At 72.6% G+C, this 55229-nt stretch carries 52 protein-coding genes, 1 tRNA gene and 1 other annotated feature (1 of these 54 running past the window's edge); of the genes, 19 read left to right on the forward strand and 34 right to left on the reverse strand.

The window, feature by feature from the left end; translation table 11 throughout:
* Positions 1-126: 126 nt before the first annotated feature.
* The 3 genes from NRP21_RS27905 to NRP21_RS14590 all read left to right on the forward strand — a co-directional run bounded on the left by NRP21_RS27905 (position 127) and on the right by NRP21_RS14590 (position 3264).
* Positions 127-1329, forward strand: a complete 1203-nt coding sequence (locus tag NRP21_RS27905) for a hydroxysqualene dehydroxylase (RefSeq protein WP_308219897.1) — start codon at positions 127-129, stop codon at positions 1327-1329.
* Positions 1330-1414: 85 nt separating this feature from the next.
* On the forward strand, positions 1415-2386 hold the full coding sequence (locus tag NRP21_RS14585) for a tripartite tricarboxylate transporter substrate binding protein (protein WP_257716948.1): 972 nt from the start codon (positions 1415-1417) through the stop codon (positions 2384-2386).
* Positions 2386-3264 (forward strand): alpha/beta hydrolase, encoded by an 879-nt coding sequence (locus NRP21_RS14590; RefSeq protein ID WP_257716949.1) that lies wholly within the window; start codon positions 2386-2388, stop codon positions 3262-3264. The genes NRP21_RS14585 and NRP21_RS14590 overlap by 1 nt, the downstream gene beginning before the upstream one ends.
* Here NRP21_RS14590 and NRP21_RS14595 read toward each other — a convergent pair.
* Entirely contained in the window at positions 3252-3917 is a 666-nt protein-coding gene (locus tag NRP21_RS14595; RefSeq protein WP_257716950.1) for a DsbA family oxidoreductase, read from the reverse strand. The two genes, NRP21_RS14590 and NRP21_RS14595, sit on opposite strands and share 13 nt — an antisense overlap.
* Before the next feature lie 158 nt (positions 3918-4075).
* Here NRP21_RS14595 and NRP21_RS14600 point away from each other — a divergent pair, with 158 nt between their 5' ends.
* Positions 4076-4819: an SH3 domain-containing protein gene (locus NRP21_RS14600; RefSeq protein WP_257716951.1), complete on the forward strand. Its 744-nt coding sequence runs from the start codon at positions 4076-4078 to the stop codon at positions 4817-4819.
* Positions 4820-4879: 60 nt separating this feature from the next.
* Here NRP21_RS14600 and NRP21_RS14605 read toward each other — a convergent pair whose 3' ends face one another.
* Entirely contained in the window at positions 4880-5302 is a 423-nt protein-coding gene (locus NRP21_RS14605) for a DUF2934 domain-containing protein (protein WP_257716952.1), read from the reverse strand.
* 245 nt (positions 5303-5547) lie between these two features.
* On the opposite strand from NRP21_RS14605, the gene NRP21_RS14610 reads away from it, so the two are divergent.
* Positions 5548-5976 (forward strand): hypothetical protein, encoded by a 429-nt coding sequence (locus NRP21_RS14610; protein WP_257716953.1) that lies wholly within the window; start codon positions 5548-5550, stop codon positions 5974-5976.
* 49 nt (positions 5977-6025) lie between these two features.
* Here the strand turns inward: NRP21_RS14610 and NRP21_RS14615 are convergent, their stop codons facing one another.
* The 4 genes from NRP21_RS14615 to NRP21_RS14630 all read right to left on the reverse strand — a co-directional run bounded on the left by NRP21_RS14615 (position 6026) and on the right by NRP21_RS14630 (position 9729).
* Positions 6026-6358, reverse strand: coding sequence for a DUF2934 domain-containing protein (locus NRP21_RS14615; protein WP_257716954.1), 333 nt, complete (start codon positions 6356-6358; stop codon positions 6026-6028).
* Between the two features lie 206 nt (positions 6359-6564).
* Positions 6565-6649 (reverse strand) — tRNA-Leu (locus NRP21_RS14620).
* Positions 6629-8725, reverse strand: coding sequence for a protein-disulfide reductase DsbD family protein (locus NRP21_RS14625; RefSeq protein ID WP_257716955.1), 2097 nt, complete (start codon positions 8723-8725; stop codon positions 6629-6631). Before NRP21_RS14625 ends, NRP21_RS14620 begins: the two co-directional genes overlap by 21 nt.
* A gap of 50 nt (positions 8726-8775) precedes the next feature.
* Positions 8776-9729, reverse strand: a complete 954-nt coding sequence (locus NRP21_RS14630; protein WP_257716956.1) for an aldo/keto reductase — start codon at positions 9727-9729, stop codon at positions 8776-8778.
* Positions 9730-9842: 113 nt separating this feature from the next.
* Positions 9843-9898, forward strand: a sequence feature (sul1 is cis-regulatory element that is thought to sense ions involved in sulfur or methionine metabolism; They are found in Alphaproteobacteria).
* Positions 9899-9965: 67 nt separating this feature from the next.
* Here NRP21_RS14630 and NRP21_RS14635 point away from each other — a divergent pair.
* Complete coding sequence (locus NRP21_RS14635; protein WP_257716957.1) at positions 9966-11441, forward strand: SulP family inorganic anion transporter; 1476 nt, start codon at positions 9966-9968, stop codon at positions 11439-11441.
* Positions 11442-12021: 580 nt separating this feature from the next.
* On the opposite strand, the gene NRP21_RS14640 is transcribed toward NRP21_RS14635, so the two are convergent.
* Complete coding sequence (locus NRP21_RS14640; protein ID WP_257716958.1) at positions 12022-12564, reverse strand: DUF1003 domain-containing protein; 543 nt, start codon at positions 12562-12564, stop codon at positions 12022-12024.
* Between the two features lie 130 nt (positions 12565-12694).
* Here NRP21_RS14640 and hrpB point away from each other — a divergent pair, with 130 nt between their 5' ends.
* On the forward strand, positions 12695-15130 hold the full coding sequence (gene hrpB, locus NRP21_RS14645; RefSeq protein ID WP_257716959.1) for an ATP-dependent helicase HrpB: 2436 nt from the start codon (positions 12695-12697) through the stop codon (positions 15128-15130).
* 255 nt (positions 15131-15385) lie between these two features.
* Here hrpB and NRP21_RS14650 read toward each other — a convergent pair whose 3' ends face one another.
* The 5 genes from NRP21_RS14650 to NRP21_RS14670 form a co-directional block, all read right to left on the reverse strand.
* Entirely contained in the window at positions 15386-16870 is a 1485-nt protein-coding gene (locus tag NRP21_RS14650) for a sensor histidine kinase (RefSeq protein ID WP_257716960.1), read from the reverse strand.
* 9 nt (positions 16871-16879) lie between these two features.
* Complete coding sequence (locus NRP21_RS14655; protein ID WP_257716961.1) at positions 16880-17566, reverse strand: winged helix-turn-helix domain-containing protein; 687 nt, start codon at positions 17564-17566, stop codon at positions 16880-16882.
* Positions 17567-17981: 415 nt separating this feature from the next.
* Positions 17982-18530: a dihydrofolate reductase family protein gene (locus NRP21_RS14660; protein ID WP_257716962.1), complete on the reverse strand. Its 549-nt coding sequence runs from the start codon at positions 18528-18530 to the stop codon at positions 17982-17984.
* Positions 18531-18815: 285 nt separating this feature from the next.
* Positions 18816-19910 (reverse strand): trypsin-like peptidase domain-containing protein, encoded by a 1095-nt coding sequence (locus NRP21_RS14665; protein ID WP_257716963.1) that lies wholly within the window; start codon positions 19908-19910, stop codon positions 18816-18818.
* Positions 19911-20052: 142 nt separating this feature from the next.
* Positions 20053-22155: a hybrid sensor histidine kinase/response regulator gene (locus NRP21_RS14670; protein WP_257716964.1), complete on the reverse strand. Its 2103-nt coding sequence runs from the start codon at positions 22153-22155 to the stop codon at positions 20053-20055.
* A gap of 198 nt (positions 22156-22353) precedes the next feature.
* Between NRP21_RS14670 and NRP21_RS14675 the strand changes: the two genes are divergently transcribed.
* The 5 genes from NRP21_RS14675 (at position 22354) to NRP21_RS14695 (ending at position 29458) form a co-directional block, all read left to right on the forward strand.
* Positions 22354-23604 (forward strand): CaiB/BaiF CoA transferase family protein, encoded by a 1251-nt coding sequence (locus tag NRP21_RS14675; RefSeq protein ID WP_257716965.1) that lies wholly within the window; start codon positions 22354-22356, stop codon positions 23602-23604.
* Positions 23601-24503 carry a hydroxymethylglutaryl-CoA lyase gene (locus NRP21_RS14680; protein WP_257716966.1) on the forward strand — a complete coding sequence of 301 codons (903 nt, stop codon included), beginning with the start codon at positions 23601-23603 and terminating at the stop codon, positions 24501-24503. Before NRP21_RS14675 ends, NRP21_RS14680 begins: the two co-directional genes overlap by 4 nt.
* Positions 24504-24879: 376 nt before the next feature.
* The gene (locus NRP21_RS14685; RefSeq protein ID WP_257716967.1) at positions 24880-27003 is read left to right on the forward strand and encodes a putative bifunctional diguanylate cyclase/phosphodiesterase; all 2124 of its coding nucleotides are present in this window, start codon (positions 24880-24882) and stop codon (positions 27001-27003) included.
* Between the two features lie 95 nt (positions 27004-27098).
* On the forward strand, positions 27099-28430 hold the full coding sequence (locus NRP21_RS14690) for a uracil-xanthine permease family protein (protein ID WP_257716968.1): 1332 nt from the start codon (positions 27099-27101) through the stop codon (positions 28428-28430).
* Between the two features lie 86 nt (positions 28431-28516).
* Entirely contained in the window at positions 28517-29458 is a 942-nt protein-coding gene (locus NRP21_RS14695) for an N-carbamoyl-D-amino-acid hydrolase (RefSeq protein ID WP_257716969.1), read from the forward strand.
* 297 nt (positions 29459-29755) lie between these two features.
* On the opposite strand, the gene nth is transcribed toward NRP21_RS14695, so the two are convergent.
* The gene (gene nth, locus NRP21_RS14700) at positions 29756-30442 is read right to left on the reverse strand and encodes an endonuclease III (RefSeq protein ID WP_408639630.1); all 687 of its coding nucleotides are present in this window, start codon (positions 30440-30442) and stop codon (positions 29756-29758) included.
* A gap of 80 nt (positions 30443-30522) precedes the next feature.
* Between nth and NRP21_RS14705 the strand changes: the two genes are divergently transcribed.
* Positions 30523-31062: a DUF2244 domain-containing protein gene (locus NRP21_RS14705; RefSeq protein WP_257716970.1), complete on the forward strand. Its 540-nt coding sequence runs from the start codon at positions 30523-30525 to the stop codon at positions 31060-31062.
* Positions 31063-31230: 168 nt separating this feature from the next.
* On the opposite strand, the gene NRP21_RS14710 is transcribed toward NRP21_RS14705, so the two are convergent.
* The 11 genes from NRP21_RS14710 to NRP21_RS14760 form a co-directional block, all read right to left on the reverse strand.
* The gene (locus NRP21_RS14710; RefSeq protein ID WP_257716971.1) at positions 31231-31686 is read right to left on the reverse strand and encodes a helix-turn-helix domain-containing protein; all 456 of its coding nucleotides are present in this window, start codon (positions 31684-31686) and stop codon (positions 31231-31233) included.
* Between the two features lie 178 nt (positions 31687-31864).
* Positions 31865-33424, reverse strand: coding sequence for an apolipoprotein N-acyltransferase (lnt, locus tag NRP21_RS14715; protein WP_257716972.1), 1560 nt, complete (start codon positions 33422-33424; stop codon positions 31865-31867).
* A 10-nt stretch (positions 33425-33434) separates the two neighbouring features.
* Positions 33435-34424, reverse strand: a complete 990-nt coding sequence (locus NRP21_RS14720; RefSeq protein WP_257716973.1) for a hemolysin family protein — start codon at positions 34422-34424, stop codon at positions 33435-33437.
* Positions 34421-34864 carry an rRNA maturation RNase YbeY gene (gene ybeY / locus NRP21_RS14725; protein WP_257716974.1) on the reverse strand — a complete coding sequence of 148 codons (444 nt, stop codon included), beginning with the start codon at positions 34862-34864 and terminating at the stop codon, positions 34421-34423. Before ybeY ends, NRP21_RS14720 begins: the two co-directional genes overlap by 4 nt.
* A gap of 100 nt (positions 34865-34964) precedes the next feature.
* Entirely contained in the window at positions 34965-35918 is a 954-nt protein-coding gene (locus NRP21_RS14730) for a PhoH family protein (protein WP_408639631.1), read from the reverse strand.
* Positions 35919-36043: 125 nt separating this feature from the next.
* Complete coding sequence (gene miaB / locus NRP21_RS14735) at positions 36044-37459, reverse strand: tRNA (N6-isopentenyl adenosine(37)-C2)-methylthiotransferase MiaB (RefSeq protein WP_257716975.1); 1416 nt, start codon at positions 37457-37459, stop codon at positions 36044-36046.
* 171 nt (positions 37460-37630) lie between these two features.
* Entirely contained in the window at positions 37631-38560 is a 930-nt protein-coding gene (locus NRP21_RS14740; RefSeq protein WP_257716976.1) for a lysophospholipid acyltransferase family protein, read from the reverse strand.
* Between the two features lie 152 nt (positions 38561-38712).
* The gene (locus tag NRP21_RS14745; RefSeq protein ID WP_257716977.1) at positions 38713-39189 is read right to left on the reverse strand and encodes a RidA family protein; all 477 of its coding nucleotides are present in this window, start codon (positions 39187-39189) and stop codon (positions 38713-38715) included.
* Between the two features lie 83 nt (positions 39190-39272).
* A complete protein-coding gene (locus tag NRP21_RS14750; RefSeq protein WP_257716978.1) occupies positions 39273-40085 on the reverse strand; it encodes a GNAT family N-acetyltransferase in 813 nt (270 codons plus the stop codon).
* On the reverse strand, positions 40082-40606 hold the full coding sequence (locus NRP21_RS14755; protein WP_257716979.1) for a Fur family transcriptional regulator: 525 nt from the start codon (positions 40604-40606) through the stop codon (positions 40082-40084). The genes NRP21_RS14750 and NRP21_RS14755 overlap by 4 nt, the downstream gene beginning before the upstream one ends.
* Before the next feature lie 96 nt (positions 40607-40702).
* Positions 40703-41158: a MucR family transcriptional regulator gene (locus NRP21_RS14760; protein ID WP_257716980.1), complete on the reverse strand. Its 456-nt coding sequence runs from the start codon at positions 41156-41158 to the stop codon at positions 40703-40705.
* Positions 41159-41292: 134 nt separating this feature from the next.
* Between NRP21_RS14760 and NRP21_RS14765 the strand changes: the two genes are divergently transcribed.
* Complete coding sequence (locus NRP21_RS14765; protein ID WP_257716981.1) at positions 41293-41565, forward strand: sulfurtransferase TusA family protein; 273 nt, start codon at positions 41293-41295, stop codon at positions 41563-41565.
* A gap of 10 nt (positions 41566-41575) precedes the next feature.
* Here the strand turns inward: NRP21_RS14765 and NRP21_RS14770 are convergent, their stop codons facing one another.
* The gene (locus NRP21_RS14770; protein ID WP_257716982.1) at positions 41576-42019 is read right to left on the reverse strand and encodes a GNAT family N-acetyltransferase; all 444 of its coding nucleotides are present in this window, start codon (positions 42017-42019) and stop codon (positions 41576-41578) included.
* Entirely contained in the window at positions 42012-42656 is a 645-nt protein-coding gene (tsaB, locus tag NRP21_RS14775; protein WP_257716983.1) for a tRNA (adenosine(37)-N6)-threonylcarbamoyltransferase complex dimerization subunit type 1 TsaB, read from the reverse strand. The genes NRP21_RS14770 and tsaB overlap by 8 nt, the downstream gene beginning before the upstream one ends.
* A 155-nt stretch (positions 42657-42811) precedes the next feature.
* Between tsaB and NRP21_RS14780 the strand changes: the two genes are divergently transcribed.
* Positions 42812-43414, forward strand: a complete 603-nt coding sequence (locus tag NRP21_RS14780; RefSeq protein WP_257716984.1) for a hypothetical protein — start codon at positions 42812-42814, stop codon at positions 43412-43414.
* A gap of 108 nt (positions 43415-43522) precedes the next feature.
* On the opposite strand, the gene NRP21_RS14785 is transcribed toward NRP21_RS14780, so the two are convergent.
* The gene (locus NRP21_RS14785; RefSeq protein ID WP_257716985.1) at positions 43523-44623 is read right to left on the reverse strand and encodes a DUF2125 domain-containing protein; all 1101 of its coding nucleotides are present in this window, start codon (positions 44621-44623) and stop codon (positions 43523-43525) included.
* A gap of 99 nt (positions 44624-44722) precedes the next feature.
* Between NRP21_RS14785 and NRP21_RS14790 the strand changes: the two genes are divergently transcribed.
* Positions 44723-45307: a gamma-glutamylcyclotransferase gene (locus NRP21_RS14790; RefSeq protein ID WP_257716986.1), complete on the forward strand. Its 585-nt coding sequence runs from the start codon at positions 44723-44725 to the stop codon at positions 45305-45307.
* Between the two features lie 274 nt (positions 45308-45581).
* Here the strand turns inward: NRP21_RS14790 and gshB are convergent, their stop codons facing one another.
* A complete protein-coding gene (gene gshB / locus NRP21_RS14795) occupies positions 45582-46529 on the reverse strand; it encodes a glutathione synthase (RefSeq protein ID WP_257716987.1) in 948 nt (315 codons plus the stop codon).
* Positions 46530-46649: 120 nt separating this feature from the next.
* Entirely contained in the window at positions 46650-47960 is a 1311-nt protein-coding gene (locus tag NRP21_RS14800; RefSeq protein ID WP_257716988.1) for a vanadium-dependent haloperoxidase, read from the reverse strand.
* Between the two features lie 376 nt (positions 47961-48336).
* Here NRP21_RS14800 and NRP21_RS14805 point away from each other — a divergent pair, with 376 nt between their 5' ends.
* Both NRP21_RS14805 and coaE read left to right on the forward strand, forming a co-directional pair.
* Positions 48337-49203: a shikimate dehydrogenase gene (locus NRP21_RS14805; RefSeq protein WP_257716989.1), complete on the forward strand. Its 867-nt coding sequence runs from the start codon at positions 48337-48339 to the stop codon at positions 49201-49203.
* A 39-nt stretch (positions 49204-49242) separates the two neighbouring features.
* Positions 49243-49839: a dephospho-CoA kinase gene (gene coaE, locus NRP21_RS14810; protein ID WP_257716990.1), complete on the forward strand. Its 597-nt coding sequence runs from the start codon at positions 49243-49245 to the stop codon at positions 49837-49839.
* Between the two features lie 287 nt (positions 49840-50126).
* Here coaE and NRP21_RS14815 read toward each other — a convergent pair whose 3' ends face one another.
* The 3 genes from NRP21_RS14815 to NRP21_RS14825 all read right to left on the reverse strand — a co-directional run bounded on the left by NRP21_RS14815 (position 50127) and on the right by NRP21_RS14825 (position 53022).
* Positions 50127-51146, reverse strand: coding sequence for a DUF808 domain-containing protein (locus tag NRP21_RS14815; protein ID WP_257716991.1), 1020 nt, complete (start codon positions 51144-51146; stop codon positions 50127-50129).
* A 131-nt stretch (positions 51147-51277) separates the two neighbouring features.
* Positions 51278-52654 carry an ammonium transporter gene (locus NRP21_RS14820; RefSeq protein WP_408639629.1) on the reverse strand — a complete coding sequence of 459 codons (1377 nt, stop codon included), beginning with the start codon at positions 52652-52654 and terminating at the stop codon, positions 51278-51280.
* A gap of 29 nt (positions 52655-52683) precedes the next feature.
* The gene (locus NRP21_RS14825) at positions 52684-53022 is read right to left on the reverse strand and encodes a P-II family nitrogen regulator (protein ID WP_209375727.1); all 339 of its coding nucleotides are present in this window, start codon (positions 53020-53022) and stop codon (positions 52684-52686) included.
* Between the two features lie 157 nt (positions 53023-53179).
* On the opposite strand from NRP21_RS14825, the gene NRP21_RS14830 reads away from it, so the two are divergent.
* On the forward strand, positions 53180-54526 hold the full coding sequence (locus NRP21_RS14830; protein WP_257716992.1) for an FAD-dependent monooxygenase: 1347 nt from the start codon (positions 53180-53182) through the stop codon (positions 54524-54526).
* 56 nt (positions 54527-54582) lie between these two features.
* Here the strand turns inward: NRP21_RS14830 and NRP21_RS28045 are convergent, their stop codons facing one another.
* Together NRP21_RS28045 and NRP21_RS14840 are read right to left on the reverse strand one after the other, a co-directional pair.
* Positions 54583-54777, reverse strand: a complete 195-nt coding sequence (locus tag NRP21_RS28045) for a hypothetical protein (protein ID WP_408639632.1) — start codon at positions 54775-54777, stop codon at positions 54583-54585.
* Positions 54778-54815: 38 nt separating this feature from the next.
* A protein-coding gene (locus NRP21_RS14840) for a PAS domain-containing protein (RefSeq protein ID WP_257716994.1) crosses the window boundary here: on the reverse strand, positions 54816-55229 show its end. The gene runs 2004 nt beyond the window's last position; the window shows 414 of its 2418 coding nt (coding positions 2005-2418); the start codon falls outside the window, past its right edge; it ends in the stop codon at positions 54816-54818.

A 55229-nucleotide genomic window follows, 5' to 3' on the forward strand; every position in this document is an offset into this window, starting at 1 on the left:
AGCCCCTTCAGGGCTCCTCCGACCGAGGGCGTTTAACAGGCGGGAGGTGCAGGAACCTCAGGTTCCTGCCGGGTTGGGGCGCGGGGAAGGGCGGCGCCCTTCCCCGAAGGCCGCAAGGACCACCCCATGACCACCCACGTCATCGGCGCTGGCCTGGCTGGGCTGGCTGCCGCGCTGGCCGTGCGCGGGCGGGTGGTGGTGCATGAGGCGGCGCCGCTGGCTGGCGGGCGGGCGCGGGCGCTGGCGGATGGGCTGGACAACGGCACGCACGCGCTGGTGGGGGCGAACCGGGCGGCGCTCGGCTTCCTGCGGGAGATCGGGGCGCGGGACGGGTGGGTGGAGCCGGAGCCGGGCGGGCTGCCGGTGCTGGACATGGCGGATGGGCGGGCGCGCCGGGTGGCGCTCTCGCCGCTGGGGTGGTGGCGGAAGGACCGGCGGCCGGAGGGGGCCGGGGTGCGGGCGCTGGGGGCGCTGCTGCGGCTGGCGGGGCCGGGGGATGTCTCGGTGGCGCAGGCCATGGCGGGGCATCCGGCGTTCCTGCGGGGCTTCGTGGAGCCGCTGGTGATCGCGGCGCTGAACACGCCGGTGGCGGAGGCGTCCTCGCGCAGGTTGGGGGCGGTGCTGCGGCGCGTGGGGGCGCCGGGGGCGGCGCGGCTGCTGGTGGCGCGGCGCGGGCTGGGGCCGGACCTGGTGGAGCCGGCGCTGGCGGCGCTGCGGGCGCGGGGCGTGGAGATCCGCCAGGGGGCGCGGTTGCGCGGGCTGCGGATCGGCGAGGACGAGGTGGTGACCGCCCTGGAGTTCGGGGATGAGACCCTGGCGCTGGGGGACGGGGATTCGGTGATCCTGGCGGTGCCGCCCTGGGAGGCGGCGCGGCTGTTGCCGGGGCTGCCCGTGCCGGTGGCGCACGCGCCGATCCTGAACCTGCACTTCGCGCACCAGACCCCGGGGCCGGTGCGCTTCCTCGGCGTGCTGGGCGGGCTGTGCCAGTGGGTGCTGGTGCGGCCGGATACGGTGGCGGTGACGGTGAGCGCGGCGGATGCCGAGGCGCGGGAAGCGGCGGAGGATCTGGCCCCGCGCGCCTGGGCGGAGATCCGGGCGCTGGCGGCGGCCTTCGGCCTGCCGGGGGAGTGGCCGGAGACACCGCCGCCCTGCCGCGCGGTGAAGGAGAAGCGGGCCACGCCGCGGCACCGGCCGGGTGATCCGGCCCCGCCGCCTGTGCTGGTGCTGCCGAACCTGGCGCTGGCGGGGGACTGGATGGAGCCGGTGCTGCCGGCGACGATCGACGCCGCCGTGCGCGCGGGACGGCGGGCGGCGAAGTCGCTTGGCTGAGAGGCGACGGGAGGTTGCGCACCGGGAAGGACCCGTCCAGATTGTCTGACAATCGAGGAATGCTGGTCTGGACAGGAGTTCGGTGGTGCGCATCACCCGTCAGCAGTTTCTCGCCCTTCTGCCCGGCCTTGCTCTGGCGCGGGCGGGCCACGCCCAGGGTTTTGCCTTCTCCCATCCGGTTCGGTTGATCCTCAGCACCCCGCCAGGGGGCGGCGCGGATGTGACGACCCGGCTGATCGCGCCGCAGGTGGCGGAGAGGATCGGCCAGCAACTGGTCATCGAGAGCCGGCCGGGTGGATCGGGGCTGATCGCCGGCGGCTATGTCGCGCAGCAGGCGGCGGACGGGCATGTCTTCCTGGTGGACATCGCGACCCACACGGCCAATCCCGCGCTGGGGCGGGCCATGCCGTACCGCGTGCTGGAGGACCTGGTGCCGGTGACGCAGGTGGTCCGCGGCGCCAATGCGCTGGTGGTCCATCCCTCCCTGCCCGTGACGAGCCTGGCGGAGTTCATCGCGCTGGCGAAGGAGAAGGGCGGCACGCTGACCTACGCCTCCTCAGGCAACGGCTCGGCGCAGCACACGGCGATGGAGATGTTCCGCGACGCGGCGGGCATCCGGCTGACGCATGTGCCCTATCGCGGCGGGGGCCCGGCGCTGGTGGACGTGATGGCCGGGCATGTGTCGGCCTTCTTCGCCTTCATCCCCTCGGCCATGCAGCACATCCGCGCGGGCCGGATCCGCGCGCTCGCCACCACGGGCAGCGTCCGGTCGCCGAGCTTCCCGGAGCTGCCGACGGTCGCGGAATCCGGCTTCCCGGGTTTCGAGAGCTATGACTGGAACGGCATCTTCGCGCCGGCCCGCACGCCGCCGGGGGCGATCGCCGGCATGCAGGCCGCGGTGGCGCAGGCGATGGCGGTGCCGGAGCTGCGCGCGCGGATCGACGAGCTGGGGCTGGAGCCCGTGGCGAGCGAGCCGGCGGCGTTCCGCGCCATGCTGGAGGCGGACATCGCCAAGTGGACGGCGGCCGTGAGCCGCTATGGGATCCGCGTGGACTGATGCCCGCAGACCACCGCGCCGCGATCGACAATCTGCCCGAACTCGCCACCTGGCTGGAGGGGCAGTACGACCTGCGAGGCCGCCATCCCGAGCGGGAGCCGCTCTATGCGGAGTACGCCGCGCGCAGTGCCCGCTTCCGCGACAGCTCCTCCTGGTCGTGCCTGCGCTACGCGGCGCCGGAGCGCTGCACGATCGACTGGTTTCCGCCGCCCGGGGGTAGTGGGGCGGTGCCGCTGCTTGTCTTCCTGCATGGCGGCTTCTGGCGCGCGGGGGACAAGCGGGTCTTCTCCTTCCTGGCGGAGCCCTTCGTGGCGGAAGGGGTGGCCGTGGCGCTGATCGGCTACGAGCTGGCCCCGGCCGTCAGCGTGACGCGCATCGCCGAACAGGTTGCCGAGGCCGTGGCATGGCTGGTGAAGGAGGCCGGGCGACTGGGCTTCGATCCCTCGCGGATCACGCTATCCGGCCATTCCGCCGGTGGGCACCTCTCCGCCCTTCTCAGCGCGGCGCCGCCGGCGGGCTTCGGCGTGCCGCGCTTCCACGGCGTCATGCCAATCAGCGGGATTTTCCGCCTCGCGCCCATGCTGCTCACCAGCATCAACCACGCGGCCCGGATCACGCCGGAGGAGGCGGTTGCCCTCAGCCCGGCGCTCAAGGCGGAGTTCCACGGGCGGCGCTACCACGTGCTCGCCGGGGCAGGGGAGACGGAGGAGTTCGTTTCCCAGACCCGGGAGTTCGGGGCGATGATGGAGGTGGCCTGTCCCGGCAGCACGACCGCGCTGGTGCCGGGGCGGCACCATTTCGACATTTTCCAGGACCTCGCGGACCCGGCTTCCCCGGTGTTCCGCGAGGCGCTGTCGCTCGTCTCTCAAGCGGCCTGACCGGTCCGCAGCGCCTCTCGGATGGCTTCCGCCATCGCTTCCGCGGGATGGGCGCCGGAGATGATGAGCTGCCGGTCCAGGATCACCGCGGGCACGCCGCCCAGGCCCTGCGCGCGGGCGGCGTCCTGCGACACCTCATGCGCCAGCTCGTCGGCCGCCAGCATCGTGGCGGCGCGGCCGGGCGGCAGGCCGGCGGCGTCGCCGATGGCGGCCAGCACCGCCCTGTCCCCGATATCGCGGCCTTCCGCGAAGTAGGCGGAGAAGACGGCCTCGGCCACGGCATCGGCCAGGGGGGCGCCGCCTTCCAGCGCGGCCAGGCGGATCAGGCGGTGGCTGTCCAGGGAGTTGGGGCTGCGCTCGATCCGCTCGAAGTCGAAGGGGATGCCGTCCTTGGCGCCCTCTGCCGCGAGGCGGGCATCGAGTTGCCGGCCGCGCTCCATGCTGCCGAATTTCCTCGCGCGGTACTCGGCGCGCGGCATGCCGCCGGCGGGCATGTCGGGGTTGAGCTGGAAGGGGTGCCACTGGCGGGCCAGGCGCAGGCCATCGGCGGCCAGCATCGCCACTGCCTTGTCCAGCCGCCGCTTGCCGACCCAGCACCAGGGGCAGACCGTGTCCACCACCACCAGCAGCGTCGTCGCCTCATTATCCGCCATCGGTGGTCTCCCTCTTCCGCGGCGCGCAGGGAAGCACGGCGCGGGCGGCGTCACCACGGGCGGGCGACATAACGAAGGATGGGCTCCACGGATTCGTGAAGGAAAGAAGGAGACCTGTCGCGCGTTTTGCGCCCGTCAGAACAACCGGGCGGAGAGACATGATGCGCAAGGGATTTCTCCTCGCCGGGCTGCTGGCGCTGGGCGGGTGCCTGGAGGATGCGGCGCCGAAGCCCGCGGCGAAGGCCGATGACGGCGCGATGGCCCGTGTGAGAACCGCTGCGGAGGAGCGCGTGCGCGGCGTTGCGCGCGATGCGAACACGCTGCGCTTTCGCGCCGTGGAGACCTATCGCCAGGCGATGGCCGACACCTATGCCGTTTGCGGGCAGGCCACGGTGGCGGGGGATGCGGTCTATATCCCCTTCGTTTCCGTGGTGAGCCAGCGCAACGGCGCGACGGAGGTGGAGCAGTTCATCGGCCGCAGCAACATCGAGGCGACGCGCGTCTATGTCGAGCTGGTCGGCCGCTGCTTCGAGGGCGGCGGGCCGGTGCAGCGGGCCGGCGGCACGCTGGTGAGCGCGCCGACGCCGCCGCTGCCGAACGGGCTGCCGCTGCTGGACCAGGTGCAGCCTGAGCCGCCCAGGGCCTCCGATCTCGTCACCGCTGCCGCGAGTGCCGCGCCCGCCGCCGCCGGGACGGTGGTGATGAAGCAGAACGGCAACCTCCGGGCCTCCCCGGGTGGTGGTGGCGCCGTGCTGCGCGTGGCGCGCACGGGCACGGTGATGAACATCTTCGGCACCGCGCCCGGCGGCTGGTTCCAGGTGGGCGACGCGGGGCCGGAGGGCTGGGTGCACAGCACGGTCGCGGCCCGGCAGTCCTCGGGCGCGCTCGCTTCCGTTCAGTAGGGGCGGGCCACAGGGGGCGAGGTTGGGCGCCGTCCGGCCAGGGCCGGTGCCCAGAGCGCCCTAGGACTTCTTCTTGCCCTTGATGGCGGCCTTGGCGGCCTTCGGCGCTGCCGCGGCCTCGGCCGGGGTGGAACCGCCATCCGGCGCCGCGAGGGTGGCGGAATCAGTGGCGGTCGCGGCCTTCGGCCTCTTCGCCTTTTCCTTCGCGTCAGGCTTGGCGGGCTTGGTCGCGGCCGCGGCCTCGGCCGGGGTGGAGCCGCCATCCGGCGCTGCCGGGGTTGGCGCCTTGTCCCCCGCCCTCTTCTTCGCCCGCTCGGGCTTCGGAGAGGAGGCGGCCTCGTCCGTTGCGCCCGCGGCGCCGTTTGCCTCGGCAGCCACCTCCCGCGCCGCCTGCTCCCAGTGCGCGTCGTGCTGCCCTTCGGGCCTGCCCGCGCTTTCCCAGATCGCGTAGGCCCGCTCGTGGATGCGCTTGTCGTCCGTCATGATGCTCTCTGCTCGTGGAGCGGTGGTAATCCCATTGTCTCCCGCCGGCACCAACCTGCGGCAAGCAATGTTCCCCCTCGCCGGAACCACAATGCCTTGAGAAAGGGCGGCACGGCGCGGGTGCGGACCCGCTTCGTTCCGTGCCGGGCCGGGCGTGTTGCCGCTTTCCCTCACCTTCGGGGCGGAGGGCACCGGGCGTTAACTTCGTGTTCACTAATCGTTCTTGTCTGGGCTATCCTCCGGCCATGCCCGAGTCCCGCCCCGCCCCGCCCGATCTCGACGTGCTGGCCGCCCGCCGCGCCGCCCGATTGTACCGCGCGGCGGTCGCGCGCGGTGTTCCCGAGGGGAGCGCCTGGGCCGATGCGGTGGAGGTGTTCCGCTTCTATCACCCGGCCTGGCCGCTGCCCCTGGTGGAGCGCGAGGCCGCCCGGGTGGTGGCCGCGTTGATCGAGCGCGAGGACGTGGACGTGATCGCCAGGGCGAGCGCCGAGGCCGTGCGGAGCCTGCCGCCGGCGCGCCTGCTGCGGGAGCTGGCCCGGCCGGTGGTGCCGCAACGGGAGGAGTTGGAGACCCCCGTGCCGCCCGAGCCCCGCGACGCGTGGCGCGCCTATGCCGGCCTTCTGAACCCGCCGGGGCTGCCGCGGATGGCGGGGTATGGGCTGGGGGCGCCCTGAGGGCACCCCCAGCCCCTGCTTACCTCCGAGCCGTTCCGCGGCCCCGTCCTCAGCCGCCGGCCACGCCCTTGATGACGATCCCGGTGCCGCCGCAGGTCTCGCATGTCCTGCCCTGGAGGCGGCCCGAACCCTGACAGTCCGGGCAGACATCCTCGCCCGTGCCCGGCGTGCCCGGCGCGGCATCGTCGCCGGGGTTGAGCTGGGGGGCGGAGTCGCTGGCGGGGGTGGCGCCCTCGGCCGTCAGTTCCGGTTGCTGGCCGGAGGAGCTGAACTCCTGCTCGGCCCTCTGCCAGTGCTCGGCGTGGCGCCCCTCAGGGCGCCCTTCCTGCTCCCAGATGGCGTGCGCGCGTTCCCTGATGAGGTCCTGCTTCTGGTCCTGCATGGCTGACTCCCCTGGACGATTCCGGCTTGGCAACAAGGATCATGGGAAGTCGGGTGCGGCGGGCCTAGCGGGTGTCGTTTCACAAGGGCTTGCCTTCGCGGGGAAGGCGGCGCGAAGGGGCGCCCTTCCAAGCGAATGCCTTGCCTGTGTCGGGGGCGGCAAAGCTGCGCCCGCCGGGTGATCCGCCGTGAATGGTCCCCCGTGAATGGTCCCCCCTGCCGGATTCGAACCGGCACACCCAATGGGTGAGCGATTTTAAGTCGCCTGCGTCTACCGTTCCGCCAAGGGGGGAGGGCGGCGCAGCATAGCGCTTCCCACCCGCGCGTCATCCGGGCGCGGCGAGGGATGGGGGAGGGCTGCGACGGCCTCCGTCACCATGCGCTCCGTGAGGATCTCGGGCAGCACCACCGGCGCGCCGCTTCCGGCCGGGTAGAGGAGGTAGAGCGGCACGCCCTCCCGCCCCTGTTCGCGCAGCAGGGCGGTGATGGCGGGGTCGCCGCGCGTCCAGTCGCCCGTCAGCACGGCCAGGTTGGCGCGGGCGAAGGCGGCGCGGGTAGCCTCCGTCTCCAGCGCCACGCGCTCATTCACGCGGCAGGTGATGCACCAGGCGGCGGTGAGGTTGACGAGGACGGGGCGGCCTTCCGCCCGCAGTGCGGCCACACGGTCGGCGGACCAGGCCTCGCCGGCGGCCTCCGCACGCGGGGCGGGGGTGGTGCCGGACAGGGCGGGGAGGGTGGCGAGGGCAGCCGCGAGCGCCAGCCCTGCTGCGCCGCGCCCAACCCAGCGCGCGCGCCCGACGGGGGCAGCGCCCAGGGCCCAGGCGGCGAAGCCCACCAGCACGGCACCGGCCAGGGTCCAGCCCAGCCCTTCCGGCCCGGCCTGGACGGAGACCACCCAGGCCAGCCAGGCCGCCGCGCCGTACATCGGGAAGGCCAGGGCCTGCCGCAGCCGCTCCATCCAGGCGCCCGGGCGCGGCAGGAGGCGGGCGAGGCCGGGCGCCGCCGCGATCAGAAGCTGCGGAGCCGCCATGCCGACCCCGAGGGCGGCGAAGACGGCCAGGGCGGCGGCGGGGGGCATGGCCAGGGCGGCGCCGAGGGCGGCGGCCATGAAGGGGGCGGTGCAGGGCGTGGCGACGGCCACCGCCAGCAGCCCCGCGCCGAAGCTGCCGCGCCCGCCGGAGAGGGCCGGGCCGGCCACGGCGAAGACACCGGAGAGGTTCAGCCCCACCGCCAGCATCAGCCAGGCCATGGCGGCCACGAAACCCGGGGCGGTGAACTGGAAGCCCCAGCCGGCCGCCACCCCCGCCGCGCGCAGCCCCACCAGCGCGCCGCCGAGCAGGAGGAAGGCGGCGACGGCCCCGGCTGCATAGGCCAGGGATTCGGCCCGCAGCGCCGCCCGGCCGGCGCCGGCGTGGCGGGCCAGCGCCATGGCCTTCATGGCCAGGATGGGGAAGACGCAGGGCATGAGGTTCAGGACCAGCCCGCCCAGCACGGCGAGGAGCAGGGCCTGCGGGAGGGGCAGCCCGGCGGGGGCGGCGGGCATCGGGCCCGGCGCGACTGAGAGGCTGTAGGCGCCACGCACCCCGGCGGCATCGGTGATGGCGAGGATGCCGGAGAGCTGTTCCGGCAACGCGGCCGGCCCGCGGGTGAGGGAGAGGGTGAGGGCGCCTTCCCGCAGGGAAAGGGGCTGGGGCGCGGCGCTCTCGATCGCGCCGGGCGCCTCGGGGAAGAAGAAGGCTTCCTTTACCGTGCCGGGGGCGAGGCCGGGGCCGGTGATCTCCAGGGCGCCGCGGGGGCCCTCGAACCCCGCGCGGGCGGTGAAGGGCAGGGGGCGGGGGAGGGCGGCCTCGGCGGCGCGGAAGAGGGGGGCGGCGTCCGGGTCGGGGCGGGGCGCGGCCTCCACCGGCAGGTCCAGGCGGAAATCGCCCTCCTCGGGGATGCAGAGCTCGGCGCAGACGAGCCAGCGGCCCGTGCCCTCGATCGTGTAGAGGCGGCCGGGCCGGAGGTCGGCGGGCGGGGTGACCGTGAGGGGGAAGATCGCCTCGCCGGTATAGCCGAAGCTCACCAGTGGGCCGGTGGGGATGCGGCTGGGGGCGGGAAGGGCCATGGCCCCGGCCGCGCCGCCATCGGGGAGGGTGAGATCGAGGGCGGGCGCCTCCCCGGCATCGCCGGGATTGGTCCAGTAGCTGTGCCAGCCCGGCGCCATCACCATCCGCAGCGCCAGGCGGAAGGGCTGGCCGGGGGCGACTGCCGCGCTCTCCGCCACCAACGTCACGCGGGCGCGGGGGGATTCCACCGCGCCGCTCTCCACCGCCCGCGCCGCGGCGGGGGCGAGGAGGATCGCCAGCAGGAGGAGCAGGGGGCGCATGGTCCGGGGATAGGCCCGATGCGCGCCCCGCCGCAACAGCGCTCCGCCGGTCAGGCCGCGCTCGCCGCGTCCAGCGCCGCGATGTCCTCGGGCGCCAGGGTGAGGTGGACGGCGCGGACGAGGCTTTCCAGCTGCTCCGTGCTGGTGGCGCTGGCGATCGGGGCCGTCACGCCCTCCCGCGCGATGACCCAGGCCAGGGCCACCTCGGCGGGCTTGGCGCCGCGGTTCGCCGCCACCTGATCCAGTGCGTCCAAGATGCGGAAGCCGCGCTCCGTCAGGTACTTCTCGATCCCCGCGCCGCGCTTGCTCTTCGAGAGGTCCTCCTTCGAGCGGTACTTGCCGGAGAGGAAGCCGGAGGCGAGGCCGTAGTAGCTGATGACGCCGATCCCCTCCTTCACGCAGAGGTCGCGCAGGGCGCCGTCGAATTCCTCGCGGTCGTAGAGGTTGTATTTCGGCTGCAGGGATTCGTAGCGCGGCAGGCCCTTCTCCTTCGCGACCTTGAGGGATTCGGAGAGGAGCGCGGCGTCGTAGTTGGAGGTGCCGATGGCCCTGACCTTCCCGGACTTCAGCAGCGTCTCGTAGGCGCGGAGCGTCTCCTCGTGCGGCGTGTTCGGGTCGGGCCAGTGGCTCTGGTAGAGGTCGATCACGTCGGTGTTCAGGCGGCGGAGCGAGTTCTCCACCGCCGTCTCGATCCACTTGGCGGAGAGGTCTCGGTGCCCCTGGCCCATGTCGGAGCCGACCTTCGTCAGGATCAGCACCTTCTCCCGCTTGCCGGGATTGGCGCGCAGCCAGTTGCCGATCACCGTCTCGGACTCGCCGCCCTGGTGGCCGGGGGCCCAGCGGGAATAGACGTCCGCCGTGTCGATGGCGTTCAGCCCGGCATCGACAAAGCCGTCCAGCAGGCGGAAGCCGGTGGGCTCGTCGGTCGTCCAGCCGAAGACGTTGCCGCCGAAGACAAGGGGGGCGATCTCCAGGCCGGACCGGCCGAGCGGGCGCTTCTGCATGGGGTTCATCCTTTCCGCGATGCGGCCCGAAGTTGGGCGCGGATCGTCCCGCCCACCAGGGGGCGGTTCGTGTTGCAATGCAGCAAGGGCGCGGTTAGCATCCGGCCATTCATCCCGGACCCGGTGAAATCCCGGGTGGCTCTTCCGGCCGCCGATCCGCCGGACAACGCATCAGACGCGACTGAACAGGGTGCCGCCCCGCGGCGCCGTCGCGTGCCTCTTGCGGAAGCACCCCTATGAAAGACCAGCCCATCACCCGCGACCGGACCGAATGGTTCGCGGGCCCCGCCGCGCTGCGGCGCGACATCCTGGCCGGCATGGTCGGGACCTTCGCCCTGATCCCGGAGGTAATCGCCTTCTCCTTCGTCGCGGGCGTGGATCCGGAGGTCGGGCTCTTCGCCTCCTTCGTCATCGGCGTGGTGATCGCCTTCGCGGGCGGGCGGCCGGCGATGATCTCGGGGGCCGCCGGATCAGTGGCGCTCGTCGCGGCCGCGCTCGTCGTCTCGCATGGCGTGCAGTACCTGCTGGCCGCCACGATCCTGGCGGGGATCTTCCAGATCGCCTTCGGCCTGGCACGGCTGGACGTGCTGATGCGCTTCGTCTCGAAATCCGTCCGCACGGGCTTCGTGAACGCGCTGGCGATCCTCATCTTCTCCGCCCAGGTGCCGCAGATGCTGGGCGTGACCTGGCACACCTACGCGCTGATCGCGGCGGGGCTGGCGATCATCTACCTCGTGCCGCGGATCACCACGGCCATTCCTTCGCCGCTGATCTGCATCCTCGTTCTCACGGCCTTCACGATGACCGTGCCGATGCCCGTGCGGACTGTGGCCGATCTCGGGCGGCTGCCGGATTCGCTGCCCTCCTTCCTCATTCCCGACGTGCCCTTCAGTCTCGATACCCTCGCGATCATCGCGCCCTACGCGCTGGCCATGGCGGTGGTGGGGCTGCTGGAATCCATGATGACGGCGAGCGTGGTGGACGAGCTGACGGACACCACCAGCAGCAAGGCGCGGGAATGCACGGGGCTGGGGCTGGCGAACCTCGCCGCCGGCTTCTTCGGCGGCATCGCCGGCTGCGGCATGATCGGGCAGACCGTGGGCAATGTGCGCTTCGGCGGGCGCGGCCGCGTCTCCACCCTCACGGCAGGGGCCTTCCTGCTGATCCTGATGGTGCTGCTGCGGCCCTGGGTGGCGCAGGTGCCCGTGGCGGCGCTGGTGGCGATCATGGTGATGGTTTCGGTCGAGACCTTCTCCTGGTCCTCGCTGCGGGACGTGGCGCGGCATCCGAAAGTGTCCAGCGCGGTGATGTTGGCAACCGTCGTCGTCACCGTGCTCACCCACAACCTTGCCCTCGGCGTCGCGGTGGGCGTGCTGCTCAGCGGCGTGTTCTTCGCCTTCAAGGTCATGCGCCTGATGGACGTGGCGACTGCTTACGACGCCGCCACGGACACGCGCACCTACACGGTGACGGGCCAGGTCTTCTTCGCGAGCGCCGACATCATGGCCGATGCCTTCGACACGCGCGACGCTGCGGCCCGCGTGCGGATCGACCTGACACGGGCGCATCTGTGGGACATCACCGCCGTCTCCGCGCTGGAGGGCGTGGTGGCGAAGCTGCGGCGCCACGGCGCGGCGGTGGAGGTGATCGGGCTGAACGAGGCGAGCGCCGTGCTAGTGGACCGGCACGGGCCGGCGATCCAGGCGGGGTAGGGCGGCTTGCCGTAGGGGGAAGGGAGAAGGAAGCCTTCCTATCCCCTAAGGAAAAGGCCATCTCTGACGGGACGAGTTCATCTCAAGGTCCAGCCGCTCCCTCAGCGTCTCGATTATGGCGCGTCCGACCTTCGCCTCATTCTCGAAGCCGCAGGCGATCATCCGCCGCACGATCTGCTCGTGCCGGGAGATGCGCGCCCGCAATTCGTCGATTCGCGCCTCGGTCGCACTTCGTGCCGTGCTGGCTGGCTGATCGTCCCAGGGGAGGGGCGCTTCCTGTGGCATGACCGTGCCTCGCTGAAATCTGGCGACGGCAGGTCATCCATCAGTCACAAGAAGCCGGGATAGCCTTGCGATGATTATGTCTAGCAGTGCATCCGCCGCCCCCGCGTTAGCCTGGGCTAGCTTTCGATCTCTATTTCGCCCGGCCTGCCTGCCTGCCGGCTTCGGCGCGCAGGCCGGGACTATGGGAGTTACGGCGCCACTCCTCGGTTCCTGTGCCTGCGGGCGCCCGAAGCAGGCCCAACCGATGTCCTGACCTGGGCTTTCCGGGGATGAGGGCTTCCCCGTGCCACACCGCTCACCCGTGTTCCTGCCGCGCCTCCAACTCGTCCAGCACGGCCTCGGGCGCCACGTCCTCCTCCACTTCCCGCATCTCGGGATCGGCTTCCGCACGGATGTTCATCCGTTCGGCGATCTGCACGACCAGCCGAGAGAGCTTCGTCAGCTCGTGTTCGGTCAGCAGGTTGATCTGCAGGTCGAGATCCGCCCGCTTGTCGGCAGCGGCGGCCATGCGGTTCTGGCTGATGAGCACGAAGGTGGAGAGGAAGATTGCCTCCACCGAGGCCTCCATCGCCAGCACCACGAAGGAAGGGTCAAACTTCGGCACGCCCGGGATGAAGCCGAGGTTGATGGCGATCCAGGTCCCGTAGAAGGCGAGGTGGATGTAGACGAAGGTCATGCTGCCGGTGAAGCGCGTGATCGCCTCCGCCACCCGCTCCTGCCGGGTGGCGTTCGCGGCTTCCCGGCGGCGGCGCTCCTCCAGAACCTGGATGTTGCGCTTGAGGGAGGAGGAGAGGCTTTCCGGCCGGGGTTGCGGAACGGTCGGGGCGGCGGGGGGCATGGGCAGTCCTCCTGACGGTGCGGCGGGCTGGGCCGGCCGCCGGGGCAGAACGCGGCACGGGCCGCTTCGCTCCACTGTTTGACAAGGCGCGTTTGACAAGCCGCCTTGGCCCGCCGAGACGGACGGCGCGATGGACCTGCCCGAACTTCCCGTCTCCGAAGCCCTGCCCGCCCTGACCGCGGCGCTGCGGGATGGCCCGAATGCCGTGCTGGTGGCCCCGCCCGGGGCGGGCAAGACGACGATCGTGCCGCTGGTGTTGCTGGACGAGCCCTGGGCCACGGGGAAGCTCCTGGTGCTGGAGCCCCGCCGCGTGGCCGCCCGTGCCGCCGCGCGCCGCATGGCGGATCTAGCGGGGGAGGGGACGCCGGGCGGGCTGGTGGGGCTTTCCACCCGGCTGGACCGGGCCGTTTCCGACCGCACGCGGATCGAGGTGGTGACGGAGGGGCTGCTGGTGCGGCGCCTGCAGTCCGATCCGGGGCTGGAGGGGGTTTCGGCCGTGCTCTTCGACGAGGCGCATGAGCGGCACCTCGACACGGATCTCGGCCTGGCGCTTTGCCTGGACCTGCAGCGGGCGCTGCGGCCGGAGCTGCGGCTGCTGGCGATGTCCGCGACGCTGGACGCGGCGGGCTTTGCGGGGCTTCTGGACGCGCCGGTGATCGAGAGCGCGGGGCGGGCCTTTCCCGTCGTCGTCCACCACCGGCCGCGCGACATCAAGGAGCCGCGCGACCTGCCGGAGGCCATGGCGGGCGCGATCCGGGAGGCGTTGCGGGAGCATCCCGGCGACGTGCTGGCCTTCCTGCCGGGCTGGGGGGAGATCCGGCGCACGGCCGAGCGGCTGGGCGGGGTGGCCGCCGATGTGCTGCCCCTGCACGGGGAGATGCCGCCGGCGGAGCAGGACAAGGCGCTCAACCCTTCATCCCGCCGCAAGGTGGTGCTGGCCACCTCCATCGCCGAGACATCGCTGACCGTGCCGGGGGTGCGGATCGTGGTGGATGGCGGGTTCCGGCGGGCGCCGCGGCTGGACGCGGCCACGGGGCTGACGCGGCTGGCGACCGTCCGCATCTCCCGCGCCGCCGCCGAGCAGCGCGCGGGCCGCGCGGGGCGCACGGAGCCGGGAGTGGCGATCCGGCTGTGGACGGAGGCGCTGCATCGCGGCCTGCCGCTGGCCGACCGGCCGGAGATGCTGGAGGCGGAGCTCTCGGGGCTGGTGCTGGACTGCGCGGCCTGGGGTGCGGAGCCCGGCGCGCTGCCCTTCCTCGACCCTCCGCCCGCCGGGGCCGTGGCCGCTGCCCGCACGCTTCTTCACGACCTGGACGCGCTGGACGAGGCGGGGCGGATCACCGCCACGGGCCGCCGTATGGCCCGGCTGGGCGCGCATCCCCGCCTGGCGCGGGTGATGGTGGAGACGCGGATGCCGGGGGAGGCGGCGCTGGCCGCCGACCTCGCCGCGCTGCTGGAGGAGCGCGACCCGATCCGCAACCGCGACGCGCATGTGGACCTGAACACGCGGCTGGACCTGCTGCGCGGCGGCGACCACCCGGAGGCGGACCGCGCGACCGTGCAGCGCATCCGCCGCACGGCGCAGCTGCACCGCCGCCGCCTTTCCGTGCCGGAGCGGACGGAGCCCGGGGGCGACCCCGCCGCGCTTCTGGCCGCCGGCTTTCCGGACCGCATCGCCGCCCGGCGCGGGACGATGGAGGGGGCGTTCCGGCTGGCATCCGGCCAGGGGGCTCGGCTGGCGGCGAACGATCCGCTGCGCAAGGCGCCCCTGCTGGCCGTGGCGGCACTGGAGCTGGCGGGGACGGAGGCGCGCATCCGCATGGCCGCCCCACTGGACCGCGCCGTGCTGGAGGCACGCTTCCCCGAGCGCTTCGTGCGCGAGGAGGTGACGGAGTTCGACGCCCGGGCCAATGCCGTGGTGGCCCGCCGCCGCCTGCGCTTCGGCCCGCTGGTGCTGGAGGAGACCAACCTGCCCCACGCCGATCCCGCCCGGGTGGCGGAGGCGCTGGCGCGGGCAGCGGCGGGGCGCAGCTTCCGCGACCTGGACTGGACCAAGGCGGCGGTCCAGCTGCGGGCGCGGATGCGCTGGGCCCATGCCACGGAGGGGGCGCCCTGGCCGGATGTGTCCGACGCTGCCCTTTCGGCGGGTGCCGGGGAGTGGCTGGCGCCCTACCTCAACGGCCTGTCCCGGCTTTCCGAGCTGAAGGGGCTGGATGCGGTGGCGATCCTGCGCGGGCTGGTGCCCTGGGAGCTGCAGCGCCGGCTGGACGCGGAACTGCCGGCCCGCGTGGACCTGCCGGAAGGCCGCAGCGCCGCCATCGACTACGACCGCGAGGTGCCCGCCCTGGAGGCACGCGCCCAGCACCTTTTCGGCCTGGCCGCGACGCCGCCGCTGATGGGCGGGCGCATCCCCGTGCAGGTCTCGCTCCTCTCGCCCGCCGGGCGGCCCATCGCGGTCACCTCCGATCTTGCGGGCTTCTGGGGCGGCGGCTGGGCGGAGGTGCGGCGGGAGATGCGCGGGCGCTACCCGAGGCACGCCTGGCCGGAAGATCCTTCGCGGGGGTGAGGGCGATCCTGCGGGCCTTCCCGCGTGATTCTTTCGTCCTGCGGTGGCGGCCTGTGGCCAGGGAGAGGAAGAAGGAATTCTTCCTCTCCCCGGACCCCTATCCATCATCTTCTTCTATCAGCTGGTTTGAACCTCGCTGACGGTGCGCCTCGGCTCGTGGAGCCGAGGCGACTGTGAGGGCAGGACCGGGGCCTGATCGTCAGGCGCCACGCTTCAAGTCAGTCCCCGCGGCAGCCCGATGCAGGTCCAGGAGCCTCAGGCTCCTGGCGGGGGTGCAGGGGGCGGGGCCCCCTGCGGCGCCACGCTCACCAGTGTCGGCCCCGCGTCCAGGCAGAGCGTTGCCGAGAGGCCGGGCGGGTCCTGGCCGGGGTGCGTGTCGTCCAGGATGAGGGCGCCGCCATGGAGGCCCGCGACGGCGCGGACGAGGGAGAGGCCCAGGCCGTAGCCCGGGGTGGTGCGGGCGTTGTCGGCGCGGAAGAAGCGTTCCCCGGCGCGGGCGCGGTCCGGGGCGGGGAGGCCGGGGCCTTCGTCGGCCACGGTGATGCGCTGCGTCTCGCCCCGGGCCTCGGCGGAGAGGCGGATGCGGCCGCCGGCGGGGGAGAACTTCACGGCGTTGTCCAGCAGGTTCGCCACGGCCTGGAGGAGGAGGTCGCGGTCTCCTGTCAGCTTCAGGCTTTCCGGCAAGGTGGCTTCCAGGGTCACGCCGCGGGACTCGGCGATGGCCTCGTAGAGTTCCGCGGCGTCCGCCAGCAGGGGGGTGAGGTCGAGCGGGGCGAAGGCGGCGCGGCGGGCGCCCGCCTCGGCCTCGGTGATGCGGAGCACGGCCTGGAAGATCCGGGTCATGCCGTCCAGGTCGGTGATGCCCTGCTCGATGGCGCGGCGCATGGCATCCGGGTCGGCATCCTGCGCCTCCTCCAGCCGGCCGCGGGCGCGGGCGACGGGGGTGCGCAGGTCGTGGGCGATGGCGTCGGACACGCCGCGGATGCCGGCCATCAGCGTGCCGATCTTGTCCAGCATGGCGTTCAGCGTGCGGCCCAGGCGGTCGAACTCGTCGTCGCGGCCGGAGAGGGGGACACGCTGGGAGAGGTCGCCGCCCGCGATGGCGGAGACGGTATCGGCCGCGGGGCGCAGCATGGATTGCAGGGCGCGGCGCAGCAGCAGCGCGCCGATGAGGGCGATGAGGCCGGAGGCGCTGGCGGCCCAGCCCAGGCCGCGCGCCAGGAGCTGGCGCAGGTGCAGCCGCTCCTCCTCGTCCCGGCCGACGATCAGGCGGTCCCCGTTCGGCAGGTCGGTGCGGTAGAGGCGGACCTCGGTCTGCACGCCGTCCCGCACCATGCCCGCGCGGAGCCAGCGCAGCCCCTCGCTCTCGGGCGCGGGGCCGGAGAGCTCGTCCGGCGTGGCGTCGAGGTTGCCGGCCAGCATCTCGCCGGCGGAATCGGTGAGGCGGTAGAGGTCCTGGTCGTCGCCGTCGCGGGTCAGGCGGTAGGAGATGGCCTGCAGCACGCCGTCCCGGCCGGTCTCGCGGTAGCGGGCGATGAGGGCGGAGACGTCGGCGCGGATGGCGGCGTCCGTCTGCCGGTCCAGCCCGCCTGCCGTGTTGTACCAGACGATGCCGGCGAAGGCGACGCCGCCCAGCAGGAACATGCCAGCGAAGAAGACGGCGAAGCGGAATCCCGCGCTGTCCACCAGGCGGGGGACGGGCGCGCGGCGGATCTCCCCCATGGGCATCAGGGGGGGCATCGGGCCGCCTTACGCGGCCTCGTCCGCCCGGATCATGTAGCCGGCGTTGCGGACGGTGTGGATCAGCGGCTTGTCGAAGCCGCGGTCCAGCTTCTGCCGCAGGCGGGAGACGTGGACGTCGATCACGTTGGTCTGCGGGTCGAAGTGGTAGTCCCAGACCTTCTCCAGCAGCATGGTGCGGGTGACGACCTGGCCGGCGTGGCGCATCAGGTGCTCCAGCAGGCGGAACTCGCGAGGCTGCACGTCGATGCGCTTGCCGCCGCGCGTGACGGTGCGGGAGAGCAGGTCCAGTTCCAGGTCGGCCACGCGGAGCTTGGTGGCGGGGACCTCGGCGGCGGGGCGGCGGCCCAGGGCCTCCACGCGGGCCAGGAGCTCGGCGAAGGCGAAGGGCTTGGTGAGGTAGTCGTCCCCGCCCGCCTTCAGGCCGCGCACCCGCTCGTCCACCGCCGAGAGGGCGGTGAGGAAGAGGACGGGGGTGCGGTTGTCCTGGGCGCGCAGGGTTTCCACCAGGCGGAGGCCATCGACGCCGCCAGGCAGCATCCGGTCCAGCACCAGCAGGTCGAAGGGCTCGCCTGCGGCGGCGAAGAGGCCGTCCCGGCCATTGTCGCGGTGCTCGACGGAGTGGCCGGCCTCGGTAAGGCCGCGGCGGACGAAGCGGGCGACCTCGGGGTCGTCCTCGACCAGCAGGATACGCATGGTGGTCCTTGGGCTCGATCTTTCCCGCCACAATGGCGTGGGGAAGGGCGGGTTGCCAGACCACCCCCGGGTCTGGCGGCCATGCGCGGCCGGGGGAGGGTGTTGGCAGGGGGGGCGGGTGATTGTGGAGGGGCCGGGTGTTGGGGATTAAAGGACGAATTGGGGTAGGAGGGGCCGTAACTATCGCTCTGCGCCCAAGTCGGCCATTCGAATGGCGTGGCCGCCTTCCCGAAAGCGGACGCGATCACCTGGGCGGCTTATGGCCGGGTCGGGCGGGAAGCCACCATTGCCGTTAACGTCTCCAGCTCGATCAACCGGGCTCCCATGGCAGAAGCAGCGGGGTATGCCGTGTCGCGCGGCCGAGAGGCTAACGGTAAGCAGGCCCACGAACTGGGCGCGAGGAGGCTGCTCTGGGTCAGCGTGCGCGTCGGTAATGCATGGCGACCGCGCCGTTGCGGAGCGGCTTGGCCGAGACCAGTTCGAGCCGTCGTGTGCTGGGCAAGCCGCTCCCGTAGAGGGTCGGGCCGTGGCCCGCGATCCTGGGGTGTACGAGGAGCTTGTACTCGTCGATTAGATCCAGCCGGTCCAGCTCGGTCGCGAGCTTGCCGCTACCGAGGAGCACGCCGGCCGGGGTCGCGTCCTTGAGCTTCTGCACGCCCGCGCGCAGTTCGCCGCCGATGTGGTGGCTGTTGGTCCAAGGGAAGGCCTTTCGCGCCGATGACACCACGTATTTCGGCTTTGCCTCCAGCTTGACCGCCCACTCGCGGATCGCCGGCGGCGCCTCCTCGTCGCCTCGGGCGACTGCCGGCCAGTAGCTCTCCATCATCTCGTAGGTGACGCGACCCCACAGCATTGCTCCGCCCTCGTCCATAAGGCGGGTGAAGAAGGCGTGCGTCTCGTCGTCGGCAATTCCCTCCTGGTGGTCGACGCAGCCGTCCAGGGTGACGTTGATGCTGAAGGTCAACAATCCCATGCGGCGAGTCTAAAACCAAACGATGAGGGCCATGTAGACCGATCGCTGCGGTGGATGCTGAAACTCCGCAAGGAGGCCGGAGCGGCCGACGGGCGGCCCATCTCTGACAGCCGCATTCCCAAGAGTTTTGGCTGGAAGCGGAAATGCCGCTCCCGGCCAGACCTTCCCGTTCGGCTCAATTTGGACCAAACCCCCCGAAGGCTGACCCGGCGGTTAGGGCCAGCAGCGCCCGATGGCGCCCAGGCCCGCCGGCCATGTCCGTCCCGCGCGCCGGCCCTACTGCTGCGGCGTTCCCGTGCCCGCCGGGCGGCGCCCGACCTGCACGTTCACGTCCTGCGCACGTCCCTCCCGCGTGATGGAGAGGCGCACGCCCTGGCCGGGCGCGATTCCCGCGACCGTGCGGATGAGGGCGCGGGAGGTCTCGATCCGGTCCCCGTTCAGGGAGTTCACGATATCGCCCTGGCGCAGCCCGGCCCGGGCGGCGGGGGAGTTGCGCTCCACGCCCTGGATCTGCACGCCGCGGCGGCCGCGCGGGCCTTCGGCACCGATGTCCTGCACGGCGACGCCGAGCCAGCCGCGCTCCACCCGGCCGTCGCGCCGCAGCTGCTCGATCACGCCCTTGGCCAGGTCCGAGGGGGTGGCGAAGCCGATGCCCGCGCTGGCGCCGGAGGGGGAGTAGATGGCCGTGTTGATCCCGATCACCTCGCCCGCCGTGTTGAAGAGGGGGCCGCCGGAGTTGCCGGGGTTGATGGCCGCGTCCGTCTGGATGAAGTCGTCGAAGGGGCCCGCCCCGATCTCGCGCCCGCGGGCGGAGACGATGCCGGAGGTGACCGTGCCGCCGAGGCCGAAGGGGTTGCCGCAGGCCAGCACCCACTGGCCGACGCGCACGGGGCTGCTGCCCCAGGGCACGGCGGTCAGCGGCACCCGGCTCTCGATCCGCAGCAGGGCGAGGTCGGTCAGCTCGTCCGTGCCCACCACCCGCGCCGGGTGCTCGGACCCGTCCTGCAGGGAGACGACGACGCGGGCCGCGGAGCCGACGACGTGGTTGTTCGTGACCACGTAGCCCGAGGGATCGATAATGAAGCCGGACCCCGCCCCCTGGACCTGCTGCCGGTTGCCCCGGCGTTCCCGGAAGTAGCGCTCGAAGGGGGTGCCCTTCAGCTCCGGCGGGATCTGGGTGGTCTGCTCGCCGGTGACGGCGATGTTGACCACGGCCGGCAGGACGGTGGCGGCCAGGTCCGCGAAGTCGGGCACCACGGTCAGGCGCGGGGAGGCCGCCTGGGCCTGGGCATCGAGAGGGGTGCAGCCAGGCGCGGCGGCGAGGGCCGCGAAGCCGAGCAGGGCGGCGCGGCGGGGCAGGGGGGAACGCATGGGGTGCTTCGGCTCTCCGGAGTGCGGCGCGAGATCGTCCTTGCCATAGAGAGGGAAGAACGGGCCGGGGTTCAAGCGGGTGGCCCCGGGGAGGGGGGAAGGAATTCTCGGAGCAGGCCCCCCGAGGTTGCCCCGGCGCCGGTCAGGCACCGTCCTCGATCAGGTCCCGGATGCGGGTTGTCAGGGCTTCCATGGCGAAGGGCTTGGTGAGGACGTGCATGCCGGGCTCCAGCAGTCCGTGCCCCACCGTCGCGTTCTCCGCGTAGCCCGTGATGAACAGGATCCTCAGCCCTGGCCGCAGCTCCCGCGCCGCATCGGCCAGCTGGCGGCCGTTCATGCCGCCGGGCAGGCCGACATCCGTCACCAGCAGGTCGATCCGGGCATCCGAGCGCAGCACCCGCAGCCCGGCCGTGCCGTCCGCTGCCTCGATGGCGGTGTAGCCCAGATCCTCCAGCACCTCCGTGACCAGCATGCGCACGGTGGGCTCGTCGTCCACCACCAGCACCGTCTCCCCGCGCTCCGCCCGCGGGGCGGAGGCCAGCGCGGCCGCATGGTCGGCCAATTCCTCCGCCCCGTGGTGGCGCGGGAGGTAGAGGCACATGGTCGTGCCCTGGCCGAGCTCGGAATAGATGCGGACCTGGCCGCCGGACTGGCGCACGAAGCCGTAGATCATGGAAAGCCCCAGCCCCGTGCCCTGGCCGATGGGCTTGGTCGTGAAGAAGGGGTCGAAGGCGCGCCCGATCACCTCGGGCGTCATGCCCGTTCCGGTGTCGGTGACGCAGAGGGAGAGGTACTGGCCGGGCGGCAGGTCCCTCTCATGCCCCGCCCGGTCGTCCAGCCACTTGTTCGCCGTCTCGATGGTGATGCGCCCGCCGTCGGGCATGGCGTCGCGCGCGTTGATGCAGAGGTTCAGCAGCGCGCTCTCCAGCTGGTTCGGGTCCACCAGCACGGTCCAGAGCCCGGCGCTGCCGACCACCTCCACCGTGATCTCCGGCCCCACGGTGCGGCGGATCAGCTCCTCCATGCCGGAGATCAGGCGGTTCACGTTGGTGGGCTTGGGGTCCAGCGTCTGCCGCCGCGCGAAGGCCAGAAGCCGGTGCGTCAGCGCCGCCGCGCGCCCCGCCGCACCGTGCGCCGTGGTGATGTAGCGGTCCAGGTCGGTCAGCCGCCCCTGGGCGAGGCGGGAGCGCAGCAGCTCCAGGCTGCCGGTGATGCCGGTGAGGAGGTTGTTGAAGTCGTGGGCGATCCCGCCCGTGAGCTGCCCCACCGCCTCCATCTTCTGGCTCTGTCGCAGCGCCTCCTCCGCCCGCCGCAGCGCCTCCGCCGCCTCCTTCTCCGCCTGGATGTCGCGGCCCACGGCGTGGATGAACCGCTCGTCCGGCACGGCGGTCCAGGAGAGCCAGCGGTAGGTCCCGTCCTTCTGGCGGTAGCGGTTCTCGAAGCGCAGCGTGGTGCGGCCGGAGGAGAGGTTGCCCACCTCCCTCAGCGTCGCCGCCAGGTCGTCCGGGTGGATCAGGGCCAGGAAGTCCTGGCCCAGCAACTCCCCCTCGCCCCAGCCCAGCAGGGCGGTCCAGGCGGGGTTCACCGCCTCGATCCGGGCGTTGAAGTCGGCCACCAGCATCACGTCGGTGGAGAGCCGCCACATCCGGTCGCGCTCGCGCGTGCGCTCCTCCACGCGCTGCTCCAGTTCCGCGTTCAGCTCCGCCAGCGCGCCGGCCGTCACGCGCAGCTCCGCCTCGGCCCGCACCTTGCCCGTGGTCTCGACGACGATGGCGATGACCCCGGCGGGCTGCCCGTCCTCGCCGGGGATCGGCGAGTAGTCCAGGTTCATCCACACCTGCTCCGGCCGGCCGTGGCGGTGGAGGGTCAGCTCCTGGTCCCGGTAGGCGAGGGTGCCGCCGGCGAGCCCGACCTTCATCACGTTGTCGTTGAAGTCGGCCACCTCCGGCCAGCCCTCGCGCACCTTGGAGCCGAGGAGCCTAGGGTGCCGGCCGCCCGCGAAGACGGAGTAGGCATCGTTGTAGATCATGATGCCGTCCTCCCCCCACAGCGTGACGATGGGCACGGGGGAGCGGAGGAGGAGGCCGACGGTGGTGCGGAGGTGGGCGGGCCAGACCTCGGTGGGGCCGAGCGAGGTCGCCGCCCAGTCATAGCCCGCGATCAGCCGCCCCAGTTCGCCACCGCTCGCGAGGAAGGTCGGCCCTTCCCGCTCCGCCACGTCCTGAGGGTCCCCTATGGGCTCCATGCACACCTGCTCTCGACGATCCGGCGGAGATGGCCGGCCGGGGCGGTCTCTGCGCCGGATGCGGCCGGGCGTCCACCGGCCCACGCAACCCCGCTGTAAGAGGACTCCCCCGGCCGGGTTTCGCGGCTTCCTTCGTGCCCGCCCCTTGCCACGGCCGGCCCGGCGCGGAACATCGCCGCCGACGCAGGAGGAATGCCCATGCCGGATGCCGCCGGCCCGACCACGCCTGGCTCCGAAGGGGCCCCGCCGAGAGAGGATTCTCGCCTGCCCCTGTCCGGGCTGCGCGTCGTGGAGCTGGGCCACTACATCGCCGCCCCCTTCGCCACCCGCCTGCTGGCCGACCTTGGCGCCGAGGTGATCAAGGTGGAGCCGCCGGAGGGCGACCCGCACCGGGACTGGGGGGCGCGGGTGAACGGGAGGGCCGTGTGGTTCTCCATCCACGGCCGCAACAAGCTCTCCGTCACCGTGGACCTGAAGAGCGAGGAGGGGCGGCGGAAGGTCCGCGCCCTCTGTGCCCGGGCGGACGCGCTGGTGGAGAATTTCCGGCCCGGCTACCTGGAGCGGATCGGGCTGGGGCCCGAGGTGCTGCGGGCGGAGAACCCGCGCCTCGTGATCGCCCGCGTCTCCGGCTACGGGCAGGACGGGCCCTACCGGGACAAGCCGGCCTTCGGGGCGATCGGGGAGGCGATGGGCGGGTTGCGCCACCTGACCGCCAATCCCGGGCAGGCGGACCTGCCGCCGCCGCGCTGCGGCGTCTCCATCAGCGACGATCTGGCGGGGATGTACGCGGCCCTCTCCCTCGTTTCCGCCTGTTGGGGGCGGGACCGGAAGGCGGATGGCCAGGGGGGTGGGAAGGGCGTGACGATCGACCTCGACCTCGTCTCCTCCGTCTTCTCCCTCATGGAGGGGATGCTGCCGGAATACGGGATGCTCGGCCGCATCCGGCAGCCCATGGGGGCGGCGCTGCCCAGCGCCGCGCCCACCAACACCTATCCCTGCGCGGACGGGAAATGGCTGGCCATCGCCGGCAATTCCGACCTCATCTTCCGCCGGTTGATGGAGCGGATCGGCCGCCCCGACCTGGCCGCGGACCCGCGCATGGCCAGCAATTCCGGCCGCTGCGCCCATGCCGGGGAGCTGGACGAGGCCATCGCCGCCTGGACCCGCACCATGACGGCCAAGGAGGCGCAGGAGGCGATGGAGGCGGTGCAGGTGCCGTGTTCCCGCCTGTATGACATGAAGGACTGCGCGGAGGACCCGCATTTCCAGGCGCGGGACATGATGCTGGAGGTGGAGGACCCGCTGGTGGGCGCCACCGTGCCGCACCCCGCCGCGCCCTTCCGCTTCGAGGGCGTTCCGCCGCGCGACATGGTGCGCTGGCCCGGCCCCGCGGTGGGGCAGCACAACGACTATGTCTTCGACACTCTGCTGAAGGAGGATGCGCGATGAGCCAGGCGGCCACGATCAGTGATGTCGCCCCGCGCGACGGGCTGCAATCCATCGGCGGCTTCGTGCCGACGGAGACGAAGATCGCGCTGGTGCGCGCCATCCACGCCGCCGGCATCCGGCGCATGGAGATCGGCTCCTTCGTCTCGCCCAGGGCCGTGCCGCAGATGGCCGACACGGGCGAGGTGCTGCGCGCGGCGCTGGAGCTGCCGGGGCTGGAGTGCACGGTGCTGGTGCCGAACCGCCGGGGCTTCGAGCTGGCGGCGGGGTCCGGCGCGCAGCGCCTCGGCCTCTTCATGTCCGCGACCGAGAGCCACAATAAGGCGAACCTGAACCGCACGCGGGAGGAATCCTTCGCCGACCTCGCCGCCATCGTGGCGGATGCGCGGGCGGCGGGGCTGCTGGTGCGCTTCAATCTTTCCACCGTGTTCCACTGCCCCTTCGAGGGCGTGGTGCCGGACGAGGAGGCGCTGGACTGGGTGGAGCGCATCGTCGCGCTCGATCCCGCCATGGAGATCGCGCTCTGCGACACCACCGGCAATGCCGCGCCGGACCAAGTGCGGCGCGTGTTCCAGAAGGCCTTCGCCTCCTGGGGGGAGCGCTTCGCCTTCCACGGGCATGACACCTACGGCATGGGCGTGGCCAACGTCTCCGCCGCCTGGGCCGCGGGCTGCCGGGTTTTCGATTCGGCCTCGGGCGGCCTCGGCGGCTGCCCCTTCGCGCCGGGCGCGACGGGGAACGTGGCGACGGAGGACGTGGCCTGGCTGTTCCGCCGCATGGGCGTGGAGACGGGGATCGACTGGAACCGCCTGCTGGAGGCCGCGGACCTGGCCGCCACCATCCCCGGCGGCATGCCGGGCGGGCGGATGCGCGGGGTGCCGGCGGCGCGGCGGGCGGCGTGATGTGGCCTGCAAGGGGGCGCCGCCCCCTTGCATCCCCCGCCAGGAGGCTGAGCCCCCTGGACCTGCTTCGGGCTGCCGCGGAGCTGGTTTGAGATGGGGCTCCGGTGAAAGCCCCAATCCGGCCTTTGCAGTCGCCTCGGGTCATGGACCCGCGGCGCGCCGTCAACCGAGCGATTCCAACTTCCAGAAAAAGATGATGGTGAGGGGTCTGGGGGAGAGGGAGAATTCTTTCTTCCTCTCCCCGGGGCCGCCCGCGCGCCCGTTCATGTCTCGCTTACCAATGCCCCCTAATCTGCGGGGCCTGCACCCAGGACGGGCGCGCCATCGGATCGGCCGGTGAACCGGATGCCGCATCCGCCGCACCGGGAATCCGCACGTGTCCAGCAATCCGCCGAAGGCTTCTTCCGACCAGGCCAACACGCTCTACCGCCTGCTGGTGCAGGGGGTGACGGACTACGCGATCTACCTGCTCGCGCCCGACGGCACGGTGAGCAACTGGAATGCGGGGGCGGAGCGCGCGAAGGGCTACCTGGCCGAGGAGATCGTGGGCCAGCACTTCTCCCGCTTCTACACGCCGGAGGACCGGCGGGCCGGGCTGCCGCAGCGGGCGTTGGCCACCTCGCTCGCCACCGGGAAGTTCGAGGGGCAGGGGTGGCGGCTGCGGCGGGACGGGTCGCGCTTCTGGGCGCATGTGGTGATCGACCCGATCCGCGACGAGACCGGGGTGCTGGTGGGCTACGCCAAGATCACGCGGGACCTGACGGAGCAGCGGCGCCAGGACGAGCAGATGCGGCGGCTGCGGGAGAACCTGGACCTGGCGCTGGACAACATGTCGCAGGGGCTCGCGCTGTTCGACGCGCAGGAGCGGCTGGTGCTGTCCAACAACCGGCTGCGCGAGATGCTGGAGCTGGACGAGGCCGGCCGGCCCGTGGCCACCTTCACGGACATCCTCTGGCAGCTGCACGGGGGCGGGGAGGCGGATTATGCCGAGACGGCGGAGCGCGTGGCGCGTGCGCGGGAAGATCATCTCGGCCGGCTGGCGGTAACGCAGGGCACCGTCTCCGCGGAGATACGGCGGCAGGGGCGGTCCATCGCCATCAGCCACCGCGCGCTGCCGGCCGGTGGCTGGGTTTCGACGCTGGACGACATCACGGAGCGCCGGGTGATCGAGGACCGGATCGTCCACCTGGCGCATCACGACACGCTGACGGCCCTGCCGAACCGCGCCACCTTCAGCGCCCGGCTGGACGCGGCGCTGGCCGCGCTGGGCGGGAGCTGCGCGGTGCTCTACCTGGACCTGGACCGGTTCAAGCCGGTGAACGACACGCTGGGCCACCCGGTGGGCGACGCGGTGCTGCAGGCGGTGGCGGCGCGGATCCAGGCGCAGCTCCGCAAGCAGGACACCGTGTCCCGCATGGGCGGGGACGAGTTCGCCATCCTGCTGGGGTGCTGCGAGAACGGGCGGGATGCCGCGGCGCTGGCCGAGCGGCTGATCCGCGAGATCGCGCGCCCGATCGACGTGAAGGGCGTGCAGGTGATGATCGGCGCCAGCATCGGCATCGCGCTGGCCCCGCAGCACGGGGAGGAGGCGGACCTGCTGCTGCGGAACGCGGACCTTGCCCTGTACCGCGCCAAGGAATCGGGGCGCGGCTGCCTCCGGACCTACGAGCCGGGGATGGAGATGGTGATGCAGCAGCGGCGGGAGCTGGAGCGCGACCTGCGCATGGCGCTCGCGCTCGGTGAGTTCGCGCTGCACTACCAGCCCGTGGTGGACATGGCGCGGGACCGGATCACGAGCTTCGAGGCGCTGCTGCGGTGGAAGAGCCCGACCCGCGGGCAGGTTCCGCCCGCCGACTTCATCCCCTTCGCCGAGGAGGTGGGGCTGATGCCGGAGATCGGGGACTGGGTGCTGCGCACCGCCTGCCGGGAGGCGGCGGGATGGCCGGAGCCGGTGAAGGTCTCGGTGAATCTCTCCACCACGCAGTTCCGCCTGCCCGACCTGGTGCACCGCGTCACCGCCGCGCTGGAGGAGACGGGGCTGGGCGCCGACCGGCTGGAGCTGGAGGTGACGGAGACGGCGATGATCGACGACGTGCAGGGTGCCGCCGCCATCCTGGGCGAGTTGCGGCGCCTGGGCATCCAGATCGCCATGGATGACTTCGGCACGGGCTACTCCTCCCTCAGCTTCCTGCGGAACCTTCCCTTCACCCGGATCAAGATCGACCGCAGCTTCGTGAAGGACCTGGGCACCAAGCCGGAGGCCGCGGCGATCGTGCGGGCGGTGACGGGGCTGTGCGACAGCCTCGGCGTCTCCGCCACGGCGGAGGGGGTGGAGACGGAGGGCCAGGTGGCGATGCTGCAGGCGGAGGGCTGCCCGGAGGTGCAGGGCTATTTCATCAGCCGGCCCTGCCCGGCGGCCGAGGTGGCCGACTGGATCGCCGCCTTCGCCAGCAGCCGCCGGGACGAGCCGGGGAATCGCGCCCTGCCGGACGCGGCCTAGGGCGCGCCGACCTCTCGCGCCCCATGGGCGGCGACGGCATCATGCCCTGCCCGGGATGCGTCAGGCCCGGGCGGGAGCATGGAGAGCACCGCCGCATGTCGTTCTTCCCGCGATGGCCGCTGGCCCAGGGATCCACCGTTCCGCCCGATGAGCGCCTGCCCTGGGGCACCACGACCCTGCTGGGCGTGCAGCACCTGGTGGCCATGTCCGGCTCCACCATTCTCGGGCCGCTGCTGATGGGGTTCGACCCGAACCTCGCCATCCTCTTCTCCGGCATCGGCACGCTGATTTTCTTCCTCCTCGTCGGCGGGCGGGTGCCGAGCTACCTGGGCTCCTCCTTCTCCTTCATCGCGGTGGTGATCGCGGTTACGGGCTATGCCGGCACCGGGCCGAACCCGAATATCGGGCCGGCGCTGGGGGGCATCATCGCCTGCGGCGCGCTCTACGCCGCGATCGGCGTGCTGGTGATGTTCACCGGGTCCAACTGGGTGGAGCGGCTGATGCCGCCGGCGGTGACGGGCGCGGTGGGCGCGGCCATCGGCCTCAACCTCGCGCCCGTGGCGGTGAAGGGGATCGAGGGGCCGGGCTGGCACGTGATTGTCGCGCTGGCGACGCTGGTCGCCACGGCCTGCATCGCCGTCTACGCGCCGCTGGCGATCCGGCGCATCTCCATCCTGGCGGGCATCGCCTGCGGCTACGTGCTGTACCTGATCGTCGGCAACGTGCTGGGGCTGCTGCCGCCCATCTCCTTCGCGGAGCTGTCGGCGGCGCCCTGGTTCGGGATGCCGAGCTTCCGCGCGCCCACCTTCGAGGCCGGTGCCATGGCGCTGATCGCGCCCGTGGCCTTCATCCTCGTCGCGGAGAATCTCGGGCACATCAAGGCGATCGGCGCGATGACCGGGCGGAACCTCGATCCCTATGTCGGCCGCGGCTTCCTCGGCGACGGCATCGCCACCATGGTTTCCGGCTTCGGCGGCGGCACGGGGGTGACGACCTATGTGGAGAACATGGGGGTCATGGCCGTTACCCGGGTCTTCTCCACCCTTCTCTTCGTCTTCGCGGCGGTGTTCGCCATCGCGCTGGGCTTCTCGCCGAAGTTCGGCGCGCTGCTGCGGACGATCCCCGGCCCGGTGCTGGGCGGGCTGGCCGTGGTGGTCTTCGGGCTGATCGCCGCCGCCATGATCCGGCTCTGGGTGGACAACCGGGTGGACTTCTCGGACCCGCGCAACCTGCTGACGGTGGGCGCCTCGCTCGTGCTCGGCGCCGGCAACTTCACGGTCTCGATCGGTGGCTTCTCCATCGCCGGGATCGGCACGGCCACCATCGCGGCGATCGGGCTGTACCAGCTTCTGGGCATCGGGCGGCGCGATCCCGTGGGGGTGGTGCACGGGCTGGCCGAGGGCGGGGGCGACCGCCCGCTGCATTAAGCTTTGCCCGGAAACCGCCTGCGCGGTTGAGACTTGCGGCGCGCCGGGGCAGAACCCGGCCGCCGCACTACGCAGGAGTACCAGCCATGTCCCGCATTCTCCGCATCGCCGCCGCCCAGATGGGCCCGAACCAGCGCGCTGATACCCGCGAGGCGATCCTGGCCCGCATGATCGCCCTGCTGGAGGAGGCCGCGGCGAAAGGCGCGAAGCTCGTCGTCTTCCCCGAGCTGGCCTTCACCACCTTCTTCCCGCGCTGGCTGATCGAGGGCGAGGAGCTGGACGGGTACTACGAGACCTCCATGCCCAATCCGCGGGTGCAGCCCCTGTTCGACCGGGCGCGGGAACTGGGGGTGGGATTCTACGTGGGCTATGCCGAGAAAACGCCGGAGGGGAAGCGCTTCAACTCCGCCATCACCACCGCCCCGGACGGCACCATCCTCGCCAAGTACCGCAAGGTGCACCTGCCCGGTTCCGTTGAGCCGCGGCCGGGCGACCGCTTCCAGCAGCTGGAGAAGCGCTACTTCGAATACGGGGATACCGGCTTCCCCGCCTTCCGTGGGCCGGGCGACTGGGGTTCCCCGGTCATGGGCATGCTCGTCTGCAACGACCGCCGCTGGCCCGAGGCCTGGCGCGTCTATGCGCTGCAGGGGATGGAGCTGATGGTCGTGGGCTACAACTCCGCCGCCTACGACCCGAACGGCGGTAGCACGGAGAATGAGGAGCTCCGCACCTTCCACTCCATCCTTGCCGCCCAGTCCAACGCCTACATGAACGCCACCTGGGCCGTCTCGGTCGCCAAGGCGGGGAATGAGGACGGATCCGGCCTCATCGGCGGCTCCGTCATCGTGGACCCGAACGGCGTGATCGTGGCCCAGGCGAAGACGCTCGGCGACGAGGTGCTGGTGGCGGATTGCGACCTGGACCTCACGCGGCAGGGCAAGGAGAAGATGTTCAACTTCGCCGCCCATCGCCGGCCGGAGCACTATCGGCGCATTGTGGATCAGGTGGGGGCCGAGCCGCCGGCCTGAGCTTCTGGAGTTCCAGCTTCGGGGGCTCCGCCCCCGGGCCCCCGCTGGGGGAAGAAGGAATTCTTCCCCCAGGCCCCCATCATCTTCTTCTCCGGGGCTGCCGCGGAAGGCTGGGCTGGCGCCGCAGGCATCCTGAACTCAGTCCGGCGTGGGCTGCCATGTCCCGCGCCGAGCGGCGGTGCCGCTCGGCGAACCGCAAGTTCCGCATTCCGCGGCAGCCCGAAAGAAGAAGATGAGGGTGAGGGTTCCAGGGGGAGGGAGAATTCCTTCTCCCTCCCCCTGGGGCCACCCGCGCCGTCACCCGGCGGTCGGCCCCGCCACCTTGTCCGGGTAGTTGCAGTAGTCCCGCGCCACGCAGTGCCAGCACTCTGGCCGGCGGGCCTTGCAGACGTAGCGCCCGTGCAGGATCAGCCAGTGGTGGGCGTCGCGCAGCAGCTCGGGCGGGCATCGCTTCACCAGCCCGTCCTCCACCGCGCGCGGCGTGTCGCCGGGGGCGAGGCCGGTGCGGTTGCCCAGGCGGAAGATGTGGGTATCCACCGCCATGGTGTTCTGGCCGAAGGCGACGTTGAGGACGACGTTCGCGGTCTTGCGGCCGACGCCGGGCAGGGCTTCCAGCGCCTCGCGGTCCTCGGGGACGCGGCCAGCGTACTGATCCACCAGGATTTGCGAGAGGGCGGCGACGTTCTTCGCCTTGGCCTGCCAGAGGCCGATGCTGCGGATGTGGCGGGCGACCCCTTCGGCGCCGAGGGCTGCCATGGCGGCGGCGTCCGGCGCCTCGGCGAAGAGGGTGCGGGTGACCTTGTTCACCGCCAGATCGGTGGTCTGGGCGGAGAGGACGACGGCGACGAGGAGGGTGAAGGGGTCCGCGTAGTCCAGCTCCGGCTTCGGCTCGGGGTTGGCGTTGGCCAGGGCCTGGATGAAATGGGCGGCCCCGGCGGCGGAGAGGCGGCGGGCGCGGCGGGGCTGGCTTGCGGTGCCGTGCAGGGGCGCGGCGGGCTTGGCGGGACGGCGGCTCACGGGCGTTCCATTAGGGCATGTGCTTCTCGCGGGAAATCGGCGGCCGGATGCACTATCTCTCAGGAATGAGCCCCGCCCAGGACGCGCCGGTGCTTGAGGCGCCCCTTTTCGAAGCCGTGACCACGCCGCACCAGTCCGGCACCCCCCTGGGGCTGCGCGTGCTGGTGGGGCTGGTTGTGCTCGGCTCCGCGGGGCTGACGGCGCTGTTCTGGGCGCTCGGCGCTTGGCCGGTGGCGGGGTTCATGGGCGGCGAGGTGGTGCTGGTGGTGGGGCTGCTGCGCGCGCATCGCCGCTGGTCGGACCGGCTGGCCGAGCGGATCACGTTGGCGGGCGGGCGGCTGCGGGTGGAGCGCACGGATCGCCGGGGCCGGCGGCGCGCCCTGGCGATGGACGCCTACTGGGCGCGGGTCGTGCTGACGCCACGCCCGGGCCGAGTGAGCGAGCTGCGGCTGGCGGTGCGCGGCCGTTCCGTTGAGATCGGCAGCTTCCTGGGGGAGGAGGCGAAGGCCGATCTGGCGCGGGCGCTGGGCCGGGCGCTGCGGGCCTATCGCGAGCCGGTTTTCGACAACCCGCAGCTTCGCCCATGACGGCGGCCTGGGCTGTGCAACAGCGGGACCCGTGCAACGAGAGGGATGAAATGAGAAAGGCCGGGCCGGGCGTTTTGCCCCGGGCCCGGCCCTCCGGCCTTTTGCCGATCCCGCCCCGCCTTGCGGGGGCACGGGGTGCCCGGGGGCAGGCCCCGGGCGACCGCACCCCTAATCGGTGGGGGCGAGGCTTTTGATCAGGTCGAAGACCCGCTTGCGCACCGCGGGCTCCGTGATCCGGTAGTAGGCTCGCACCAGCTCCAGCGTCTCTCGCTTGTGCAGGGTATCGTCCTCGAACCCCTCCTGCGCCTCCGCGAAGCCCGCGAGGCGGGAGCGGAAACCGGAGGCGATGCCGCCCATGCTGTCCGGCATGTCGTCGAAGAAGAAGCCGATGGGTACGTCCAGCACCCGCGCCAAGTCGAAGAGTCGGCTGGCGCCGATGCGGTTCACGCCGCGCTCGTACTTCTGCACCTGCTGGAAGGTGAGCCCGAGGGCCTCTCCCAGCTTCTCCTGGCTCATACCAAGGAGGGTACGGCGCAGACGGACGCGGCTGCCCACATGCACGTCGATCGGGCTGGGGCGATGCTCGCCGCGTTCGGTGCGCTCCAGCGCCTCCTCACTCGACATAGGCACCACTCCTTTGCCAACTGGCAGGCGGCCCGCATCCTGCACGCCATGACACGGCCAACGGTGCGAACCGTAGCCCGATTGCCCCTGCAACTCTGAGGAGAAGATTGGGGGCACACTTACCGATTGTCAACTCTTTCGAGAATTCTAATTAAATGGACGATCTTAAACCTCTGGTTTAACGGATTGCGGGCGCGGGAGCCTCCGTGACGGGGGCCGCGGCGCGCCGCGTGCCCAACCAGCCCAGGAGAAGGGCCAGGATCGTCAGCGCGGCCGGTACGGCGAGGCCGAGCCTCGCGAAGGGAGGTGGCGGGCCGGCGGCCGGAAGCGGTGACAGGATATACCCGGTTTCGCCGAGCCCCAGCAACGTAATCAGTTGCCCGCGCGAATCGAAGCTGGCGGAGATGCCGGTCTGCGCGGCGCGGGCGAGCGGCAGCCCTTCCTCCACCGCGCGCAGCCGGGCCGTGGCGAGGTGCTGGTGCGGGCCGGCGGAGATGCCGAACCAGGCGTCGTTGGTGATGTTCAGCAGCCAGCCCGGCCGGTCCGCCCCGACGACGTGGCCGGAGAAGATCACTTCGTAGCAGATCAGCGGCCCCACGGCGGGAAGGCCGGGCAGGGGCATGGCCACCGGCCCGGGGCCCGCGCCGAAATCCACGCCGCCCCGGATCACCCGGATGGGGATGAGGCCGGCGAGGGGCATGTACTCGCCGAAGGGGACGAGGTGGGACTTGTCGTAGGTGGCGGTGATCCGGCCTTCCGGGCCGAGGGCGACGAGGCTGTTGAAAAGCTTTGTCGGCCGCCCGTCCGGGCCCCATTCGCCGCGCACCGTGCCGGCCAGCAGCAGGCCGCCCGGGGGCAGGGACTCGGCGGCTACGCGGCGGGCCTCCGGGTCGTCCTCCAGCAGGAAGGGGCTGGCCGTCTCCGGCCAGACGATCACGGGGCGGGTGCCCGGCGCCACGCGGGCGGCCTCGGCCGCGCCCTGCTGGCCCAGCTCCAGGTAGCGGCGGAAGATCGGCACGCGGGTCTCGGCCCGCCACTTCGCCTCCTGCGCCACGTTCCCCTGCACGAGGACGAGGGTGACGGGCAGGTCCGGCGCCTTCTCCCCCGAGAGGCGCCAGGCGCCGAAGCCGGCGAAGAGGAGGAGGGTGGCAAGACCACCGGCCATGGCGCGCCGCCCGAGCAGCGGGGTGCAGGCCAGGAGGACGGTGACGAGGGAGAGCCCGTGCGTGCCGATCCAGGCCGCGCCCTGCGCGGGCAGGGCGGCGAAGGCCCAGGCGGTGCCCAGCAGGTTCCAGGGAAAGCCCGTGAAGGCCCAGCCGCGGACGAATTCCGAGAGCACCCAGCCGCCCGCCAGCACCGCCACGCGCGGCCAGCCCGGCCGAGCCATCCGGGCGAGCACGGCGGGGATGACCGTGTAGATCCCCATCCAGAGCGCGAGCAGCGGCACGGCCAGCGGGACGAACCACCAGAGCCGCTCCGCCTCCGTCAGGATGGAGTAGGTGATCCAGTAGAGGCCCGCGACGTGGAAGCCCCAGCCGAAGGCCCAGCCGACCAGGGCCGCGCGCTTCCAGGAGCCCGTCCCCTCCAGCAGCAGGAGCAGGCCGGGCAGGGACAGCAGCAGCACCGGGACGGCATAGACCGGCGGCATGGCGAGCGCCGCCAGGGCGCCGAGGCCGAAGGCAGCGGCGAGGGCGCGCCATCCCGAGAGGGCGCGCAGGGAACGGACGAGACGTTGCACGGGGCTGGGCCTACTCCGCCGCTCGGGACGAGGGATGGGCGCCCGGCGTGCCGGGGCGCGGGGCTTCCAGGAGGAGGGGCGGGCCGCCGGCGTTCTCCGCGGTGCTGCCATCCGCCGCGGGGGCGGGGGCGGGGCGGCGCACGCGGAGGCGGCGGATGCGGCGCGGATCCGCCTCCAGGATGCGGAACTCCAGCCCGGAGGAGTGGGAGACCAGCTCGCCGCGCGCCGGCACGCGCCCGGCGAGGGTGAAGACGAGGCCGCCCAGCGTGTCGATGTCCTGCTGGCGCTCCTCGGCGGTCAGGATCTCGCCGCCCATCCGGGCCTCGAAATCCTCGATCTTCATGCGGGCGTTCACGTCCAGGCTGCCGTCCGGGCGCTCGACCACCTGGGGCAGGGCTTCCTCGTCGTGCTCGTCGGAGATGTCGCCGACGATGGTCTCGACGAGGTCCTCGATCGTCACCAGCCCGTCGATGCCGCCGTACTCGTCCACCACCAGGGCCATGTGGGTCCGGGCTTCCCGCATCTGCAGCAGCAGGTCCAGCACGGGCACCTGCGGCACCACGAAGAGGAGGGGGCGCAGCGCCGCGTCCAGGGAGAAGGGCTCCTCGTCCCGGCCCACGGCGGCGAAGACGTCCTTGATGTGGACCATGCCCCGGATGTCGTCGAGGTTGCCGTTGTAGACGGGGAAGCGGCTGTGGCCCTCGCGCTGGATCAGCCGGATGGACTCGTCCAGCGTGAGGTCGCAGGGCATGCCGATGATGTCGGCGCGGGGCACCATCACGTCCACCGCGGTCTTGTTCCGGAGCTTCAGGACGTTGCCGAGGATGACGCGCTCGTTCGCGTCCAGCGCGTCCGCCTCGGGCTCCTCGCCCTCCTCGCGCTCGGACTCGACGAGGGCTTCCACCTGGTCGCGCACGCTCTCGGCCTCGCGCCGGCGGAGCAGGCCCTGGAACTTCCAGAGGAGGCCGCTGCGGTCGATCGAGTTGCTGCGGTCGCTCATGCCACGCCCCGCCAGGGGTTGGGCAGGGCGAGGCGGCGCATGATCCGCGCCTCCGCCCGCTCCATCCGCCGCGCCTCGCCGGCGTGCAGGTGGTCGTGGCCCGCCAGGTGCAGCACCCCGTGCGCGACGAGGTGGGACAGGTGGGCCATCACGCTCCGCCCGGCCGCCCGGGCTTCCCGCCGCACCGTGCCGAGGGCCAGGGCGACGTCTCCGGGCATGCCCGGGTGCAGGGCGGGGAAGGAGAGCACGTTGGTCGGCTTCACCTTGCCGCGGTGGTCGCCGTTCAGGCGCTTGATGGCCCGGTCGTCGGTCAGCAGGACGGTCACGCCCCCTGGGACGGACCCGTCCTCGCCGGCCTCCTCGAAGGCGGCGGCGGCGGCGCGGCGCACCACCTCCTCCACCCGCGGCACGGCGGACCGCCAGGCGGGGGCCTCGACCACCACCTCGACCGCATCATCCCATCCGGGGAAGTCTTCCCCGGAGGTCTCGTCTTCAAGCCCGGCGGGTTCTCCGCCGGGCGGGCGACTGCCCACCTCTGCCTTACTCCCTCGTTCTGCTGCGGACCGGGCTGCGCCCGTCGGACACGGTGCCGGCCGCCTCGGCCCGGCCATAGGCCGAGACGATGCGCCCGACCAGGGGGTGGCGCACCACGTCCGCCTCGGCGAAGCGGGTGATGCCGATGCCCTCCACGCCGTCGAGGATGGAGAGGGCCTCCACCAGCCCGGACTTCTGGCCGGGCGGCAGGTCCACCTGGGTGGGGTCGCCGGTCACCACCATGCGCGAGCCCTCGCCCATGCGGGTGAGGAACATCTTCATCTGCGCGGGGGTGGTGTTCTGCGCCTCGTCCAGGATGGCGTAGGCATGGGCGAGCGTGCGGCCGCGCATGAAGGCCAGGGGCGCGATCTCGATCTCGCCCGAGACGATGCGGCGGGCCACCTGGTCGGCCGGCATCATGTCGTGCAGCGCGTCGTAGAGCGGGCGGAGATAGGGATCGACCTTCTCCTTCATGTCGCCGGGCAGGAAGCCCAGCCGCTCACCCGCCTCGACCGCGGGGCGGGAGAGGATGATGCGGTCCACCCGGTTGGCCATGAGCAGGGCGACGCCCTGGGCGACCGCGAGGTAGGTCTTGCCCGTGCCGGCCGGGCCGACGCCGAAGACCATCTCATGCCGCTGGAGCATGTCCATGTAGCCGGCCTGGGTGCGGCTGCGCGGCGCGATGGCGCCCTTGCGCGTGCGGATGGCCGGCATGTCGGCCAGCGGGAGGCGCGGGTCCTCCACCGGGCCGTCCGCCATGCGCAGCGCGGCTTCCACATCGGCCATGCCGGTCGGTTCCCCCTTCTGCAGGCGCTGCCACAGGGCGCGGAGCACCGATTCGGCCAGGCCTGTCCCGTCCTCGCCGCCGCTGACCGTCACGCGCCCGCCTCGGGACGCGATCCGGACACCCAATCGCTGCTCGATCCGCGCCAGGTGCCGGTCGTGTTCCCCATAGAGCATCGGCAACAGCGCGTTGTCGTCGAAGTTCAGGGTCACCGTCCGCTGCGTGACCGGCCGGAAGCCGGGGCGCAGGGCGCTGGGATCGGACCGGAGGGTGATCCCCCCGGCGGGGGCGGCGATTTGGGTCAAGCGGCGGCGGACTCCTCGGGCAGCACCATGGTTGCGGAGAGGGAATTGGGGTGGGTGGCCCGCAATTGCATCGGGACCACCGCACCGACCGGGGCCGCGCCGGCCGCATGGACCGGCTGGAGCCACGGGGAGCGGCCCGCCACCTGGCCGGGGTGGCGCCCCGTGCCGGTGACGAGCACATCCACCACGCGCCCGACGCAGGCGCGGTTGAAGTCGTCCTGCTGCTGCCGCAGCAGGGCCTGGAGGGCCTGGAGGCGGGTGTCCTTCTCCGCCTCCGGCACCGGGAAGGGCTGGCCGGCGGCGGGGGTGCCGGGGCGGGCCGAGTACTTGAAGGAGTAGGCGCCGGCGAAGCCCACGCGCTCCACCAGGCGCATCGTGTCCTCAAACTCCTTCGCCGTCTCGCCGGGATGGCCGACGATGAAGTCGGAGGTGAGGGCGATGTCCGGGCGGGCTTCCCGCAGGCGGTCCGCCAGGCGGAGGTAGAGGTCCGCCTTGTGGCCCCGGTTCATGGCGGCCAGCACGCGGTCCGATCCGCTCTGCACGGGGAGGTGCAGGTAGGGCATCAGGGACGGGATCTCGCCGTGGGCGGCGATGAGGTCGTCATCCATGTCGCGCGGGTGGCTCGTCGTGTAGCGCAGGCGGGCAACGCCGGGGATTTCGGCCAGTTCCCGCAGCAGCCGCGCGAGGCGCCAGGTGTTGCCATGGGTGTTGCCGCCGGGAGACTCGCCCGAAACCGTCCTCGGGGCCTCCCCGGCCCAGGCGTTCACGTTCTGCCCGAGCAGCGCGATCTCCCGCGCGCCGTTGGCCGCGAGCTGCCGCGCCTCCGCGATGATGGCGGCGGCGGGGCGGGAGAACTCGGCGCCGCGGGTGTAGGGCACCACGCAGAAGGAGCAGAACTTGTCGCAGCCCTCCTGGATCGTCAGGAAGGCAACGGGGCCCCCGTTGCCGCGGGCCTCCGGCAGGTGGTCGAACTTGTCCTCGGCGGGGAAGTCCGTCTCGATCACGGCGCCGGCGGCGCGGCTGGCGCGGGCCACCATCTCCGGCAGGCGGTGATAGGTCTGGGGGCCGAGCACGATGTCCACCCAGGGGGCGCGGGCGGTAATCTCCGCGCCTTCCGCCTGGGCGACGCAGCCGGCGACGGCGATGATGGTGTCCTTGCCCTCGGCCTGGCGCTCGTTCTTCGTCAGGCGCAGGCGGCCGAGGTCGGAGAAGACCTTCTCGCTCGCCTTCTCCCGGATGTGGCAGGTGTTGAGGATGACCATGTCGGCCTCCTCTGCGCTCTCTGTCGGCGCGTAGCCCAGGGGGGCGAGGATGTCGGCCATCCGCCCGCTGTCGTACACGTTCATCTGGCAGCCCCAGGTACGGATCAGGAGCTTGCGGGTGTTGGGCCGAACCGGGCCGTTGGTGCTCATGCGGAGAAAGACCCTTCCGTTCCCAGGCTCTTGCGAGAGCAAGATGCCCGAGGCGCGGGGGATGTGCGGCGCGGGGCCTTCCAGGTCAAGAAAAGTCCCGGCGCGGCATGAGAGGCGCGTCCATGGTGGGAGCCTCGCGGATCGGTACGATTCCGGTCAAGCAAAGAACCATCAGGCCGGGACGGGCCAGCGGGCGGGCAGGGGCACCGGGGCGCGGTTCTGGCGCAGCACCGCCGCCCCTTCGGCCACCGTCGCCTCCATGGCGGCGGAGAGCGCCTTGCGGTTGGGGTTGGGGCCGGGTTCCAGCGGAGCGTGCAGCAGCACCGTGGCGCGCAGCCCGGCGTGGCGGCACAGGTTCCAGGCATGCGGGCCGATGGACATGTCCCCGTACCAGGCGAAGATCGGCCGGTCCCGCCGGCAGGCCGGCAGGCCGCCGAGCCGGTCGTAGCCGAGGGAGACGGGCTGGATCACCGCCGCCGCGTCCGCCACCGAGAGGAAGGAGGAGCGGAAGGGCAGGACCCGCGTGCCGTCCGACGAGGTGCCCTCGGGGAAGAGGACGAGGCTGTCCCCGCCCGCGAGGCGGTCGCGCATCTCCTTGGCCTCGTTCCCCGTGCGCCCGCGGGCGCGGGAGACGAAGACGGTGCGGCCGAGGCGGGCGACGAGGCCGATCAGCGGCCAGCGCCCCACCTCGGCCTTGGAGACGAAGGCGGCGTCCAGCGTGGCGCCGAGGACCACGATGTCGAGCCAGGAGGAATGGTTGGCGAGGTAGAGGGTGCGCGGGGCGCCCCGGCGCTGCCCCACGACCTGGATGCGGATGCCCAGGAGGAAGGCCACCACCCGCCAGTAGAGGCGGGCGAACCGCACCTTGCCGCGCCCGGGCAGGGCCAGCAGCACGGCCTGGACGGGCATGGCGGCCAGGGTCCAGAGCGCGGTGGTGACGATCCGGCGCACGGCGCGGAAGCGCCCGCCAAGGGAGCGATCCCCCATCACGTCGAAGAGGCGGCCGCCCGGCACGACGCGGCGATAGCGCAGGGGCGCGCGGCGGCGCAGGCGGCTCGGGGCGGCGAGGGCCTCGGCAGGGTCGCGGGTGGCGGCGTCCATGCTGGCGGGTTAGCGCGGCGGGGGCAGCCCGTCCATCGCAGGGCCGGGGCGGGATGATGAATCCGGCGTGACAGGTCCGCCGGTTCGGAAAGGCGGCCCGGCCGGGGCCGGGGCTGGGGCGGGGCCGGGGGCTGGGCGCCGCCCCCTTCGCGTCATGGCGCGACGGCGGCCACCACGTCCACCTCCATCAGCATGCCAGGCCAGGCCAGGCCCGCGACGACCAGGAAGGTGTGCGGCACGGCCGGCGCGCCCTCCAGCGCCGCGGTCCGGCACTCGCCCATGGCGGGCTGGAAGCGGGCATCGGTGACGTAGGTGGTGGCCTTCACGATGTCCCGCACGCCCGCGCCCTGCTGGGCCAGGAGCTTCTTGATCTTCTCCCAGGCGTAGCGGCACTGGGCGGCCGCGTCGCCGGGGTGGCGGATGGCGCCCGTTGCCTCGTCCTCCGAGCCCTGGCCGGAGAGGTAGATGAAGCGCGCCGGGGTCCGCACGGTCACGGCGTCCGCGAAGCGCCCGCTGTTCCAGTTGCCGTTGTCGATCACCCGGCGCTCGAAGGCCTGCTGGGCCACGGCGGCGCCGGCCGCGAGCAGGAGGAGGGCTGCCGCCGCAAGAAGGGTGCGCTTCGTCGTCATGCTTGGATCCCGCGATCGCGCGGTGGGCCGCCCAGCGCGCGATCGCGGTTCAGCAACGATTGTGCCAGGACTGCCGGGGCCGGCTACTGCTCCCCGGCGCCACTCATCTTGCGCTCGTAGTGCTTCAGGTACTTGGCGGTGACCAGCTCGGTCTTCACGAGCACGCAGACATCGGTGGTGTTGAACTGCCGGTCCACCACCGCGCCATCGCCCACGAAGCCGCCGAGGCGGAGGTAGCCCTTCACCAGGGGGGGCAACTCCGCCAGCACCCGCTTCGGGTCGAAGCCCGAGGGGTCCATCCGGTTCATCGGCACGTAGAGCTCCGGCAGGGCGCGGGGGCGCAGCTCCGGCGGGGCCAGGTGATAGGCGTGGAGATAGGTGAGGGAGGCCGCCATCGCGTCCGGATCCGTGCCGGGGAGGGAGGCGCAGCCGAACATCAGCGAGATCCGGTGCTGGAAGATGTAGGCGGCGATGCCCTGCCAGAGGAGCTGGAGGGTGCCGCGGGTGCGGTAGCCCTCGTCCACGCAGGAGCGGCCGAGCTCCAGCAGCCCGTTCCCGAGGTGGAGGATGGGCGTCAGGTCGTACTCGCTGGCGGAGTAGAAGTCGCCCACGCGGGCGGCGGCGGGGCGGCGGATGAGGCGGTAGGTGCCCACCACGGCGGCCGCGCCCTCTCCCCGTTCATGGTCGAGCACGAGGAGGTGGTCGGCCACGGGGTCGTAGGAATCGGCGTCCAGGCGGCTGGCGGCGGTGGCCGCGTCGGGCTTGGCGCCCATCTCTTCGTAGAAGACGCGCCAGCGCAGCGCCTGGGCCGCCTCGACCTCCGCCGCGCTCTCCGCGATCCGGACGCCCAGGCTGCCGTTGCGGATCTCCCCGAAGCCGGTGGCCGCCTCCGTCATTCCCCGTCCTTCTTCGCGCCGGGCCCGGCGCCTGGCCCGGGGCGGCGGCGGGCGTCCGGCGCGGCATCGGCCTTCTTGCCGAACAGCTCCAGCCGCTGCTGCACGAGGGTGAAGCCGTAGCGGGCGGCGATCCCCTCCACCAGGCGCTCGAACTCCTCGTCCTCGAACTCGATCACCGTGCCGGTGTCCACGTCGATCAGGTGGTGGTGGTGGCCGCGATCCGCCGGGTCGTAGCGGGAGCGGCCGCCGCCGAAGTCGCGGCGCTCGAGGATGCCCTTCTCCTCCAGCAGGCGCACCGTGCGGTAGACGGTGGCGATGGAGACCTTGCTGTCGAGGGCGATGGCGCGGCGGTAGAGTTCCTCCACGTCCGGGTGGTCCTCGGCCTCGGAGAGGACGCGGGCGATCAGCCGGCGCTGGCCGGTCATCTTCAGGCCCCGCTCGATGCAGAGGCGCTCGATCCGCGTGGGATCTGCGCCCTTGCCTTGCGGCGCCTTGGCGTGGGTGTGCGTGGCGTGGTCCATGGTCTTCCCGTTCGGGCGGGGAGTATTACCCCGCCGATGGCCCCGGCGCCAAACCGGCCCTCTCGGCCACCCGCGCCGCCGTTTCGCGGGCCGGCCCTATTCCTTCGTGCCGCGGCCGCGCCGGAGGCTGCGCGGGCGGGTGCCCAGACCGATCTTCTTCGCGAGCGAGGAGCGGTGCGAGGCGTAGGCCGGTGCCACCATGGGGTAGTCCGGCGCAAGTCCCCAACGCTCCCGGTACTGCTCGGGGGTCATGTTGTAGGCGGTCTTGAGGTGGCGTTTCAGCATCTTCAGCTTCTTGCCGTCCTCGAGGCAGACCAGGTACTCGGGCGTGATGCTCTTCTTCACGGCAACCGCCGGCTCCGGCCGGGTGGCCGGGACCACCTCGGCGGGACGGCCGAGCCCGGAGAGGGTGCGGTGGACGTTCTCGATCAGGCCGGAGAGCTCGGCCACCGGCACGGGGTTGTTCGAGACGTGTGCCGCCACGATCTGCGCCGTCAGTCCGAGGACGGTCCCCTCCGCGTTCTCCCGCGTGGCCGCCGTGGTATCCGCCATAACGCCTTTCCTCGATGCTGCCGGATGTTTCCATCCGATCCGGTCGGATCAGGGACTTGCAGGAGTCCCGATTCGCGCAAGGATTTACATCCTTTCGAGTACTTGGGACAGATGAAGATCGGAATGCAACCACCATGAGCAAAGAAATCGTTGCCCCGGACCGCGCAGTCTTTCCTGCGGAGACTTGCCGGATCGACATCACCCGCGACACCTGCCCCATGACCTTCGTCCGCACTCGCCTGGCGCTGGACCGCATGGCAGCGGGCGAGGTGCTGCTGGTGGTGCTGCGCGGGGAGGAGCCGCGCCGCAACGTGCCGCGCACCGCCGCCGAGCAGGGACACGCCGTGCTCGGCCTGGCGGAGGAGGCGGACGGCACCGCCCGGCTCTGGATCAGGAAGGGGGGCTGATGCCCCCGCTTCAGCCTTCCGGCCCGATCCGCAGCACCAGCGCGTCCGTGCCGTCCGCGTAGTAGCGCCGCCGCCGCCCGACCTCGGCCGCCCCGGCCCGGGCATAGAGGGCGCGGGCGGGGCCGTTCGCCTCCGACACCTCCAGGAACAGCGCCGACGCGCCGCGCCGCGCGGCCTCCGCCACCGCCGCCTCCAGCAGGCGGGCGCCCAGGCCCTGCCGGCGGGCGGTGGGGCGCACGGCCAGGGTGAGGATCTCCGCCTCCCCCGCCACGGCGCGGGCCAGGATGAAGCCCGCCCCTTCCGCCAGAAATCCGAAGCCGCCCTCCAGCCGCAGCATGGTGGTGATGGCGGTGGCCCCCCACCGCTCGTCGGGCGGGAAGGCCTCGGCGTGCAGGGCGGCGAGGGCCGGGATGTCGGCCTCCGTCGCGGCCGCGAGGGGGGCAGTCTCAGGCAATGGGGGCCGGCGCGCGAAGGGCCAGCGGCTCGGCGTAGAGCGGCGCCGCCGGTCTCGGCGGGGCGCCCTGCGCTAGGCGGCGCGCGGCGGCGGCGGCCACGAAGCGGGCCAGCGGCATCCGCGCCTCGGAGAGCAGCGCATCCGCCCCCCGCGCCCGCAGGCGCGCGGCGGCCTGCGGCGCGGCATCCCCCACCAGCACGACGGGCCCGGGCGGCAGGGGTAGGGCGGCCTCCTCCAGCAGGGCCGGGGGCTCCTCCGGCCGTTCCAGCACCAGCCCGCCGCGCCCGGCCACGGTCACCGACCACACCGCCCGGCCCGCCGCCTGCCAGGGGGGCAGGGCGGCCGCCAGGGCTTCGCCCGTCGTTACGCCGAGCAGGGGCACGCCCCAGCCATCCGCCAGGCCGCGCCCCAGCGCGATGGCCGCGCGGAGCCCCGTGAATCCCCCGGGCCCGATGCACACCGCGACCGCCTCCGGCCGCGCCGCGCCGGCCCCTTGCAGGACCGAAGCGGCCAGGGCCGGGAGAGCGGCGGGCTGGCCGCGCGCACCCTCCCGCACGGCCTCGGCCAGGGCCTCGCCGCCGGCCCATATCGCTGCGGAAGCGCGCCCCAGGGCTGCGTCCAGTGCCAGCAGTTGCATACGCCCCTCTTTCACGTCCCGACGCGCGAATGTGGCGGAACGGTGTTACCCGGGCGACGGGAGTAGCCCATCGGCCCTGTCAGAGCCTGAGGATTTAACTTGTGATTCGTCTCTCGTATCCATGATGTTGCGCTGCACATTGACGGAGCATGCCCATGGCTCAGCGTATTGCCGAGCGGGTGGACGAGCTGCTGGACACGGTCCTGGCGCTGAAGCGCGAACTGGCCGTGGTAGGGAATCGCGTCAGCGCCACATCCCCGGATTATGTGAGGGCTATCGCCGCCTCGCCGGAGCGGCTCGGGCCGCAGCCCCTGGCCCAGCCCTATGAGGAGATCGCCCCGGGGCTGACCATCGGCTTCCGGCAGGGGGCCAAGCCGGACCTGCATCTCCGCTCCGATCCTGCCCGCGGGCTGGAGATCGCCCTAAGGCAGCGCACGAGCAGCGGCTGGGTGACGCTGGAGATGGAGTGGGATTCCAGCGCCCTGCGGGAGAAGCAGCGGGCGACGCTGCTGTTGCGTGGCAGCGCCGCGGAGGCAGTCGGCCTGACCTGCCTGCTGCGCTGCACCGGGCCGGGCGGTGCCAGCGTGGACCTGCCGGGCAAGCCCATCGAGCTGGGGCCGCAGCCGAGCTTCCACGCGGTGGAATTCGTCGGGCCGCCCGGTGCGGCCGCCTGGGAGGGCCTGCAGGGCTGCCGGGTGATCGTGTTCTGCCCGGTGACACCCTTCACCATGACGCTGACGGAACTCAGCCTGATCTGAGCGGCCGCTGCCGCGCCCGGGGAGGATGGTCCTCCTTCTCAGGCCCCGGCCCCTCAGCCCCTCCTTCACGGCCGCCCTTCTCGCGGCCCCCTTTTCACGGCCCCCTTTTCACGGCCCTGGGCCGCTTCCCTCCACTGGCCCCGGCCAGATCACGGGGGGCAGGCGGGCCACGGGGATTCGGGCCACGGCGAGGCCCTGGCGCTCCAGGGTCAGGGGAACCTCGATCTGGGGCGGTTCGCCCTCGGCCGGGGGGCGGGCGAGGGCGGTGACCACGCGGCGGGCCAGGGCGGCGTTGCGCGGGGTGACGAGGCCGGCGCTGGCGAGGGAATCCAGCACTGCCTCCGCGCCGGTGAGCTTCAGCGTGCCGGCGCCCATGGGCTGGAGCGCGTCGTCCAGGGCGAGCGTGGCGGTGGCCTGGGCCGTGGCGGGGCCGAGGCGCAGCTCCAGCCGGCGCAGTTCCAGCGTGCCGCCGGCGTCGCGCCAGGTGGCGGCGCGGTTGGTGGGGTTGCGGCCGCCGGGGAGGGGGCCGGTGAGGGCGGCGTCGATCCGCACCTCCTGGAGTTGCCGGCCGAGGGGGGTGGCGGCGGGAAGGGTGACGTTCTCCGCCTCCCCTTCCAGGCTGATGGCGGGCTCGCCCTCGATCGCGGTCATGCGGCTGTCGAGGGAGAGGCGGGCGCTGCCGATGTCGATGCCGCCGGCGGCGGTGCCGATCCGGAGGCGGCTGGTCTCGAACTCGCCGCCGCGGGGGAGGACGTTGGCCTGGAGGGGCAGGCTGGCGGTCAGGCGGTCCGCGGCGAAGGGGATTTCCGTGGCGCCGAGGCGCAGGCGCTGGGGGCCGCCGGAGGTGACCCGCAGTTCCCCCAGGCGGTGCATGGCGACGCGCAGGGTGACGACGGGGGCGGTCCAGTCCAGGCCGCCGGGCAGGGTGGCGTTGCCGCCGGCGAGGTGGAACTCGCGAAGGCGGAGGGTGGCGGAGAGGGGCCAGCCGCCGCGGATGGGAGGCGCGTGCTCCACCCGCCAGCCCTGGGCGCGGCGGGAGGCCGCCCAGGCGTCGTAGCCGGCCTGCAGGCGGCCGGCCATGGCGTGCCAGAGCAGGGTATGGGCCACAGCCAGCAGCACGAGGAGCAGGCCGGCGAAGAGGAGGAGCCATCTGGGGCGCAGCCAGGGGAGGGCCACAGAGGAGGAAGGGGGCGTGCGGGTGTCGCTCACGGACGGGGATATGGCCCGCTGCGGGGGGGCTTGCACAGCCCACCCCATTATCCGGGCTGGATCGGGGGCGGCCTGCCCCTATCTTGCATGGCCGAGACCATGAGCACCGCCCCGCTGGACCCCGCCGACCTCGACCCTGCCCCGCTGCTGGACCCGGACGGCTCGCTCTACGTGTTCGGCTACGGGTCCCTGATCTGGAAGCCCGGATTCGACTTCGATTCGGCCCATCCGGCGCTGCTGCGGGGGTTCCACCGGCGCTTCTGCATCTGGTCCCGCAGCTATCGCGGCACGCCGGAGGTGCCGGGGCTGGTGCTGGGGCTGGACCGGGGCGGATCCTGCCGCGGGCTGGTGTTCCGCGTGGCGGCGCCGCGCGCGGCGGAGGTGCTGGCCTACCTGAACGAGCGGGAGATGTCGGGGGACGTGTACCACCGGCGCCTTCTGCCGGTGCGGCTGCTCGACGGGGGCGGGGTGAGGCGGGCGGTGACCTTCGTGGCGGACCGGCGGGCGGGGTCCTATTGCGGGGCGCTGGAGCCGGATGCGGCGGCGGCGGCGATCGCGCGCGGGCACGGGGTGATGGGGCCGAACCGGGACTACCTGCTCAACACGGTCGCGCATCTGCGGGAGTTGGGGGTGCGGGATGCGGGGCTGGATCGGATCGCGGCGTTGCTGGAGCCGGTGGAGTAGGCGGGGGCTCCGCCCCCGAGGCCCCCGCCAAGGGGAAGAAGGAATCCTTCCCCCTGGACCCCCATCATCTTCTTCGGGGCTGCCGCGGTATGTGGGGGTGTTTCGCGAAGCGGCTTTTTGACTCGGCGGCGGCGCGGGCTGCGTTGTCCCGCGCCGAGCGGCATCGCCGCTCGGCGAACCGCAAGCTCCGCGTTCTGCGGCAGCCCCCTAGAAGAAGATGAGGGTGGGGGTTCCAGGGGGAGGGAGAATTCCTTCTCCCTCCCCCTGGGGCCGCTCAGCGCTTCGCCTCGATCGCGTCCCAGATGGCCTTCTCCAGGTGGACGCCGTCGAAGCGGGCGACCTCCTGCAGGCCCGTGGGGGAGGTGACGTTGATTTCGGTGAGGTAGCCGCCGATCACGTCGATGCCGACGAAGATCATACCGCGGGCCTTCAGCTCCGGGCCGATGGCGGCGCAGATTTCCTTCTCGCGGTCGGTCAGCGTCGTCTGCACGGCCTTGCCGCCGACATGCATGTTGGAGCGGGCCTCGCCCTCCGCGGGGACGCGGTTGATGGCGCCCATGGCCACGCCGTCCACGAGGATGATGCGCTTGTCGCCCTGGCGCACGGCGGGGACGTATTTCTGGATCACTAGCGGCTCGCGGGAGCGCTCGGTGAACATCTCGATCAGGGAGTTCAGGTTGGAGTCGTCGGGGCGCAGGTGGAAGACGCCGGCGCCGCCGTTGCCGAAGAGCGGCTTGACGATGATGTCGCCGTGCTTCTCGCGGAAGCGCATGATCTGCGTGCGGTCCGCGGTGACCAGCGTCTCCGGCATCAGATCCGGGAAGTGGGTGACGAAGAGCTTTTCCGGCGCGTTGCGGACGCTGGCGGGGTCGTTCACCACCAGGGTCTTCGGGTGGATGTGCTCCAGGATGTGGGTGGCGGTGATGTAGGCCATGTCGAAGGGCGGGTCCTGGCGCATGAGCACCACGTCCGCATCCTTCCCGAGGTCCAGCTCCACGCGCTCGCCGAAGGTGAAGTGGTCTCCCTTCACGCGGCGCACCTCCACCGGGTGGGCCCAGGCAGTGACGCGGCCGCCATGCAGGGCGAGGTCGCGCACGTGGTAGTGCCAGAGGGCGTGGCCGCGGGCCTGGGCCTCCAGCATCAGGGCGAAGGTGCTGTCGCCCTCGATCCCGATGCTTTCCATCGGGTCCATCTGCACCGCCACCCGCAGGGTCTTCGACATGGATGTCCGTCCGTGATCGCGTTCCCGGGGTTGGTGGCATTCCTCGCGGCCTGGCGCCAGGGGGGGAGGTCGTCCCCTGCCTTGCTCTCCAGGGGCGGGAATTCCCGGGCGGACACCTCTCTAGGCTGCTGGCGGCACCTGGGTCAGCGCGCGGGCGGCGACGGCGCCGCCGATCCGCTCTCCCTCCTCGCAGGCGGTCCGGAAGTGGGCGCCGCACCAGACCCGGCTGTCGGAGCATTCGCGGCGCACCGCGGCGAGGCTGGAGAAGTCGCGCGTCGGGTGGCCCTCGCGGTCGAGGGCCTGGTAGCGGAGCGGGGCGTCGCCGAGCAGCCCCGCGATGATGAGCGTGCCGACGGTGATGTCCACGCTGTGACCTGAGGGATGGTCGGGGTGGTAGGGCGTCGTGAGGAGGGGCCGCCACTGCGGGTCGGGGGTGATGCCGGGGCTGCCGAGGTTGATGGCGGTGACCGGGCGCCAGAAGGAGAAGTTGGCCTTCGCGCCGTAGGCGAAGACGTCCGCGTCCGCGTTTGCGGTGGCGAGGATGGAGACCATCCGGGCCGTGTCCCACAGCCCGCCGCGGGGCGGCTGGGCGGCGAGGCGGCTGAGCAGCACGATCATGAGGTTGCGGTGCAGGAGCTGCGGCACCCAGAAGCGGGCGGCCTCGGCCTGCTCCGCGGTGCGGACCGTGGAGTCGGTGCCGCCGATGCGGCGGACCTCCTCCACGACTTCGCGGTAGCGGGCGGAGGACAGGCTGGGGGGCGGCGGGCCGTAAAGGGTGCTGCGGTCGGGGAAGAGAAAGGGCGGGTCGAGGTAGAAGTAGGTGTTGTCGCCGCGGGGCGAGGTGGACCGCCACACGCCCTCTCTGTCGGATACGGCGTAGCGCCGGCGTTCTGGCGGGGTGGCGCCGGCCCGCGCCAGGGTGGCGGTGCCGACCGCGGTGCCGAGTGCGATCGCGGCGGCGCGGGCGGATCCGGAGGGTTCCCGGGCCACGCAGGCGGCGAGGAGCGCGTCGGGCTCCGCGCGGGGGGCGCGGCTGACGAGGATCGTGTGCGCGGCGGCGGAGACCGCGACGAGGGGTGAGGCGCCGGCGCCGGACGGCTCGGACGGGGTGCGGGGAAGCCAGCGCTGGTAGCGGGGCTCGATGGCGTTCAGCGTGTCGTGCATGGCCCGCATGGTCAGGGCGACCGTGTTGGTGCGGGGCCACAGAGTCTCCTGCGCGCCGCCGAGGCGGGAGGCGAGGTCGATCCAGTCGACGACGGGGTTGTCGAAGCCAACCGGCTTGCCGGGGCCGGCATCATGCCCGGCCGGCCGCATGGTCGCCTCCTCCGGCATTCTCTCCGGCATCTCTGGCGCGCAGGCGGAGAGGGCGGCGAGGGCGGGTGCGCCGCCCAGCAGGGCGCGGCGGGGCAGCGTGAACTTGTTGGTTGCCATGGAGCACTCCCCCGACGTGTTCGCCCGATGCACGGATTCGGCCAGGATAGATTCGGCTCGGCGCTCGGCTGGTGTACAAAGGTTAGGACCGCTTGCTGCGGCCGTCTTGAAGATTCACGGCGTGGAGCGGCGGCGTCCATCGGTTGCCGCTGCCGGAGCGTCGCAAACCGTTGCCGCTACCGGAACATTGCCGGCCGTGCCGGGGCGTGGCGGCGGGCCTGACGAGGGGGCGGCCGGATGGCCGCGATGTGGATCGGCGCCTGGCGTGCATTCTCGTCCCGTGACCCGGGACCGCTGGGCAGGTCCGTGGCATTCCCCGAGACGTGGGTTCCTGCGCCCCCTGCCGCCCGGGACGGGGCTGGGCTATGCCCGCGGGATGCAGGCGCCCCGCACCCTGACCGGAAAGAGCCGGCTGGCCGGCATTCTCGGCCATTCCGTTTCCCACTCCCGCTCCCCCCGGCTGCACGGCTTCTGGCTGGAGCGGCACGGGATCGACGGGGCCTATGTGCCGCTGCCGGTGGAGCCCGGCGGGTTCGCCGCCGGAATTCGCGCGCTGGCCTCGCTCGGGTTCCGGGGGGCGAACGTGACCATTCCGCACAAGGAGGCCGCCTTCGCTGCCTGCGACCTGGTGGATGAGGAGGCGCGGCGGATCGGGGCGGTGAACACGCTGGTCTTTCACGGGGACGGGCGGATCGAGGGCTGGAACACCGACGGCTGGGGGTTCCTGCAGAGCCTGGGGGAGCAGGCGCCGGATTTCCGGGCGGATTCGGGGCCGGCAGTTGTGCTCGGGGCTGGTGGCGGGGCGCGGGCGGTGGCGCACGCGCTGTTGGCGGCCGGGTGCCCGCGGCTGACCCTCGTCAACCGCAGCCCGGCGCGGGCGGAGGCGCTGGCGCAGGAGCTGTCGGCGCATGGCGCGCCGGTGGACGTTGCCTCCGGGCCGCCGCTGGAAGGGGCCGCGCTGCTGGTGAACACCACCAGCCAGGGGATGCAGGGGCAGCCGCCGCTCCAGATCGATCTCGGGCCCCTGCCGGCCGGGGCGGTGGTGGCCGATATCGTTTACGTGCCGCTGGAGACGCCCCTTCTTGCCGCCGCCCGCGCGCGGGGGCTGGCGGCCGTGGACGGGCTGGGGATGCTGCTGCACCAGGGGCGGCGGGGGTTCGAGGCCTGGTTCGGCGTGCTGCCGGAGGTGACGCCGGAGCTGCGGGACTTCGTGGCCTCCGACATCCCCCGGCATCCCGCATGAAGGCCCGTGTATGAAGGCCCGTGTATGAAAAGCTTGGGTATGAAGGTTTGGGGCCTGACCGGCGGGATCGGCATGGGGAAGTCCACCGCCGCCACGACCTTTCGCCGCCTGGGCGTGCCGGTGTTCGACGCGGATGCCGCCGTGCACCGGCTGCAGGGGCCGGGCGGCGCGGCGGTGCGCCCGATCGAGGCCGCCTTTCCCGGCACCACGCGCGAGACGCCGCGCGGCCGGGCCGTGGACCGCGAGGCGCTGCGCCGCGCCGTGCTGGGCCATGACGCGGCGATGAACCGGCTGGAGGCGATCGTGCATCCCCTGGTGCGCCGGGAGGAGCGCCGGTTCCTGGCCGCCGCGCGCCGCCGCGGGGCGCGGCTGGCCGTGCTGGACGTGCCGCTGCTGTTCGAGACCGGAGGGGAGCGGCGGGTGGACCGGGTGGTGGTGGTCACCGCGCCCGCCGCGACGCAGCGCGCGCGGGTGCTGCGGCGGAAGGGCATGAACGAGGAGCGGCTGGCGGCGATCCTGGCCCGCCAGGTGCCGGACCGGCTGCGGCGGCGGCGGGCGGACCATCTGGTCCATACCGGGTTGTCGCGGCACTACGCGCAGCGGGCGGTGCGGCGGCTGGTGATGCAGGGCGGGTAATCCGCTTTTCTGATCCGTGGCCGCGGGGTGCCCCAGGGAGGCGCCGCCTCCCCGGACCCCTCCGCTGGGGACCCCAACGGGGGTCCCCAGACCCCAGCGATCGGGCTGCCGCGGATGCGGTGATCGGAAGCGGCGCCAGAGGATCTTCGATACGGTCCCGACCGCCATGTCAGCCGCCGAGGGTCATGGAGCCTCGGCGTACCTTCAGCCGAGCCTTCCGCGGCAGCCTTGAAGAAGAAGATGAGAGGGGGTCCAGGGGGGAGAGAATTCCTTCTCTCCCCCTGGGGCTACCCGCGCACCCGCCGGAGAAGCGGGGCAATCCCATGCTCCACGACCGGGATCAGCACCGCCCCGAGCAGCAGGCCGAAGATCCCAGACACGGCGGCGCCGGCGAGCCAGCCCAGGAAGGGTCCGATGGCGGGGATGGTAGCGGCCGCCGCGTGGGAGGCGGTTTCGGAGAGGTGGGCGGGCTGGGGCAGGCCGAAGCCTTCCAGGCCGTGGATGATGATGCCGCCGCCGACCCAGACCATGGCGGCGGTGCCCACGACCGCGAGGACGCGGAGGAAGACGGGCATGCCGCGGACCAGGCCGCGCCCGACGAGCTGGGTGAGGGGGCGGAGGAGGCGGTCCGCGGCGGTCGGGAGGCCGGTGCGGCCGAAGGGGCCGGTGACCGGGCGCTCGGCGCGGGCGAGGGCAAGGCCGGCGTCGTCCGCCTTCACGATCAGGCCGACGCCGCCATAGACGAGCGCGGTGAGGGCCAGGCCGACCGCGGCGAGGATGATGGCGCGGAAGAGGAAGGAGCCGTCCGGGATGCTGGCGAGGGAGATGGCCATGATCTCGGCGGAGAGGATGAAGTCGGTCTGGACGGCGGATTGGACCTTCGCGTCCTCGAAGGCGCGGGGGTCTTGCGGGGCCTTGCCGGTCACGTGCTCCGGGCCGTGGGCGCCGTGGGGGTGCAGGGCCTCGTAGATCTTCTCCGCGCCCTCGTAGCAGAGATAGGCGCCGCCGAGCATGAGGAGCGGGGTGATAGCCCAGGGGGCGACGGCGCTGAGGAGGAGGGCCGCGGGGAGGAGGAAGAGGAGCTTGTTGCGGACAGAGCCGAGGGCGATGCGCCAGACGACGGGGAGCTCGCGGCTGGGGCTGAAGCCCGTGAGGTAGCGGGGGGTGACGGCGGCGTCGTCGATCACGACGCCCGCGGCCTTGGCGCCGGAGCGGGCCGCCTGGGCGGCCACGTCGTCCAGCGAGGCGGCGGCGGCCTTGGCGAGGCCGGCCACGTCGTCCAGCAATGCGATCAGGCCCAGGCTCACGCGCACCTCTCCTCGCGGGGATCGGGCGGTTAACCGGCGGATGGAGCGGGTGTTGCTTCCCGGACAGAAAATGAAAGGCCCCGGCGGATCGCTCCGCCGGGGCCCTTCGGGTCAGGGGATGGCCGGGCGGATCAGCCCAGGCGCTCGCCGTGCAGGGTGACGTCGAGGCCCTCGCGCTCCTCCTCCTCGGTGACGCGGAGGCCGACGATGACGTCCACGATCTTCAGCAGGATCCAGCTGGCGATCGCGGTGTAGACGAAGGTGGCGACCGTCGCCTCGGCCTGGATGATGAACTGCGCCATGCTGCCCGAGGTGCCTTCCGGCAGGGCGGTGGTGGCGGAGAGCGGGCCATAGGCGAATACGCCCGTCAGCAGGGCGCCGACGATGCCGCAGAGGCCGTGCACGCCGAAGGCATCGAGGCTGTCGTCGTAGCCGCACCAGTGCTTGAGGGCGGTGGCGCCCCAGAAGCCGGTGAGGCCGGCGACCACGCCGATGATCAGCGCGGGCACGGGCAGGACGAAGCCCGAGGCCGGGGTGATGGCGACGAGGCCGGCGACGGCTCCGGAGATGGCGCCGAGGACGGAGGGCTTGCCCTTCACGGCCCACTCAACGAACACCCAGGCGAGGGCCGCGGCGGCGGCGGCCACCTGCGTGACGAGCATGGCCATGCCCGCGCGCGCGCCGGCGGCACCGGCGGAGCCCGCGTTGAAGCCGAACCAGCCCACCCAGAGGAGGGAGGCGCCGATCACGGCGAGGGCCAGGTTGAAGGGCGACATGTTGTCGTGCCCGTAGCCCACGCGGCGGCCGAGGACGACGGCAGCGACGAGGCCGGCCACGCCCGCGTTGATGTGGACCACCGTGCCGCCCGCGAAGTCCAGCGCGCCGAGGGCGAAGAGCCAGCCGTTCGGGTGCCAGACCCAGTGGGCGATCGGGGCGTAGACGATGATCAGCCAGAGAATCGTGAAGAGCACCATGGCCGAGTACTTCATCCGGTCCGCGAAGGCGCCGGTGATGAGGGCCGGGGTGATGATGGCAAACGTCATCTGGAACATCAGGAAGACCGTCTCGGGGACCGTGAAGGCCACCGCCGCGTCACCCGAGCCGAGGGTGAAGGGCTTGTCCCAGTTCTCCGCCACGCCGCGGAGCAGGAGCTTGGAGAGGTCGCCGACATAGGCGCCGCCCTCGCCGAAGGCGAGGCTGTAGCCGATCACCATCCAGACGATCGTCGCGATCGCGGTGATGGAGAAGGACTGCATCATCGTGGCCAGCACGTTCTTCTTGCGGACCATGCCGGCATAGAAGAGCGCGAGGCCCGGGATCGTCATCATCAGGACGAGGGCGGTGGAGGTGAGCATCCAGGCGGTGTCGCCCGCGTTCACCGTGGCTTCCGCGGCCGCTTCGGCGGCGGCGGGCGCGTCCTGCGCCATGGCGGGGGCCAGGGCGGAGCCGGCCAGCAGGACGGCCGCGGCGGCGGCCATCCCCAGCCAGCCGCGCGAATTGGGTCGCATCGTCGTTTCCTTGTTCGTCAGCATCGTGTTCACAGGGCCCCCGCGTCGGTCTCGCCGGTGCGGATGCGCAGCGCCCGCTCCAGGTCCAGCACGAAGACCTTGCCGTCGCCGATCTTGCCGGTGCGGGCGGTGGTGGCGATCGCCTCCACGACGGCGTCCACCAGCTCGGACGGGACGGCCACTTCGATCTTCAGCTTCGGGAGGAAGGAGACCTGGTACTCCGCGCCGCGGTAGATCTCGGTCTGGCCCTTCTGGCGGCCGAAGCCCTTCACCTCGGTCACGGTCAGCCCCTGCACGCCGAGCGGGGTGAGCGCCTCGCGCACCTCGTCCAGCTTGAACGGCTTGATGATAGCCATCACCAGTTTCATCGTTTCGCGGCCCCCTTCCTCCGCTGTGCGGGGGGTTTAATGCGAGTTGCGTGCCATGCGGTTACACACGCCGGCGACACGCGGGGGGATGGTTGCGTGGGCTGGCGGGCTGCCCAAATCATGGGCAGAACACCGCGCCGTGATGCAGGAAGACCCGATGATGCCGACCCCCGAACCCGCGGATGCAGAGCTGGACGTGCTGGTGATCGGGGCGGGGCCGGCTGGCGGGACGCTGGCGGCTGCGCTGGCGACGGCGGGGCTTTCCGTTGCCGTGCTGGACGCGCAGGCGCTGCCGCCGATGGAGCTGCCGGCCTTCGATGGCCGGGCCTATGCCATCGCGGCGGGGAGCCGGACGCTGCTGGACGCGGCGGGGGTGTGGGCACTGATCCCCAGGGAGCTTTCGGGGGAGCCCTGCGCGATCACGGGAATCCGGGTGAGCGACGGGCGGCCGGGGGAGCGGCCTTCGCGCCTGCACCTGCACTTCGATGCGAAGGAGATGGGGGCCGGGGCGACGGGGGAGGAGGCCTTCGGCTGGATGGTGGAGGCGCGTTCCCTGCGCGTGGCGCTGAACGCGCGGCTGGCGGCACTGCCGAACCTGGAGGTGCTGGCGCCGATGACGGCGGAGCTGGAGCGGCGGGCCGAGGGGGTGGTGGCGCGGCTGTCCGACGGGCGGGTCGTGCGGGCGCGGCTGGCGGTCTCGGCCGAGGGGCGGAACAGCAGCCTGCGGGGCGGGGCGGGGATCGGGGCGGCGCGGCTGGACTACCGGACGCACGCCATCGTCTGCGCCATCGCGCATGAGCGGCCGCACCGGGGCGGGGCGCTGGAGGCCTTCCTGCCGAACGGGCCCTTCGCGCAGCTGCCGCTCTCGGACGCCGATCCGGCGGGCGAGGGGGAGCGGGCGCAGGCGGCGCGGGAGGGGTTCCCGCACGCATCCGCCATCGTGTGGTCGGAGCGGGCGGATCTGGCGCCGCACTTCATGGCGATGGGGCCGGAGGCCTTCGCGCGGGAGGTGACGCGGCGGATGGGCGACCACCTGGGTCGGGTGCGGCTGGTGGGGGGGCGGTGGTCCTATCCGCTCTCCGCGCTGCAGGCGATGCGGTTCACGGACACGCGGCTGGCGCTGGTGGGGGATGCGGCGCACGGCATCCATCCCATCGCGGGGCAGGGGCTGAACGTGGGGCTGCGGGACGTGGCGGCGCTGGCGGAGCTGCTGGTGGCGGCGAAGGCGCGGGGCGAGGATGTGGGCGGGCCGGCGCTGCTGGCGGCCTACCAGGCGGCGCGGCGGCCGGATTCCCTGGTGATGCTGGGGGCGACCCACGCGCTGGAGCGGCTGTTCGGGAATGATTTCGCGCCTGTGCGCGTGGCGCGGCGGCTGGGGATCGCGGCGGTGGACCGTATGCCCGGGCTGAAGGGATTCTTCGCGCGGCGGGCGATGGGGATGGGGGGCGGGGCGGCGTCCTCGCTGCTGCCGGGGTTGCTGTCCCGGCGGGGAATGGCGGGGTAGGGGCGCCGCGCCCGCCCGCGCATCTCCGGGGAGACAGGGGAAGGGGCTTCGGCGGCTCAGGCGAAGTGGAAGTCGGCCTGGCTGAGGGCGTTCGGCGCGTCGGCATCGATGCGGAGCTGGTCGCCATCGCCGTAGGACACGATCAGGTCGTCGCCGTCATTGCCGCTCAGCCCGTCGTTGCCCGCGCGTCCGGCGATGCGGTCGTCGCCCGCCCTGCCCCGGGCGATGTCGTCCCTGGCGGTGCCGCGGATGAGCCGGTCACGCCCATCCCGGGCGGGGCCCTGCCCGCCTAGGCCTTCCCTTGCGGATGGCGGAGGCCGGTGGCCTCCGCGATGGCGGCCACGAGCTGGCGCGGCTCGACGGGCTTCTGCAGCCGCGCCACGCCCGCGAACTCGGGCAGGATCGCCGCCTCGTCGTAGCCGGTGATGAACAGGAAGGGCACGCCCCGCGCCCGCAGCGCCCGCGCGAGCGAGAAGGACGGGCCTTCCCCGAGGTTGATGTCCAGCACCGCCCAGGTCGGGGTGGCCCGCTCCAGCACCTCCCGCGCCGCCGCCTCGGTCGGGCAGGGGCCCAGCACCTCCGCGCCCGCACCTTGCAGCGCGCTCGCGGTGTCGATCGCGATGTAATAGTCGTCCTCCACCACAAGGACGTGCTGCCCTGTGAGGTCGGCCGCGTTCCGCATGTCCAGCATCCCTCCGAACAC

This window comes from Roseomonas populi, assembly GCF_024594815.1.
GTDB classification, from domain to species: domain Bacteria; phylum Pseudomonadota; class Alphaproteobacteria; order Acetobacterales; family Acetobacteraceae; genus Roseomonas; species Roseomonas populi.

Bases quoted from the DNA above. Each gene is read 5' to 3' on its own strand.
- NRP21_RS27905 (WP_308219897.1), top strand. From the start codon at position 127: ATGACCACCCACGTCATCGGCGCTGGCCTGGCTGGGCTGGCTGCCGCG.
- NRP21_RS14590 (WP_257716949.1), top strand. From the start codon at position 2,386: ATGCCCGCAGACCACCGCGCCGCGATCGACAATCTGCCCGAACTCGCC.
- NRP21_RS14595 (WP_257716950.1), bottom strand. From the start codon at position 3,917: ATGGCGGATAATGAGGCGACGACGCTGCTGGTGGTGGTGGACACGGTC.
- NRP21_RS14600 (WP_257716951.1), top strand. From the start codon at position 4,076: ATGATGCGCAAGGGATTTCTCCTCGCCGGGCTGCTGGCGCTGGGCGGG.
- NRP21_RS14605 (WP_257716952.1), bottom strand. From the start codon at position 5,302: ATGACGGACGACAAGCGCATCCACGAGCGGGCCTACGCGATCTGGGAA.
- NRP21_RS14610 (WP_257716953.1), top strand. From the start codon at position 5,548: ATGCCCGAGTCCCGCCCCGCCCCGCCCGATCTCGACGTGCTGGCCGCC.
- NRP21_RS14615 (WP_257716954.1), bottom strand. From the start codon at position 6,358: ATGCAGGACCAGAAGCAGGACCTCATCAGGGAACGCGCGCACGCCATC.
- NRP21_RS14625 (WP_257716955.1), bottom strand. From the start codon at position 8,725: ATGCGCCCCCTGCTCCTCCTGCTGGCGATCCTCCTCGCCCCCGCCGCG.
- NRP21_RS14630 (WP_257716956.1), bottom strand. From the start codon at position 9,729: ATGCAGAAGCGCCCGCTCGGCCGGTCCGGCCTGGAGATCGCCCCCCTT.
- NRP21_RS14635 (WP_257716957.1), top strand. From the start codon at position 9,966: ATGAAAGACCAGCCCATCACCCGCGACCGGACCGAATGGTTCGCGGGC.
- NRP21_RS14640 (WP_257716958.1), bottom strand. From the start codon at position 12,564: ATGCCCCCCGCCGCCCCGACCGTTCCGCAACCCCGGCCGGAAAGCCTC.
- hrpB (WP_257716959.1), top strand. From the start codon at position 12,695: ATGGACCTGCCCGAACTTCCCGTCTCCGAAGCCCTGCCCGCCCTGACC.
- NRP21_RS14650 (WP_257716960.1), bottom strand. From the start codon at position 16,870: ATGCCCCCCCTGATGCCCATGGGGGAGATCCGCCGCGCGCCCGTCCCC.
- NRP21_RS14655 (WP_257716961.1), bottom strand. From the start codon at position 17,566: ATGCGTATCCTGCTGGTCGAGGACGACCCCGAGGTCGCCCGCTTCGTC.
- NRP21_RS14665 (WP_257716963.1), bottom strand. From the start codon at position 19,910: ATGCGTTCCCCCCTGCCCCGCCGCGCCGCCCTGCTCGGCTTCGCGGCC.
- NRP21_RS14670 (WP_257716964.1), bottom strand. From the start codon at position 22,155: ATGGAGCCCATAGGGGACCCTCAGGACGTGGCGGAGCGGGAAGGGCCG.
- NRP21_RS14675 (WP_257716965.1), top strand. From the start codon at position 22,354: ATGCCGGATGCCGCCGGCCCGACCACGCCTGGCTCCGAAGGGGCCCCG.
- NRP21_RS14680 (WP_257716966.1), top strand. From the start codon at position 23,601: ATGAGCCAGGCGGCCACGATCAGTGATGTCGCCCCGCGCGACGGGCTG.
- NRP21_RS14690 (WP_257716968.1), top strand. From the start codon at position 27,099: ATGTCGTTCTTCCCGCGATGGCCGCTGGCCCAGGGATCCACCGTTCCG.
- NRP21_RS14695 (WP_257716969.1), top strand. From the start codon at position 28,517: ATGTCCCGCATTCTCCGCATCGCCGCCGCCCAGATGGGCCCGAACCAG.
- NRP21_RS14705 (WP_257716970.1), top strand. From the start codon at position 30,523: ATGCACTATCTCTCAGGAATGAGCCCCGCCCAGGACGCGCCGGTGCTT.
- NRP21_RS14710 (WP_257716971.1), bottom strand. From the start codon at position 31,686: ATGTCGAGTGAGGAGGCGCTGGAGCGCACCGAACGCGGCGAGCATCGC.
- NRP21_RS14720 (WP_257716973.1), bottom strand. From the start codon at position 34,424: ATGAGCGACCGCAGCAACTCGATCGACCGCAGCGGCCTCCTCTGGAAG.
- NRP21_RS14730 (WP_408639631.1), bottom strand. From the start codon at position 35,918: ATGCTCTATGGGGAACACGACCGGCACCTGGCGCGGATCGAGCAGCGA.
- miaB (WP_257716975.1), bottom strand. From the start codon at position 37,459: ATGAGCACCAACGGCCCGGTTCGGCCCAACACCCGCAAGCTCCTGATC.
- NRP21_RS14740 (WP_257716976.1), bottom strand. From the start codon at position 38,560: ATGGACGCCGCCACCCGCGACCCTGCCGAGGCCCTCGCCGCCCCGAGC.
- NRP21_RS14745 (WP_257716977.1), bottom strand. From the start codon at position 39,189: ATGACGACGAAGCGCACCCTTCTTGCGGCGGCAGCCCTCCTCCTGCTC.
- NRP21_RS14750 (WP_257716978.1), bottom strand. From the start codon at position 40,085: ATGACGGAGGCGGCCACCGGCTTCGGGGAGATCCGCAACGGCAGCCTG.
- NRP21_RS14755 (WP_257716979.1), bottom strand. From the start codon at position 40,606: ATGGACCACGCCACGCACACCCACGCCAAGGCGCCGCAAGGCAAGGGC.
- NRP21_RS14760 (WP_257716980.1), bottom strand. From the start codon at position 41,158: ATGGCGGATACCACGGCGGCCACGCGGGAGAACGCGGAGGGGACCGTC.
- NRP21_RS14765 (WP_257716981.1), top strand. From the start codon at position 41,293: ATGAGCAAAGAAATCGTTGCCCCGGACCGCGCAGTCTTTCCTGCGGAG.
- tsaB (WP_257716983.1), bottom strand. From the start codon at position 42,656: ATGCAACTGCTGGCACTGGACGCAGCCCTGGGGCGCGCTTCCGCAGCG.
- NRP21_RS14780 (WP_257716984.1), top strand. From the start codon at position 42,812: ATGGCTCAGCGTATTGCCGAGCGGGTGGACGAGCTGCTGGACACGGTC.
- NRP21_RS14790 (WP_257716986.1), top strand. From the start codon at position 44,723: ATGAGCACCGCCCCGCTGGACCCCGCCGACCTCGACCCTGCCCCGCTG.
- gshB (WP_257716987.1), bottom strand. From the start codon at position 46,529: ATGTCGAAGACCCTGCGGGTGGCGGTGCAGATGGACCCGATGGAAAGC.
- NRP21_RS14800 (WP_257716988.1), bottom strand. From the start codon at position 47,960: ATGGCAACCAACAAGTTCACGCTGCCCCGCCGCGCCCTGCTGGGCGGC.
- NRP21_RS14805 (WP_257716989.1), top strand. From the start codon at position 48,337: ATGCAGGCGCCCCGCACCCTGACCGGAAAGAGCCGGCTGGCCGGCATT.
- coaE (WP_257716990.1), top strand. From the start codon at position 49,243: ATGAAGGTTTGGGGCCTGACCGGCGGGATCGGCATGGGGAAGTCCACC.
- NRP21_RS14820 (WP_408639629.1), bottom strand. From the start codon at position 52,654: ATGCGACCCAATTCGCGCGGCTGGCTGGGGATGGCCGCCGCCGCGGCC.
- NRP21_RS14825 (WP_209375727.1), bottom strand. From the start codon at position 53,022: ATGAAACTGGTGATGGCTATCATCAAGCCGTTCAAGCTGGACGAGGTG.
- NRP21_RS14830 (WP_257716992.1), top strand. From the start codon at position 53,180: ATGATGCCGACCCCCGAACCCGCGGATGCAGAGCTGGACGTGCTGGTG.